Annotated in this window: 53 protein-coding genes, 1 tRNA gene, 1 pseudogene, 1 riboswitch and 1 other annotated feature (1 of these 57 running past the window's edge); of the genes and pseudogenes, 49 read left to right on the top strand and 6 right to left on the bottom strand. The window is 39.5% G+C overall.

Going from position 1 to position 57,671, the window contains the following annotated elements:
• Positions 1–50 carry the beginning of a pyridoxal-phosphate-dependent aminotransferase family protein gene (locus DL897_RS13405; protein WP_113659663.1) on the bottom strand. It extends 1,108 nt beyond the left edge of the window, so the window shows 50 of its 1,158 coding nt (coding positions 1–50); the start codon lies at positions 48–50; the stop codon falls past the left edge of the window.
• Positions 51–109: 59 nt separating this feature from the next.
• Positions 110–336 (bottom strand) — a binding site (T-box leader).
• A 267-nt stretch (positions 337–603) separates the two neighbouring features.
• Here DL897_RS13405 and DL897_RS13400 point away from each other — a divergent pair.
• Entirely contained in the window at positions 604–2,754 is a 2,151-nt protein-coding gene (locus DL897_RS13400) for an ATP-dependent helicase (protein ID WP_168188792.1), read from the top strand.
• A 155-nt stretch (positions 2,755–2,909) separates the two neighbouring features.
• On the opposite strand, the gene DL897_RS13395 is transcribed toward DL897_RS13400, so the two are convergent.
• On the bottom strand, positions 2,910–3,404 hold the full coding sequence (locus DL897_RS13395; protein WP_113659661.1) for an inorganic diphosphatase: 495 nt from the start codon (positions 3,402–3,404) through the stop codon (positions 2,910–2,912).
• 127 nt (positions 3,405–3,531) lie between these two features.
• On the opposite strand from DL897_RS13395, the gene DL897_RS13390 reads away from it, so the two are divergent.
• Entirely contained in the window at positions 3,532–3,870 is a 339-nt protein-coding gene (locus DL897_RS13390; protein ID WP_113659660.1) for a rhodanese-like domain-containing protein, read from the top strand.
• Between the two features lie 50 nt (positions 3,871–3,920).
• Here DL897_RS13390 and DL897_RS13385 read toward each other — a convergent pair whose 3' ends face one another.
• The gene (locus DL897_RS13385; RefSeq protein ID WP_113659659.1) at positions 3,921–4,130 is read right to left on the bottom strand and encodes a ferredoxin; all 210 of its coding nucleotides are present in this window, start codon (positions 4,128–4,130) and stop codon (positions 3,921–3,923) included.
• Positions 4,131–4,251: 121 nt separating this feature from the next.
• Here DL897_RS13385 and DL897_RS13380 point away from each other — a divergent pair, with 121 nt between their 5' ends.
• From DL897_RS13380 to DL897_RS13365, 4 genes are all read left to right on the top strand, one after another.
• On the top strand, positions 4,252–4,815 hold the full coding sequence (locus tag DL897_RS13380) for a CPBP family intramembrane glutamic endopeptidase (protein WP_113659658.1): 564 nt from the start codon (positions 4,252–4,254) through the stop codon (positions 4,813–4,815).
• Between the two features lie 214 nt (positions 4,816–5,029).
• Complete coding sequence (locus DL897_RS13375; protein ID WP_113659657.1) at positions 5,030–5,623, top strand: genetic competence negative regulator; 594 nt, start codon at positions 5,030–5,032, stop codon at positions 5,621–5,623.
• Between the two features lie 464 nt (positions 5,624–6,087).
• Positions 6,088–7,371 carry a Glu/Leu/Phe/Val family dehydrogenase gene (locus DL897_RS13370; RefSeq protein ID WP_113659656.1) on the top strand — a complete coding sequence of 428 codons (1,284 nt, stop codon included), beginning with the start codon at positions 6,088–6,090 and terminating at the stop codon, positions 7,369–7,371.
• A gap of 71 nt (positions 7,372–7,442) precedes the next feature.
• Positions 7,443–8,441 (top strand): YpdA family putative bacillithiol disulfide reductase, encoded by a 999-nt coding sequence (locus tag DL897_RS13365; RefSeq protein ID WP_113659655.1) that lies wholly within the window; start codon positions 7,443–7,445, stop codon positions 8,439–8,441.
• Positions 8,442–8,576: 135 nt separating this feature from the next.
• Here the strand turns inward: DL897_RS13365 and DL897_RS13360 are convergent, their stop codons facing one another.
• Complete coding sequence (locus tag DL897_RS13360; RefSeq protein ID WP_113659654.1) at positions 8,577–9,557, bottom strand: asparaginase; 981 nt, start codon at positions 9,555–9,557, stop codon at positions 8,577–8,579.
• Between the two features lie 713 nt (positions 9,558–10,270).
• Between DL897_RS13360 and DL897_RS13355 the strand changes: the two are divergent.
• The 8 genes and pseudogenes from DL897_RS13355 to DL897_RS13320 form a co-directional block, all read left to right on the top strand.
• Positions 10,271–10,663, top strand: a pseudogene (locus tag DL897_RS13355) (cell wall hydrolase); the annotation flags it as partial.
• A gap of 17 nt (positions 10,664–10,680) precedes the next feature.
• Entirely contained in the window at positions 10,681–12,030 is a 1,350-nt protein-coding gene (gene ypeB / locus DL897_RS13350; protein WP_113659653.1) for a germination protein YpeB, read from the top strand.
• A 406-nt stretch (positions 12,031–12,436) separates the two neighbouring features.
• Positions 12,437–13,105, top strand: coding sequence for a (d)CMP kinase (gene cmk, locus DL897_RS13345; RefSeq protein WP_113659652.1), 669 nt, complete (start codon positions 12,437–12,439; stop codon positions 13,103–13,105).
• A gap of 192 nt (positions 13,106–13,297) precedes the next feature.
• Positions 13,298–14,452, top strand: coding sequence for a 30S ribosomal protein S1 (rpsA, locus tag DL897_RS13340; protein WP_113659651.1), 1,155 nt, complete (start codon positions 13,298–13,300; stop codon positions 14,450–14,452).
• A 100-nt stretch (positions 14,453–14,552) separates the two neighbouring features.
• Positions 14,553–15,179, top strand: a complete 627-nt coding sequence (locus tag DL897_RS13335) for a hypothetical protein (protein ID WP_113659650.1) — start codon at positions 14,553–14,555, stop codon at positions 15,177–15,179.
• Positions 15,180–15,486: 307 nt separating this feature from the next.
• Positions 15,487–16,803, top strand: coding sequence for a ribosome biogenesis GTPase Der (gene der / locus DL897_RS13330; protein ID WP_113659649.1), 1,317 nt, complete (start codon positions 15,487–15,489; stop codon positions 16,801–16,803).
• Positions 16,804–16,826: 23 nt separating this feature from the next.
• The gene (plsY, locus tag DL897_RS13325; protein WP_113659648.1) at positions 16,827–17,417 is read left to right on the top strand and encodes a glycerol-3-phosphate 1-O-acyltransferase PlsY; all 591 of its coding nucleotides are present in this window, start codon (positions 16,827–16,829) and stop codon (positions 17,415–17,417) included.
• Between the two features lie 17 nt (positions 17,418–17,434).
• The gene (locus DL897_RS13320; protein ID WP_113659647.1) at positions 17,435–18,460 is read left to right on the top strand and encodes an NAD(P)H-dependent glycerol-3-phosphate dehydrogenase; all 1,026 of its coding nucleotides are present in this window, start codon (positions 17,435–17,437) and stop codon (positions 18,458–18,460) included.
• 170 nt (positions 18,461–18,630) lie between these two features.
• Here DL897_RS13320 and DL897_RS13315 read toward each other — a convergent pair whose 3' ends face one another.
• Entirely contained in the window at positions 18,631–19,164 is a 534-nt protein-coding gene (locus tag DL897_RS13315) for a hypothetical protein (protein ID WP_113659646.1), read from the bottom strand.
• A 327-nt stretch (positions 19,165–19,491) separates the two neighbouring features.
• On the opposite strand from DL897_RS13315, the gene DL897_RS13310 reads away from it, so the two are divergent.
• From DL897_RS13310 to DL897_RS13145, 35 genes are all read left to right on the top strand, one after another.
• Positions 19,492–20,202 (top strand): DUF3939 domain-containing protein, encoded by a 711-nt coding sequence (locus tag DL897_RS13310; protein ID WP_113659645.1) that lies wholly within the window; start codon positions 19,492–19,494, stop codon positions 20,200–20,202.
• Between the two features lie 279 nt (positions 20,203–20,481).
• A complete protein-coding gene (locus tag DL897_RS18900) occupies positions 20,482–20,607 on the top strand; it encodes a hypothetical protein (protein WP_276308588.1) in 126 nt (41 codons plus the stop codon).
• Positions 20,608–20,845: 238 nt separating this feature from the next.
• A complete protein-coding gene (spoIVA, locus tag DL897_RS13305) occupies positions 20,846–22,324 on the top strand; it encodes a stage IV sporulation protein A (protein ID WP_113659644.1) in 1,479 nt (492 codons plus the stop codon).
• Positions 22,325–22,858: 534 nt separating this feature from the next.
• Positions 22,859–23,152: an HU family DNA-binding protein gene (locus tag DL897_RS13300; RefSeq protein ID WP_113659643.1), complete on the top strand. Its 294-nt coding sequence runs from the start codon at positions 22,859–22,861 to the stop codon at positions 23,150–23,152.
• 355 nt (positions 23,153–23,507) lie between these two features.
• Positions 23,508–24,074 (top strand): GTP cyclohydrolase I FolE, encoded by a 567-nt coding sequence (folE, locus tag DL897_RS13295; RefSeq protein ID WP_113659642.1) that lies wholly within the window; start codon positions 23,508–23,510, stop codon positions 24,072–24,074.
• A 154-nt stretch (positions 24,075–24,228) separates the two neighbouring features.
• Positions 24,229–24,305 (top strand) — tRNA-Pro (locus DL897_RS13290).
• 115 nt (positions 24,306–24,420) lie between these two features.
• Positions 24,421–24,642: a trp RNA-binding attenuation protein MtrB gene (gene mtrB, locus DL897_RS13285; protein ID WP_113659641.1), complete on the top strand. Its 222-nt coding sequence runs from the start codon at positions 24,421–24,423 to the stop codon at positions 24,640–24,642.
• Between the two features lie 86 nt (positions 24,643–24,728).
• The gene (locus DL897_RS13280) at positions 24,729–25,238 is read left to right on the top strand and encodes a hypothetical protein (protein ID WP_113659640.1); all 510 of its coding nucleotides are present in this window, start codon (positions 24,729–24,731) and stop codon (positions 25,236–25,238) included.
• A gap of 79 nt (positions 25,239–25,317) precedes the next feature.
• Positions 25,318–26,052 carry a heptaprenyl diphosphate synthase component 1 gene (locus DL897_RS13275; RefSeq protein ID WP_113659639.1) on the top strand — a complete coding sequence of 245 codons (735 nt, stop codon included), beginning with the start codon at positions 25,318–25,320 and terminating at the stop codon, positions 26,050–26,052.
• A gap of 6 nt (positions 26,053–26,058) precedes the next feature.
• Positions 26,059–26,775, top strand: a complete 717-nt coding sequence (locus tag DL897_RS13270) for a demethylmenaquinone methyltransferase (RefSeq protein ID WP_113659638.1) — start codon at positions 26,059–26,061, stop codon at positions 26,773–26,775.
• 18 nt (positions 26,776–26,793) lie between these two features.
• Positions 26,794–27,663 carry a UbiA-like polyprenyltransferase gene (locus tag DL897_RS13265; RefSeq protein WP_113659637.1) on the top strand — a complete coding sequence of 290 codons (870 nt, stop codon included), beginning with the start codon at positions 26,794–26,796 and terminating at the stop codon, positions 27,661–27,663.
• Positions 27,660–28,265 carry a UbiX family flavin prenyltransferase gene (locus tag DL897_RS13260; RefSeq protein ID WP_113659636.1) on the top strand — a complete coding sequence of 202 codons (606 nt, stop codon included), beginning with the start codon at positions 27,660–27,662 and terminating at the stop codon, positions 28,263–28,265. Before DL897_RS13265 ends, DL897_RS13260 begins: the two co-directional genes overlap by 4 nt.
• Positions 28,262–29,104 (top strand): menaquinone biosynthetic enzyme MqnA/MqnD family protein, encoded by an 843-nt coding sequence (locus DL897_RS13255; RefSeq protein ID WP_113659635.1) that lies wholly within the window; start codon positions 28,262–28,264, stop codon positions 29,102–29,104. Before DL897_RS13260 ends, DL897_RS13255 begins: the two co-directional genes overlap by 4 nt.
• 16 nt (positions 29,105–29,120) lie before the next feature.
• A complete protein-coding gene (locus DL897_RS13250; protein ID WP_113659634.1) occupies positions 29,121–30,092 on the top strand; it encodes a polyprenyl synthetase family protein in 972 nt (323 codons plus the stop codon).
• Between the two features lie 89 nt (positions 30,093–30,181).
• Entirely contained in the window at positions 30,182–30,625 is a 444-nt protein-coding gene (ndk, locus tag DL897_RS13245; RefSeq protein WP_113659633.1) for a nucleoside-diphosphate kinase, read from the top strand.
• A gap of 312 nt (positions 30,626–30,937) precedes the next feature.
• Positions 30,938–31,054, top strand: a riboswitch (SAM riboswitch).
• 85 nt (positions 31,055–31,139) lie between these two features.
• Entirely contained in the window at positions 31,140–32,303 is a 1,164-nt protein-coding gene (locus DL897_RS13240) for an aminotransferase class I/II-fold pyridoxal phosphate-dependent enzyme (RefSeq protein WP_113659632.1), read from the top strand.
• Positions 32,300–33,463 (top strand): aminotransferase class I/II-fold pyridoxal phosphate-dependent enzyme, encoded by a 1,164-nt coding sequence (locus tag DL897_RS13235; RefSeq protein ID WP_113659631.1) that lies wholly within the window; start codon positions 32,300–32,302, stop codon positions 33,461–33,463. Before DL897_RS13240 ends, DL897_RS13235 begins: the two co-directional genes overlap by 4 nt.
• A 25-nt stretch (positions 33,464–33,488) precedes the next feature.
• Complete coding sequence (gene metX, locus DL897_RS13230; RefSeq protein WP_113659630.1) at positions 33,489–34,592, top strand: homoserine O-acetyltransferase MetX; 1,104 nt, start codon at positions 33,489–33,491, stop codon at positions 34,590–34,592.
• 2 nt (positions 34,593–34,594) lie between these two features.
• Positions 34,595–35,947 (top strand): homoserine dehydrogenase, encoded by a 1,353-nt coding sequence (locus tag DL897_RS13225; protein ID WP_168188791.1) that lies wholly within the window; start codon positions 34,595–34,597, stop codon positions 35,945–35,947.
• Positions 35,948–35,971: 24 nt separating this feature from the next.
• Positions 35,972–39,421 carry a methionine synthase gene (gene metH / locus DL897_RS13220; RefSeq protein WP_113659628.1) on the top strand — a complete coding sequence of 1,150 codons (3,450 nt, stop codon included), beginning with the start codon at positions 35,972–35,974 and terminating at the stop codon, positions 39,419–39,421.
• 13 nt (positions 39,422–39,434) lie between these two features.
• Entirely contained in the window at positions 39,435–41,294 is a 1,860-nt protein-coding gene (locus DL897_RS13215; RefSeq protein ID WP_113659627.1) for a bifunctional homocysteine S-methyltransferase/methylenetetrahydrofolate reductase, read from the top strand.
• 451 nt (positions 41,295–41,745) lie between these two features.
• Positions 41,746–42,906, top strand: a complete 1,161-nt coding sequence (gene aroC / locus DL897_RS13210) for a chorismate synthase (RefSeq protein ID WP_113659626.1) — start codon at positions 41,746–41,748, stop codon at positions 42,904–42,906.
• A gap of 2 nt (positions 42,907–42,908) precedes the next feature.
• Complete coding sequence (aroB, locus tag DL897_RS13205) at positions 42,909–44,012, top strand: 3-dehydroquinate synthase (protein ID WP_113659625.1); 1,104 nt, start codon at positions 42,909–42,911, stop codon at positions 44,010–44,012.
• Complete coding sequence (gene aroH, locus DL897_RS13200) at positions 44,009–44,383, top strand: chorismate mutase (protein WP_113659624.1); 375 nt, start codon at positions 44,009–44,011, stop codon at positions 44,381–44,383. Before aroB ends, aroH begins: the two co-directional genes overlap by 4 nt.
• Before the next feature lie 294 nt (positions 44,384–44,677).
• Positions 44,678–46,228 (top strand): anthranilate synthase component I, encoded by a 1,551-nt coding sequence (trpE, locus tag DL897_RS13195; RefSeq protein ID WP_240627441.1) that lies wholly within the window; start codon positions 44,678–44,680, stop codon positions 46,226–46,228.
• Positions 46,197–47,228, top strand: a complete 1,032-nt coding sequence (trpD, locus tag DL897_RS13190) for an anthranilate phosphoribosyltransferase (RefSeq protein WP_113659623.1) — start codon at positions 46,197–46,199, stop codon at positions 47,226–47,228. Before trpE ends, trpD begins: the two co-directional genes overlap by 32 nt.
• On the top strand, positions 47,215–47,991 hold the full coding sequence (gene trpC / locus DL897_RS13185; protein WP_113659622.1) for an indole-3-glycerol phosphate synthase TrpC: 777 nt from the start codon (positions 47,215–47,217) through the stop codon (positions 47,989–47,991). The genes trpD and trpC overlap by 14 nt, the downstream gene beginning before the upstream one ends.
• Positions 47,988–48,638 carry a phosphoribosylanthranilate isomerase gene (locus tag DL897_RS13180; RefSeq protein WP_113659621.1) on the top strand — a complete coding sequence of 217 codons (651 nt, stop codon included), beginning with the start codon at positions 47,988–47,990 and terminating at the stop codon, positions 48,636–48,638. The genes trpC and DL897_RS13180 overlap by 4 nt, the downstream gene beginning before the upstream one ends.
• Positions 48,619–49,806 (top strand): tryptophan synthase subunit beta, encoded by a 1,188-nt coding sequence (gene trpB, locus DL897_RS13175; protein WP_113659620.1) that lies wholly within the window; start codon positions 48,619–48,621, stop codon positions 49,804–49,806. Before DL897_RS13180 ends, trpB begins: the two co-directional genes overlap by 20 nt.
• Positions 49,806–50,603, top strand: a complete 798-nt coding sequence (trpA, locus tag DL897_RS13170) for a tryptophan synthase subunit alpha (RefSeq protein ID WP_113659729.1) — start codon at positions 49,806–49,808, stop codon at positions 50,601–50,603. The genes trpB and trpA overlap by 1 nt, the downstream gene beginning before the upstream one ends.
• A 37-nt stretch (positions 50,604–50,640) precedes the next feature.
• On the top strand, positions 50,641–51,741 hold the full coding sequence (gene hisC / locus DL897_RS13165) for a histidinol-phosphate transaminase (RefSeq protein WP_113659619.1): 1,101 nt from the start codon (positions 50,641–50,643) through the stop codon (positions 51,739–51,741).
• Entirely contained in the window at positions 51,734–52,870 is a 1,137-nt protein-coding gene (locus DL897_RS13160) for a prephenate dehydrogenase (RefSeq protein WP_113659618.1), read from the top strand. The genes hisC and DL897_RS13160 overlap by 8 nt, the downstream gene beginning before the upstream one ends.
• A 277-nt stretch (positions 52,871–53,147) precedes the next feature.
• Positions 53,148–53,642, top strand: coding sequence for a hypothetical protein (locus tag DL897_RS13155; protein ID WP_113659617.1), 495 nt, complete (start codon positions 53,148–53,150; stop codon positions 53,640–53,642).
• Positions 53,643–53,955: 313 nt separating this feature from the next.
• On the top strand, positions 53,956–54,609 hold the full coding sequence (locus DL897_RS13150) for a hypothetical protein (protein WP_113659616.1): 654 nt from the start codon (positions 53,956–53,958) through the stop codon (positions 54,607–54,609).
• A 61-nt stretch (positions 54,610–54,670) separates the two neighbouring features.
• On the top strand, positions 54,671–57,250 hold the full coding sequence (locus DL897_RS13145) for a restriction endonuclease (protein WP_113659615.1): 2,580 nt from the start codon (positions 54,671–54,673) through the stop codon (positions 57,248–57,250).
• A 174-nt stretch (positions 57,251–57,424) separates the two neighbouring features.
• Here the strand turns inward: DL897_RS13145 and DL897_RS18685 are convergent.
• Positions 57,425–57,671: transposase (locus DL897_RS18685; RefSeq protein WP_240627439.1), on the bottom strand; the 247-nt coding region annotated here is incomplete at its 5' end.

The following is a 57,671-nucleotide window of genomic DNA, read 5'->3' as shown; positions in this document are numbered from 1 at the left end:
ATTGGAGTAGGACCAGGAATACGAAGTTGAAACTTATCTGCAAAAAACATATGAGACCCTCCTTAAAATAAAATAAAAAAACCTTTCGCCTTCACACCTATGGCTAGGTGTGAGGGACGAAAGGTTCGTGGTGCCACCCTCATTCGTTGCATGCTCACGCTGTGCAACCTTAGTAGGTCTTTACGACCTGTCATGGATAACGGTACAACCGTGCTTACCTACATATGATTTCAGTAAGCCGCTCCGGAGTGCTCCACATGGATCAACTGCCGATTTTCACCAGCCATCGGCTCTCTGTAAGTTTGATATCATGCTTGGCTCCATCATCGTGTTAACTTGTTAAATTATGCTTATTACTGTAGCAAGGAAAAATTAAAGAGTCAATGTCTAATTTTCCCTATTTTAAGTCTAAATTGTGTCTGGAATATCATATAAACGATCTTCTAATTGTTTTAGAACTTACTTGTCACTTGTATTATTATGCAAATAATTAGCATGGATTCTATGTGACTAATTACCATGATTCAAACAGGTTCAATCTATGATAACATAAGTTTGTTTAGAAGAGACCTTTCACGTGGAAGAAAGGGGAATTCAATTTATATGTTCGGTTCTACAATAGAGTTATTATTGGATGATTTAAATGAAGCACAACGGGAAGCTGTAACGGCAGCAGATGGTCCGACAGTAGTATTTGCTGGTCCCGGAAGTGGAAAAACAACTGTACTCACTCGTCGGGTTCTCTATTTATTAGAAAAAGGAACCCTACCTGAACAACTTATGGTTGTTACATTTACACGTGCTGCAGCCAAAGAGATGAAAGAGCGCTTGGCACAAATTATGCCAGATAAAGTAAATAAAATGATGATCGGGACTTTTCATTCATTATTTTTACTCATGTTACGTGAAGATTTCGGACGCATTCCATCTTTTTTATCCGCTGTAGAGCAAAAAGAATGGATTCGTGAGTGGTTAGCAGGCAAAGAACTACCAGCTGACGACGAATCGATTTCGACATATCTGAATCAAATTGGCTTATGTAAGGGGAATCTTATTTTTCCTCAAAACTTAAACGTGCAAAAGAAAAGCAATATTCTATTCCGTGATTTATATCAAGCGTATGAAGAGAAAAAGAAACAGTTTCATTATTGGGACTATGATGATATCTTAGTAGCTACTTATCGTCAACTACAAAACCCTCATATTCTAGCTAAATGGCAAGAGCGATTTAAATATATTTTGGTTGATGAATTTCAAGATATCAACCGAGTTCAATATGACATCATCATTCAGCTTAGTGAAAAACATCGATGCCTATTTGTGGTGGGGGATGATGATCAAGCTATCTATGGGTTTCGCGGAAGTGACCCAACTTACATGTATAAGCTAAAGAAGGAATTTCCAGAGTTAAAACAAGTGATTTTATCCATCAATTATCGTTCAACAGATGAGATTATCCATTTAAGTGATCAGTTGATTCGTAAGAACAAAAAACGTCAAAAAAAGCTACGACAAGGATTAGGAACAAAAGGGGCTTCGCCTGAATGGCTAGAGCCAGAAGATGAAGAAGCAGAGTCTAATCAAATTTTATCTTATTTATCAGATGGTGTTGAAACAGCCATATTATATCGAACATCGACGCAAGCACGCTCGATGGTTGATGCACTTATTAGAAAAGGGATTCCTTTCTCTGTTTCATCAGGCGAAGGTTCTTTTTATAAGCGTTGGCAAGTACAAGATATCTTGGCTTATTTTCGGCTTGCCTATCAACCTAATGACTTAGATTCCCTAGTACGAATTATGAATAAACCAAAACGATATCTTTTTAATGAAAGATGGATAGACTCTTGTTGGGATTTAGCCCGAAGATCAGATCGCACTTTACTCGATGTCCTGCCTGAGATACCAGGTCTAGAACATTACCAAATTCGTTTACTAAAAGAAATGCGAAAGATGATTATGCGTTTGAAGGAGATGACTGCATTAGAAGGAGTCCATCTTATTAGACAAGAGATTGGCTATGACCGTTTTTTGGAGAAATTTGCCGAAGAGACGGGGAATGACCGTCTGCTTGTATTTGAACCTGCTGAGGAGCTATTATTGGCAGCGAAATATTGGACTGATGGACAAGCATTGCTCTTGCACACTGAAAAAGTGGAAAGCTATATGAAAAAACCACATCCTAAGCCACAGGTTCATCTGATGACATTTCATAAATCCAAGGGATTGGAGTTTGACCGTGTTTTTTTAATCGGTCTTCATGCTATGTTCTTGCCACACCGTCGTAGCTTGCAAGTACCCGAACATCGAAAGCAAGATGCTTGGGAAGAAGAACGTCGTCTTTTATATGTCGCGATAACACGGGCGAAAAGTGAACTTTATTTGTCTATAAGTAAGATGAGACAAGGAAAAAAACTTAGTCCTTCTCCCTTTTTAAAAGAACTAGGGTTTAAAATGCCTGATAAAAACATGGCAGCTGATGAAATAGCTGTTACCCATGAGCGAAACATAGTTACTGTGCACCAGATAAGTCAAAGCCAACTAAAATCACAGCCACAATTGCGCTTTGTCCATGAAGAAGTAATTCCGGGTATGAGATTAAGACATAGCAAATTAGGAATAGGTACAGTGGTAAAAGTGACACCTCTTGCGGGAACTGTACCTGGTAGGAAAATCCAGCTACGCTTTGAGAATGAGGTGAAAACCTTACATTATGAGCTTGCAAGACAACTACGTCTACTTTTTCAGGAATAAAATAGGATCACTCTTGTCTAAACCACCTTTTACTTGATTTTCCTTTTTCTGTTGAATAACTTTTTTGTTTTTTACCCAGTAAAAGTGAAACAGAAAAAGAAAGTCGTTGTAAGATTTGTAGGCAAATGAAAACCCCCTGTTAAAGGGGGGACTGATTACTTCGTTTCTTGATATCGTTTTAAGCACTCTTCATATAAGTTGCGAGCAAACTCAGCATCTTTCCAGCCTTCGATTTTAGTTTCTTTTTTCTCCAGATCTTTATATACTTGAAAGAAGTGAGAAATCTCATCTAAAATGTGTGGAGCTACATCATCCAAGGTGTTTACATTGTTAAACCGAGGGTCATCTACAGGTACAGCCAGCAATTTTTCATCTTGTCCTTTATCATCAGACATGATTAATACACCTAAGACACGGCTGCTGATGACACAACCTGGAAAAGTAGGGAAGCTCGTTAATACTAAGATATCCAATGGATCTCCGTCTTCGGCGAGTGTTCCTTCCAAGTAACCATATTCAGTTGGATAGTGCATAGGAGAATATAATACACGATCGAGACGAAAAACGCCTTTTTCTTTATCATATTCATATTTATTTTGGCTACCAGTAGGGATCTCAATAAAAGCATCAACAACTAATTCTTTGGACATGAAAATCCTCCTCGATATATTATGTAGATGATATTGTAAACCCATCTAAATCACATTGTATTCACTTTTGCTATCATTCGCAAACAAAAGTTTAAAAGAATAAAGATCAAAAAAATAAGGTGATTCAATGATAGAAAATCAAGCAAAATATCATATTTCCGCAGAAGAATTCGCTCAGAAGTTTCAGAAAAGGGAGCTTGGTCATGCTCAGTTAATCGATGTAAGAGAGCCAGAAGAGTGGGAAGTGTATCATTTAAGAGACAGTCAGTTGATTCCCTTAGCTTCTTTACCTACCTGTGTATCTAAATTAGACCCCAAAAAGCCGATTTATCTTTTCTGTGCCCATGGTATACGGAGTTTACATGCAGCTAACTTTTTATTAAGTCAAGGATTTAAAGATGTGATTAATGTTGATGGAGGACTCGCTGAAGTAAGCATTTATTTAGAGGAAAACGGGGAAAAGTAAAAGAGAAAGCGTATATAAAAGCTGCTTAGTATGCTAAGCAGCTCTTAAGCTTATTCTTCAACTTTAATCGAGTCAGTTGGGCAACCTTCTTGAGCATCGCGTACAGAATCGTGAAGGTCTTCTGGTACTTCAGCAGTTCCAGTGTTATCATCCAAAATCACGTATGCGATACCATCTTCATCATAATCATATACATCAGGAGCTGTTGCTCCACATGCTCCACAAGCGATACAGGTGTCTTTATCTACCCAAGTACGCATGAGTGTAAATCTCCTCCCATATTTAATTCCCAAATAAGTCCACTTCCAACCACCATTTTAGAACGTTTTAAGTAGAAATGCAAGGAGCAAACAAGGAACTGCTATAAAGGAGAGAAAGATAATGGATCAAGAGAGGCAGGGATTATTTCAACATCAATTACAAAGAGAGATCCTTATCGACTTTTACTTTTCCCAAGGTATCCTCTTTTTATGCACAGGGATACTATTATGGTGGCAAGAGCGTTTGAATATCAGTTTATTGGGTATTTATGAAATAAAATGGTGGCTTGTTGGTGTAGGAGCCAGTTTGGTTGTACTAATTATAGCGTTATTGTTAAAAACAATTGTTCCTAAAAAGTGGATAGATGATGGTGGAAAGAATCAGCAACTTTTTCAAAGACGCTCGGTTCTCCACATCTTTTTCATTGCTTTGATTTCTAGCTTTGTAGAAGAATGGTTGTTTCGTGGAGCTATTCAACATTGGCTGGGGGTTTGGGGAACTAGTATATTATTTGTACTTCTGCATTTTCGTTACTTGAAAAAATGGTTATTGGTAATATATCTCCTACTCGTAAGTGTATTTTTGGGCGAGCTTGTTGTTGTATCAGGTGTACTTGCTCCAGCTATTGCTGTGCATTTCATTGTTAATTTATGTTTAGGATTATATATACGTTATAAGGATTGAAAAATGGTACAAATAAGAGTCGTTTTTTTAGGTAATTAAGATGATCTTTTATTATGAATATGATAAAATATATACTTATCATTATATGGGTGCAAATTCACTCGCTTTTGTGTATTATTAAAGTAGAAGAGATAAGGAGACCCATCTCCGTAACCGAATGATAATGAACCACATAATATATTTTGTGGAGGTCTCCAGCGAGGGAGGGAAAGCCATGCGTGTCGAGCGTCTAGGCGGAGATAAAATCCGTTTCTTTTTAACCTTAGATGATCTTTCTGATCGAGGGATTGAAAAGGAAGATATGTGGCGAGATATTCCAAAGGTCCAAGAACTATTTAGCGAAATGATGGAGCATGCGTACGAAGAACTTGGTTTCGAGATTGCGGGACCTGTTGCAGTCGAAGTTCATGATCTACCTACACAAGGGATGATTGTTGTCGTCACTAGAGGACGGACTTTTCGAACCGATGAGGACGACTTTGAAAGCGAAGAAACATATGAACTGGAAGTATATCCGATGTTAGAAACAGAGCATATTGTTTTTCGCTTTGCCGACCTAGAAAACCTAATTCAAGCAGCGATGCGCATGAATTCTCTTATCGAACAAGGTGGACAGGTTTACAATTATAATCATACTTATTATCTTGTGTTTGGTAAAGATTTACAAACAGACCGTTTTGATGCGGTGATGGCCTTGTTATCTGAGTTTGGAGAAATCTCGACTGTAACGCATGCAGTTTTAGAAGAATATGGCAAAGTAATTTGGGCAAATAATGCGATTGAAGAAATTTGCCAGTGCTTTGCTTAAGATAAACAAAAGTCGCGCATAAGGCGCGATTTTTTCGTTTTAGAAACGAGATAAATCACTTAATAATAATCGAGTATGACCCTAAAAAAACTTTCTTTGGTTGATTCCTGTTAAATAGTATAGTACATTTTGTTAATGAGGCTATCCTCGTAGCTCATTTTTTTATTATCTTGTAACCTGTTTATAAAAAGTCGAACCTACATTATAATGTTCAATTTCCTAATCAAATCATAGGATAACTTCAAAATGAAAAGAACTACTTTTATTGGGAAAGGAAGGGAGTAGCCATCTTCGCTTTCTTGTTCTATGATATAGAAGAACCTCCTTTTTTTAAAAAAGATTGGGATTTGGGTTCGCTTCCTGAAACAGATGTAGTATACTGTTAGATGTTTGTGTTAGGAATTATTTATTCGGGTTAATACTGTATTAAGGAACATATGCAACTTATTTTGAGGTGAATTGTAATGGAACAACAATCTGTTGCGACAAGTCAGCAGTCGCAAGAGCAAGAAAATCTTGATGTTCTAGCTTCAACCCAAGTAGTTATTAAAAAAGCATTGGAAAAGCTAGGTTATCCAGAAGCAATGTATGAATTATTAAAAGAACCATTACGTTTGCTGACTGTTCGGATTCCGGTTCGCATGGATGATGGCTCGGTACAGGTGTTTACGGGATATCGTGCTCAGCATAATGATGCTGTGGGTCCAACTAAAGGTGGAGTTCGTTTTCATCCTGATGTGACCGAATCGGAAGTGAAAGCGTTATCTATCTGGATGAGTTTAAAATCGGGTATTGTTGATCTTCCTTATGGTGGAGGAAAAGGTGGTATTGTTTGCGATCCACGTACCATGTCTTTCCGTGAAATCGAAGCATTATCTCGTGGATATGTACGAGCGATTAGCCAGATCGTTGGTCCAGCTAAAGATATACCAGCTCCAGACGTATTTACAAACTCACAGATCATGGCTTGGATGATGGACGAGTATAGTCATATTCGCGAGTTTGATTCACCAGGTTTTATTACTGGTAAACCGTTGGTACTCGGAGGCTCTCGTGGTCGTGAAACCGCTACTGCCAAAGGCGTTACTATTATGATTCGTGAGGCTGCTAGAAAAAAAGGAATCGATATTGAAGGCGCGCGTGTCGTCATTCAAGGATTCGGAAATGCAGGTAGCTTCTTAGCTAAATTTATGCATGATGCGGGTGCAAAAGTTATCGGTATCTCTGATGCATATGGAGCACTATATGATCCAAATGGCTTAGATATTGACTACCTGCTAGATCGCCGCGACTCATTTGGTACAGTCACGAAGTTATTTGAAGATACTATCTCCAATAAAGAGCTTCTTGAGCTCGAATGTGATATTCTTGTACCTGCAGCTGTAGAAAATCAAATCACAGCCAAAAATGCGCATGACATTAAAGCGAGAATTGTGGTAGAAGCTGCGAATGGTCCTACAACACTTGAGGCAACTCAAATCCTAACTGAACGCGGTATTCTTTTGGTTCCTGATGTATTGGCTAGTGCTGGTGGAGTTACCGTCTCCTACTTTGAATGGGTTCAAAACAATCAAGGCTATTATTGGTCTGAAGAAGAAGTCGAGCAAAAATTGGAAGATATTATGGTTCGCGCATTTGATAATGTTTATCATACCGCACATGCACGTAATATCGACATGCGACTAGCTGCTTACATGGTTGGTGTAAGAAAAATGGCGGAAGCATCCCGCTTTCGTGGTTGGGTATAATATAATAAGAGTGAAACAAAGAAAAGCACCCCGGATTAGGGTGTTTTTCTTATTGGTGAGGAGGATAGATTATGGAGGAAGCGATTATTATCGGGGCAGGACCCTGTGGTATTTCAGCAGCCGTTGAACTAAAAAAGCGAGGTATAAAACCATTAATTATTGAAAAAGGGTGTATTGCGAATTCAATTTACCATTATCCTCTTTCAATGACTTTTTTTAGCTCACCAGAAAATATCGAGATTGGTGAAGTTCCGTTTATGACGATCAATGATAAACCGACTCGCCATGAAGCATTAAAATATTATCGAAAAGTGGTTGAATTATATAATATTCAAGTTCATATGTATGAACGTGTAACAAACATGGAAAAAGTGAATACTGGCTTCTTACTTTATACTGAAACTCGTGAGGGTCAAAAGGTTTATCAGGCAAAAAATGTCATAATAGCTACTGGTTATTATGATCAACCTAATCTTTTAAATATTCCAGGTGAAAATTTTCCTCATGTGTTTCACTATTTTAGAGATGGACATCCCTATACAGGACATGATGTAGTCGTTATCGGTGGTAGGAACTCGGCGATTGATGCAGCGCTTGAGCTATATCAATCTGGAGCTAACGTAACCATGGTATACCGTAAGAATGCTTTTCATGCGAGTGTTAAAGCATGGGTAAAACCGGTAATTGAGTCAGCAATTGAGAATGAAAGGATACATATGGTTTGGGAGACCGAGGTGGTTGAAATCAAGCCAAGAAGTATCATTGTAGATTCCAAAGGGGTGCGTTCAGAGATTCGTGCTGATTTTGTGTTTGCTATGACGGGATATCGACCCAATTTAACAATACTAGAAAAAATGGGTGCACGAGTTGATGAGAAGACACACGTCCCCATTTGCTCTGAAACAATGGAAACATCCATACCTGGGTTATACCTCGCAGGTGTTGTCGCTACAGGACATGATGCGACAAAGATTTTTATCGAAAATGGTCGTTATCACGGTGAAAAAATTGCGAGCGACATCTTAGCTAAGGTTAAAAGAGAAATAGGCTGCAAAATAAAAGATATATAGTTTCAGGGATATTGATTTGCATGATTTTGTATAACTGAGGGCATATTTTTGCGGTGTGACTGCTGATAAAAAGGAATGGCTCTTATAAATAAGTAAATGGATTACTTGTTTATAGTGCCATTCTTTTTCGATTGTTTATATCAGCTTTTCGAAACGTTCTTTTAGCAACGAGATAGGAAGATTCAACTCTAATGACAACATAAGTTTGATCCGTGCCTTTTGTCCACTTAGATCACTGGCAAAAATAACTCCCATCTCTTTTAGTTGTTTACCTCCCCCAACATACGCATAGATATCTTGAACAGATCCATTAAAACAACGGGAGACGAGAACAATAGGGATGTTTTGTTTTAAACTTTGACGGATTCCAGGAAGCATAGCTGGAGGAAGGTTTCCTTGTCCTAACGCTTCAATAACGATCCCATCATAATTTTGCTTTATCGCCCATTGAATCATTGAGTCATCCATACCTGCAGCTGCTTTGATTAAAGCAACAGTTGCTGTTGGATTAACCAAAGGTAGTGCTTTTTCTCGCACGACTTCCTGTCGGTAAAAACGAATATCTTTTTTAGATAAATGACCGATGGGTCCCAGTGCTGGCGACTGAAATGTAGCCACATTACTTGTATGTGTTTTAGTCACTTGCCGGGCGGTATGGATTTCATCATTAAATACGACAAGGGTTCCTAGCCCTTTAGCCTGATCGTGTGCAGCTACACGTACTGCATTTACCAAATTATAGGGACCGTCTGCTCCCAATTCGTTATGACTGCGCATAGCTCCCGTTACCACTACTGGTTTATCGCTTTGGATGACTAAATCTAAGAAAAATGCCGTTTCCTCTAATGTATCTGTTCCATGTGTAATCACGACCCCATCTGTATCTATTTGAGCTAAACACTCTGTCACTTTTTGGGCAATCAAGTACATTTCTTGTGGGGTAATATGTGGACTAGGAAGGTTTAAAATATGCTCCATTCGTGTCTGTGCATAAGGGGTGAGAAGCGGTAAGACCGACTGGAGTGCTGCTGGATCTTGAGGTTTGACCCCATTTCCTTCAGTTGATTCTACCATAGCGATCGTTCCGCCTGTAGTAATGATAACGATTTGTTTCATTGGAGCACTCCTTTCTATAGTAACCTTTTTGAATAATTAAAATAAGTTCAATTACGAATGACGATTCTCACCTGTTCTATCATATAAGAAAACTGTATGAAATATCTACAGATATGTAAATAATATATTGCAAAGAGAAGAGATGGTGATGACAACATGAGGGATAACGATCGGATGATGGTGACGATACGTTGCTTACAATGCGGCGAGCGTTTTTTACTGAAGGGACGAGTTAAAAAAGGAAAAATTGAAACCGGCTTTAAACGTTGTCTTTGTGATAACGAAAATGATTTTGACATCCGAAATGAAACCCTATATTCTTGAGGCATTGCTTAAAGTAGTTTTCTTTTTAAATTTTAATACCATTAAAAAATAAGGTAAAGTCGAAAAATGAATATATGACTTGTTCATTGTTTAAGCCCACTTTTCATATGAGAGGTGGGTTTTTATCTTGAAGTTATATATTTTTTTATGAAAGTATCCGTTGCTTGATCAAATGATTGAATGAGAATGAGGAGCTTGGGATGTAGTAGCTTATTTTTGAGCAGGTTGTACTCTTTTTTCTGTTGTATAAATAAACAAACGAAAGCTCAAACTACCAAAAAATATAAAAAATGGAGGTCTGTAAGGTGCTCATGCCCAGACGGATTAGGCTGTGGCTTTCTCTTATGATTTGTTTCATGAGTGTATTTTTACTAAGTGGTGAGCAGACCACCTATGCAGCCAATGTGGGAAAGAGTAGTCATGGCTTTTCACAAAATGATATTCAGATGTTAGCCAACGCCGTATATGGTGAATCGCGTGGAGAGCCCTATGTTGGACAGGTAGCGGTAGCTGCAGTGATTTTAAACCGCTTAGAACATGAGCAATTCCCTAATACAGTTACAGGGGTAATCTTTCAACCTGGTGCATTTACTGCGGTCGCTGACGGTCAGATTTGGTTAAAGCCGAATGAAACTGCTAGAAAGGCTGTTATGGATGCGATAAATGGTTGGGATCCAACAGGGAATTGTATTTATTATTTCAATCCAGTAACAGCAACTTCCAAATGGATTTGGTCTCGCCCACAAGTCAAACGGATAGGGAAACATATTTTTTGTAAATAAAGGAGAGATGGTAAGCTGTGTATCGAACAGTGGCAGCGTTTTTATTTCCGATAACCCTTGTCGCTTTGATAGGGACAGGTATTTGGGGTTATCGGGAAAGTCAGGAGAAGAATTCGGTTTTAATTAAAGCAGAAAATCATTATCAGCGTGCATTCCATGATCTAAACAATCACGTGGATAAGCTTCAAGATGAGATGGGGAAAGCACTCGCTCTAAATTCACGCCGTCAACTTTCAGATTGTATGACCAATGTATGGCGACTTGCTTATGCTGCGCAAGAAGACTTAAGCCAACTCCCGCTAACTCTGATGCCTTTTGATAAAGCAGAAACTTTCTTAGGGAAAATAGGTTCCTTTGCTCATCAGGTAGGAGTACGTGATTTAAATAAAGAGCCACTTTCTGATAAAGAGTGGAATACACTTTCAACCCTCTATAATCATGCACATGATATCCGCAATGATCTGGCTGGGGTGCAAAACAAAGTGCTCAATAATCAATTGCGTTGGATGGATGTTGAGCTCGCTATGGCCTCAGAAGATAAGAAAATGGACAATGCGATCATCGATGGATTTCAATTGGTTAACAAAAAGGTGGAGCAATATCCCGAAGTAGATTGGGGCCCAACCATTTCGAATATGGAAGTTCGTAAGCGAGAAAAGTATCAAAGACTATCAGGAAAAAATATCTCAGCTGAAGAAGCGAAACGAAAAGTAGCATATGCGTTGGGCCGTCCTTCAGCAAAAGGAATGAATGCAACTGTTAACGGAAAAGGTGGCGATTTTCAAACAATTAGTGTAACCTTTAAGAAGAAAGATGGAGAAGTATATACGGATCTAACCAAAACGGGTGGTCACATGATCTTTATGATGTATGATCGACCCGTCAAAAAAGCCAAGCTTAGCTTAGATCAAGCTGAACAAATGGCACGTCGTTTCTTAAATCGACTTGGGTATAAAAATATGGTGGCAACTAGCTATGCTGAGACTGGAAATATTGTAGCACTAAACTTTGTACATCAAGAAAATGGAATATATATTTATCCTGAGTTAGTAGCCATCAGAGTAGCTCTTGACAATGGAGAAATTGTGGGTTTACAGGCTGACGAATATGTCTTTAATAAAATTTCGCCAATAACAGTAAAACCAAAACTGACTCAAATGGAGGCGCAAAAGAGGGTTAGTGCTAAGTTAAAGGTACAAAAGATCAATAAAGCTTACATTTATAGCCCCATTACAGGTGATCCTGTTCTCTGTTATGAGTTTTTGGGAATGATTGGTAAAGAACAATATCGTATCTTTATCAATGCGATGACAGGTGAAGAGGAGAAAGTAGAACGTGTGAAAAAAGCCGATGCTGATCATATTTAATTTTAATGAATTGTTTAAAATAAATGAATAAATCATTAGAGAGATCCGTTTCTCGTTGCAAGTGAAAGTGTTTCCATATGGGAACGGACTCTCTCTTTAGTTTTTCTAACAGTTTAGTTACAAATCACTAGGAAAATTGCAAATATGAAAGATTGTTTTCATTGCAAATATGAAGTTTTTATGTTATTCTTAAAACAAGTTAAAATTTAATATAGGGGTATTTATTCCTAGATTTTCTCTTTATTTTAAAAAGAAGTACATACTTTTTTAAGTAAGGTTCGGTCGATATTTGCGATACGGATTGTACTTTGATCGTAGTTTAATCGAATACAGTCCAGCCATCATCGAGCAGGGGCGACCTGCTCATTATTTTTGCATCCCGTATCAGGGAGGATTTGTCAGGTTGATGAGTAGATTCCAAATTGCCATTGATGGACCAGCAGGAGCTGGCAAGAGTACTGTAGCGCGCTTGGTTGCAAAACAGCTTGGTCTTACATACGTAGATACAGGTGCCATGTATCGTGGAATAGCGTGGCGAGCATTAAAGGAAAACATTTCGATCTCACATGAAGATGCGTTATCTGCTCTAGCTAAGGAAACGCAGTTTCAATTAGAGAATGAAGGAATTCGTATCAATGGCCAATGGTTAAATGAAGAGTTACGTACACCACAAGTATCACAATTAGCCTCAGCCATCGCAAAAATGGCAAAAGTGAGACAGGCTCTTGTAAGCAAGCAACAGGAAATCGCCCGATATCAAAATGTGGTGATGGATGGTCGAGATATTGGAACTCATGTATTACCGCATGCTAATATAAAAGTGTTTTTGACTGCTTCCATTGAAAAAAGGGCACATCGTCGTTTTTTAGAACTTCAAGCCAAAGGGCTTTCGGTCAATGAAAAGACCTTGCAAGAGGAAATACGTAAGCGAGATGAAAACGATCGAAAACGTAAACATTCTCCCCTCCGGAAAGCAGAAGACGCTATACTTATTGATACCACAGAGCAATCTATACCAGAAGTTGTTGAAAAGATTTTGGAACTTTGTCGCACCAAAGTGGGCGGTGGAGAGTAGAATATGTTATCTATTAAAAAGGTAGCGGGCATATATGAATTGTACTCGCCCGCCTTCCTTGTATATTTGAAAAATATATTTTGATTGATGGGGAATCGGATCAACTGAATAGGATTTTATTCGTTTCAGTTTGATCTTAAACTATAAACAAATTGATCAGCTTTTGGTTGGTTAACGAGGAGGTCTTTTGCTATGTCAGAACAGATTAAATCTGAAATAACTGAAGTTTTAACTTTGCATGTTGGAGATGTTGTCAAAGGGAAGGTAGTAAAAGTAGAAAAAAATCAAGCTCTAGTCGATGTTGGTTATAAAGCGGATGTTATTCTTCCAATCTCCGAAATTTCTGCCTTACATGTAGAACAAGTAAGTGATGAGCTAAATGTAGGAGATGAAATTGAGGTTAAAGTTTTACGCTTAGAAGAAGAGGACAAAGTTATTGTCTCCAAAAAAGCAGTCATTGCTGACAAAGCTTGGGAAAGATTGCAACATAAATTAGAAACCGGTGAAACTTTAACTGCTACCGTTGCCGAAATCGTGAAGGGCGGTTTAGTTGTAAATGTAGGAGTTCGTGGTTTTATCCCAGCTTCTCATGTAGAACAACATTTTGTTGAAGATTTTAGCGACTATAAAGGTCGTGAATTAACATTAAAAGTGGTTGAACTTGATCCAGAGAAAAATAAATTAATTTTGTCTCGGAAGCTTGTATTAGAGGAAGAAGAGAACAAAAAGAAAGAAGAAAGGTTAAGCCAAATAGAGCCAGGTCAAGTCATTGAAGGCACAGTTCAGCGTTTAACCGATTTTGGTGCATTCGTGGATATTGGTGGAGTTGATGGTTTGGTGCATGTTTCTGAGCTTGCTTGGGATCATGTAGAGCACCCAGCTGATGTTCTATCAGAAGGTCAAGCCGTAAAGGTAAAAGTTTTAAAAGTAGATAAGGAAAACGAGCGCATTAGTTTAAGCTTAAAAGAAACACAAGCAGGTCCTTGGCAGCAAGTAGCTGATCACATTAAAGTGGATGATGTTGTCACTGGAAAAGTAAAACGATTGGTTTCTTTTGGTGCTTTTGTAGAAGTTTATCCTGGTGTTGAAGGGCTTGTACACATTTCACAAATCTCTAATCGCCACATTGGAACACCACACGAAGCATTAAAAGAAGGACAAGAAGTAAAAGTGAAAGTACTGGATTTGAACTTAGATCAAAAACGGATTAGCTTAAGTATCAAAGACGTTGAGGAAGAAGTCAAGGAAGAAAAAGTAGAAGAAGAAAAAGATGTGCAGGCAGGTAATAATTCAGGACTTAATGTAACCTTAGGTGATATGTATCCCGAACTACGCAATTTAAAGTAATCATAGAAAAGTTGACCAGCCAATTTTTGGCTGGTTTTTTGTTGTTTAAAAAATCTTTTTCGTCTCATACTAGATGACAAAATGGATGGGGGTAAAATACTTGAGTGCAGGTGTGTTGTCTATTTTATCAATAACTACTCTTATTATTTTGTTATATACAGGATGGCTTCCTTCATTGGCAAAGCGTTTAGACTGTAAATATTCACAAGTTATATGGGGCTTAATTGTATGTTTTCTTCTTAATTTAATTCCTATTTTTTCGCTCACACCTCAATATGAAGTTGAACCGGGAATATTTGTAGTCATTGGATTATTGTTATTTTTTATTATGAAATTACGTCTACGAACTATTTTCTTTTTGCAAATCAATATCATTTTGTTGGGTTCGTTGATATTCTTATGGCATGAAATATTTGATGTTCAAACAAAATGGGACCAAAGTTTTTTCCGAATTAGTACATTGATTGGAGTAACGTTAATCTCACTGATCATGCGAAAAACAATACTTGAAAAGTTGTATTTACAAATAGGTAGTTATGTATTTGCGCATGTGTTAATGGTTCTAATTTATACGGATGTAGTAAAACCAGTAACGATTGGGGACAAAATTTTTTTAGATTCTCTTTGGCTTGGTATATTATGTATTATTTTATGTCATTTCGGATTAGAAGCATTACTCTTATTATGGAATAAGCGGTATGATAACCTACATTCAACAAGAAAATGATAAAATAAAAAAGAAAAGGTAATTCATAACAGCAGTGTCGATTAGTTTGAGTCGGTAAAACTCATCTTTGTATGAATCGAAATGTCCCAGAAGTGAATGTATACCTGACTGGTCTTAAAACTAGGATTAAAAACGGATGAGGATCATCATGAAGAACTGATTGAGAAGGAGATTGAGGAAATGGAAGGTTGCTTAAAGCTATAATTCCGGATAAGATTAGATATGTCATCATAAGATTATAAACCTGTCATAAAGCAAATGTAAGTGAGAGAACTGGAATCTTGTTTGAGAAGAAAGGGTACGAAATATGAGTTTACCTGTTGTAGCTATTGTAGGACGTCCAAATGTGGGGAAGTCCACGATATTTAATCGCCTAGCAGGCGAGCGTATCGCCATTGTGGAAGATCAACCAGGCATTACCCGCGACCGTATTTATACACGCAGTGAATGGAATGGTCGTGAGTTTCATTTGATCGATACAGGTGGCTTGGAGTTTGGAGAAAAAGATGAAATTCTTGAGCATATTAAAAATCAGGTAGAATTAGCTCTTGAAGAAGCAGATGTTATTTTATTTGTAACGAATGCCCGAGATAGTGTGACACCTGCAGATGAAGAAGTGGCTCGATTACTTTATCGAACCAAAAAGCCAGTTGTAGTTGCAGTTAATAAAGTGGATAGTCATAAGCATGCTGATGAGATGTATGATTTTTATCGGTTAGGCTTTGAACAAGTCATTGCTATATCTGCATTACATGGAACGGGTACGGGAGATATGCTCGATGCATTAGTCGATTATTTCCCAGAAAAAGACGAAGAAGAGTATGATGAAGATACGATTCGAGTCTCCTTAATAGGAAGACCGAATGTTGGTAAATCTTCATTGGTCAATGCGATCTTAGGAGAAGAGCGAGTCATTGTAAGTCCTGTTGCAGGTACAACACGAGATGCGATTGATACGCCTTTTGAACATATGGGTCAATCTTTTGTATTGGTAGATACAGCAGGACTTAGAAAACGAGGAAAAGTTTATGAAACTGTAGAAAAATACAGTGTAATTCGAGCTTTAAAATCAATTGAGCGCTCAGATGTATGCTTAATTGTTATTGATGGTGAAAGGGGTATTGCTGAACAAGATAAACGTATTGCTGGATATGCGCATGAAGCGGGATGTGCTTGCATCTTTGTTGTTAATAAATGGGATATTGTTGAAAAAGATGATAAAACAATGAACCTATTTCAGGAAAAGATTAGAAAAGAATTCCAATTTATGCCTTATGCACCTATTTTATTCGTATCAGCAAAGACAACCCAACGGATTCATAGAATTTTACCAATGGTGACAGAGGTAGCCGAACATCATGCGTTACGAATCGCTACATCCGTTCTAAATCAGGTGATCAGTGATGCGATCGCTACGACTCCTCCACCATCAGACAAGGGAAAACGATTCCGTATTTATTATGCTACACAAGTTGGAGTAAAACCACCTACCATTTTATTGTTTGTCAATGACCCTGAGTTAGCGCATTTTAGTTATATACGATATATAGAAAATCAGTTGCGTGCTGCGTTTCAATTTTTTGGGACACCTATTCGTCTTCGCTTAAGAAAGAAAAACGCTTAAAACGATAGGGAGAGAGAAACAGTATGCTTCAAACATGGATATTGCCCATCGTACTTTCCTATCTGATTGGATCGATTAGTTTTAGTTATATGATAGCAAAGCTAACGAAAGGAATTGATATTCGAAATCACGGAAGTGGGAATGCAGGAGCAACCAATACACTTCGTGTTTTAGGAAAGTTACCGGGGATTATCGTATTTATATTAGATGCATTAAAGGGAATGGCAGCGGTAGGAATTGGTTATTTATTGGCTAATGGTGAAATGGCTGTGTGGATGTCATGTGGAATTGCTGCTATCGCGGGACATAACTGGCCGATTTTCCTCCGTTTTCGTGGTGGTAAAGGGATTGCGACGACGATCGGAGTTACTTCAATCCTTGTATTTTTTCCAGCACTCGGTGCTGGAATATTGGCTATTTTGTTTATAATGGTTACTCGTTATGTTTCGCTTGGATCTTTAATTTATACAGCAAGCTTACCGATTTTCATTATGTTATTTGATTCCAATTCTAGTGTTTATTTTTGGCTAAGCTTAGTAATGATGGTATTAGCTATTATTCGACATAAAGAAAATATTGTTAATTTACTCAAAGGAAAAGAACGTAAGATTTAGCTTTGAAGGGGAGAAGAATGCGTAAACAGATCGTAGTACTTGGAGCTGGTAGTTGGGGAACAGCTTTGGCCACGGTTTTGACAGATAATGGACATCAGGTCACGTTGTGGGGTCGTCGAGAGGATTTGATTAGCGAAATTAATGAAAAGCACACGAATGAGAAGTATTTGCCAGGAATTAAGCTACCAGAACAGCTAACTGCTACCACTTCTCTTTCAGAGGCTTTGGCTAATAAAGAAATTGTATTATTTGTAGTTCCTTCCCATTCATTTCGTAGTATAGTCAAGCAAGCAAGTGCATGGATTGAGCCTGGCGCATTAATTATACATGCTGTAAAAGGTTTTGAAAAAAGAACAGCAAAGAGGATGTCAGAGGTATTAATCGAGGAATTACCTGAACATTTTCAAACAAAGATCGCAGTACTTTCAGGTCCAAGTCATGCTGAGGAAGTGGTTCGCAAATTGCCAACTACCGTGGTGGTTGCTAGTGAAAATCAAGAGGTAGCAGAAGATTTGCAAGGAGCCTTTATTAATGACTATTTTAGAGTCTATACCAACTCGGATATGGTGGGTGTGGAAGTTGGTGGAGCTCTAAAAAATATTATTGCTTTAGCTGCTGGCTTAAGTGATGGACTCAATTGTGGTGATAATGCAAAAGCAGCTCTGGTCACACGTGGATTAGCCGAAGTAGCACGGCTTGGAACAGCGATGGGAGCAAAACCTATCACTTATGTAGGACTGGCCGGGGTAGGAGATTTAGTGGTCACTTGTACAAGCAAGCACAGTCGAAATTGGCGAGCAGGATATATGATAAGTCAAGGAAAAACACTGAGTGAAGTACTGGAGACAATGGGAATGGTTGTCGAAGGTGTAGAAACGACCCGAACAGTCTATCAATTAGCGATGCGTTATCAAGTAGAGATGCCGATCTCTGAGCAATTACATGCTGTATTATTTGCGGACAAATCTCCAGCAAAAGCAGTGGAAGATCTAATGCGACGTGGTCGAACGAGTGAATGGGAAGAAATTATTCGTTCTTGGTAGTCATTTGGGCGATTTCCCTGTTACAAGGTTTTGCCAGTATTCATATTTTGTATTAGTTTCAATCATTATCCATAACCTTGAGCACTTGATAAAGAGGGACAGGGACTCAGTTAGATCAAACAAGTGGCGAGTGGGATGATGGAATGGAGCGAGGGTAATGCTAGACAGCATTACCCTCGCTTTCTTTGTTGAATCGATGTAGTTGCTCTGGGTTCTTGAAAAAAATTGGAGATTAACTTTTGTATAAAGGGAGATTGTAAAATGGAAAAGAGTTGATTCATATCGATTTGTTCAAAAAAAGAAAGCCAAGGTGCTCCTCCGCTGTTTTCTGTTTGTGTTTTAGGAGGATCATTTGCGGGTGGAAGTTGGATTAGGTTATCGTTTTGTTTAGTTGGTTTTGATGAAAAAGGTAGTCCACCGCGGAAACCTGGCTTTTTGATCGAGATCATACGATGAGCTAGGTCAAACATTTGATAAGTGGTATTTAACATGGACTCTAATTTAGATAGTGATTGACTTAGACTTTGTACAGTTGAACGAAAACTCATAAATCCACTAAGAGCTTTAGCGATATTTTGTGAAGATAAGATCGGTATGGGTTCAGATTGAGGCCGGTATGCAGGAACGACGGCACGAGTCGGGAGTCTTTTGGTTTTTTTTCGACCTTTTCTTGGTAGAGGTCGCTGTTTAGGGCGCGTTTTCACTTTTATTTCCTCCTATTCAAGGCTGCTGTCTATTTATCTTATGCAGGAGAATCAGTATAGAGTTAAGACAGATGACTAAATGATTGGTAGGCAAGAGTGGATTTGCTATACTGTATGGAGGAAACATACGGAGGATGGTGTTATATGATGATGGATTTAATGATAGTCATTCTTCTATTAGCATTCATTAATATTTTGGTAACCTGGGGACGACTCCAAAAAAGGAAGTGGCTTCGTGTTCTCTTAATTTCAATTGCAATAATTCTTGTTTTTCCCGCTTTGATTTTTGGACTAAGAGCGATTATGTAGGCAAGGAGGAGAAGTTTGATGAAACGATGGCTGATTGGATTTAGTATTTTTTGTACTATATTTTTATCAGGCTGTTTATTTCCACAAGAAGAACGTCAACAATTAGATCAATTACCCAATCATATTGCTCAGGTACAATCAGCAGTAGATGTATATAAGCAACAAAAAAAAGTGTTACCTTACCGGTATAAAGATGAAGAGATTATGCTGACAACAAAATATTTAGTAGACTTTGATATATTGAAAGGCTATCTTGCTGAGGTTCCGAAAACTTCGTTTGAGAAGGGAGGTAATTATTTCTATATACTAACTGATGTAGAGAAAAAGCCGATCGTTCGAGTGATGGATCTAAGAATCAATGAAGAAATACGGATGGTACAACCCTTAATTCATGAATATCAAAAACAAAAAAAGCAATTACCTATTAAAAATAAAATAGATGCCAATTATGCCACGATCGATTTTGATAAGCTGCGAATTCGTTCAGTAGTCATTCAAAGTCCTTATAGCTCTCAAATAAAGTTAGAGCCTGTGATTGATCAAAAAGGAAGAGTATTTATTGATTATCGCCCAGAAGCAATGAGATTAATCCAGAAAGCAAAGGAAAAGCCTGATGCGAATCAGGATTTACGTATATGGTTAGCAAAGCAATCATATTTTGTACCTGCTTATTCTCCGCCCATGAAATTTAAAAATAATGAGCCTATCTTTGAAGTGATGCCAGAATAAAAAGCGGACTCCTTTCTTGAGGAGTCCGTTTATTTGTCCACAATGGGACGGTTTGAAGAGAGGAGTTCTGCGGGAGGTAAATGCAAAAGAGATATTTAGGAAACACATTTTTGCTTTCCTTTATCATTATAAGGAATCATTTTTAAAGTAGTGTAATAGTTTGATGGAATTTTGATTAGGTTATGTAGATTTCTTTTTAAAATAGGTAATGGATAAAAATCATAATATTTAGTAATGATACATAAACTTAAAGAAGAGACGGGTGGGAGGTCGAGCAGCATGAATAGTTTGTTATTTCATTTTATCGTCATCCCAGGCATTTTTCTATTGGGACGTTTGTCAAGATCTGTAAAAGTTACTGGATTTCGCGCAAAAAAAGTGAAATCTCGCTTTTTATCTGACTAAGAGAAAGGATTTCGTTTTGATTTGGTTTGCTTATAGCAAATGGAGTAAAACGGATTAGAAAAACTGCCGTATCAGGAAGATTTGTTAATAAGCTATTTTCTATTTTTTCTTTGATAAGAATCATAATAAGAATACCCACTCATATATTAGTAGTGTCTTAGGAAAGGAAACCGGAGGGAGGAGATAGCCTTCGCACCGGCGACACAGCATGTTGGAAGATATTAAAGGAGGGTAAAAAGTGGAAAAAGTAGATATCTTGAAAGATATTGCAGAGCGAACGGGAGGAGACATCTACCTAGGTGTGGTCGGTGCGGTGCGCACCGGAAAGTCAACGTTTATCAAACGCTTTATGGAACAAGTAGTTATTCCAAACATTAGTGATGAAGCAGAGCGTGTCCGGGCGACCGATGAATTACCACACAGTGGTGCGGGAAAAACGATTACGACGATTGAGCCGAAATTTGTACCCAATCAAGCGATCCAAATTCATGTAGATGAAGGTTTAGACGTAAACATTCGATTGGTTGATTGTGTCGGTTATGCCATCGAAGGTGCCAAAGGCTATGAAGATGAAAATGGGCCACGGATGATTAATACTCCATGGTTTGACGAACCCATTCCTTTTCAAGAAGCTGCCGAAGTAGGAACTCGTAAAGTCATTCAAGATCATTCGACAATTGGTATTGTGGTAACAACAGATGGAACGATTACAGACATTCCACGATCCTCCTATGAGGAAATAGAAGAGCGTGTGGTTTTAGAGCTGAAGGAATTAGGTAAGCCATTTATTCTACTGCTTAATACCGCACATCCTTACGGTGAACAAGCTCAAAATTTACGAGCTGAACTCTCTGAAAAGTATGATATTCCTGTGATTGCACTTAGTGTAGCTAGCATGAGCGAACAAGATATTTTGGGTGTGCTGCGAGAAGCATTATTTGAATTTCCTGTTCATGAAGTAAATGTCAATTTACCTAGCTGGGTAATGGTTTTAAATGAAGATCATTGGCTACGTAGAGATTTTGAGAATGCCGTACGTGAAACGGTTAAAGATATTAAACGGCTACGTGATGTGGATCGGGTAGTCGGTCAATTTAATGAGTTTGATTTTATCGAGAGAGCAAGCTTATCAGGTATGGACATGGGGCAAGGAATGGCTGAAATTGATCTTTTCGCGCCAGATGAACTATATGATCAGGTATTAACAGAAGTAGTAGGTGTGGAGATCAAAGGAAAAGATCATTTACTCGAACTAATGCAAGAACTGACGGTCGCTAAACGTGAGTATGATAAAGTTGCTCATGCGATTAAGATGGTACGTACGACAGGCTATGGAGTAGCAGCCCCATCTGTTGAGGAGATGACTCTTGATGAACCTGAATTGATTAAACAAGGCTCCAGATTTGGAGTTCGTTTAAAAGCAACAGCACCCTCGATTCATATGATTCGTGTCAATGTCCAGTCAGAGTTTGCTCCTATAATTGGGTCTGAACGCCAAAGTGAAGAGTTAGTCAACTATCTTATGAAGGATTTTGAAAATGATCCTCTTCGTATTTGGGATTCAGATATTTTTGGTCGTTCACTCAATTCGATCGTTCGGGAAGGAATTCAAGCTAAATTGTCGATGATGCCTGAAAATGCCCGGTATAAACTTCAAGAAACATTGGAGAGAATCATTAATGAAGGTTCAGGCGGTTTGATCGCAATTATTTTATGATTTATAATCGACGCCCCATTCTCCTTCACGGAGAGGGGCATTTATTTTATAGTAAGCGTCACGATCCTGTTGAGCGTGATAGTAATAAATCTACGAATAAAAGATGTTCGCTAAAGAACAAATGTTTTCTGTGTGATTGTTTAGGGAATGGATAATATGGAGAACTTATTATTAGTTTAGCTAGGAGGTTCAGAGAATAGTTGAAACTAAAACTAAATAAATAATTTGATATTGGAAATATTTTGAAAAAATTCACCATGATAACGAAGATTTTTTTAGAAAAAAGGTGTCCATAATCCTCTGGACTATTTTGTAAATTCTTGCATATTAAGGGGTTTTTTGGTCTAAATAATCCACTTTCATCACTTTTTTATTATTTTTTTGCTTAAACACCAGAAATCTGCAATAATTCTCTTGAACTTTTCCTACTGTCTGTATTACTATATCCTTGTTCCCGCGCAAATTCGCTCTTCTTTAAGTGAAATTCACTAAAAAGAGATTGAAGTCGCGTGGACTTGTACAGGAGGTGCCATTATGAATAAAACCGATCTGATCAATAAAGTAGCAGATGCTACTAAACTGAGCAAAAAAGAGGCAACATCAGCTGTAGAGGCTGTGCTTAAAGCGATCACAGAAGCATTGAGTGCAGGAGATAAAGTACAGTTGATCGGTTTTGGTAATTTTGAAGTGAAAGATCGTGCTGAGCGCAAGGGAAGAAACCCGCAAACTGGGGAAGAAATTGTGATTCCTGCGACTAAAGTCCCATCTTTCCGAGCAGGTAAACAGCTCAAAGAAGAAGTAAATAATAAGCACGAAGTTAACAACTAAGCAGGAAGTTTCGAAAGGAACATACATAATCCTGCTAAAAGGCCCGTATGGGCCTTTTCTTTTTGGTATGATGGGTAAAGGAATTAGAAATGTGTTATAATCTATAATAATAATCTAAGCATGTTGCATTATTTGATTGACCTAGATCAAACCTCAAATCAGGACGAATCATTTTTGGAGAATTGATTTTTCTTATTAAGAGACCGTTTTCCATAAAGTAGGACTTTAAAATCCATCTATGAGATGATTAGGAGTATGTGAGTGAGCTCAAAAGCGAAGAAGAAACTGATATTGAGGACAACCTTTTGTCTTTATTCATTGTTTAGGAATGTAGAAATGGATGGAGGAATCATTCATGCAAGTTGACCATCAGAAAATAGAACAAGCAGTTCGCATGATTTTAGAGGCTGTTGGTGAAGATCCTAACCGTGAAGGTTTATTAGATACACCGAAACGAGTTGCAAGAATGTATGAAGAGATTTTTGTAGGTTTAAAGCAAAATCCAGAGGACTATTTCTCTGTTATTTTTAGTGAGGACCATGAAGAGTTAGTGTTAGTTAAAGATATTCCTTTTTATTCGACTTGTGAGCATCATTTGGTCCCGTTTTTTGGTAAAGCTCATGTAGGCTATATTCCAAGAGGTGGGAGAGTAGTTGGTTTATCTAAATTAGCCCGTGCTGTTGAAGCAGTAGCTAGACGGCCACAATTACAAGAACGAATCACAGCGAATGTAGCTGACTCCATTATGAATAAATTAGACCCACATGGCGTAATAGTGGTTGTTGAAGCGGAACATATGTGTATGACTATGCGAGGGGTTAAGAAGCCAGGCTCCAAAACCATTACTTCTGCAGTCCGAGGAATTTTTGCTGAAGATCAGACATCACGTGCTGAAGTACTTAGTTTAATGGGACTAAAATGATATTTTTTAATCAAAAGTGATTTGTGATTGATAACGATGAGAGACTGATTCATGCAACTATCTCTTATAAAATTCTCTTGACACTCTTAATAGCCTGTTATATATTAATAAATGTAAAATCTCTCCATCAAAACGATTAGAGATGATTTGCTAACGGGCTATGGCGCAGCTTGGTAGCGCGCTTGCATGGGGCGCAAGAGGTCGTCAGTTCAAATCTGGCTAGCCCGACCAAAGACTCTTCCTTCTAGTGGAAGAGTCTTTTATTTTTTGTTTTCATATTATGATCATTTCATGGTAAACTGAAGTTTATGAAGTGTGATAAATAGCCACACGGAGGGAAGATGAGATGGGAAAAGACTCATGGGAATTTGTTGTCATTAAAGCGAAAGAAAATGGTGTAAATGTTATTGGACTAACTCGAGGTAGAGATACACGTTTCCACCATTCAGAGAAGCTTGACCGTGGTGAAGTGATGATTGCTCAATTTACGGATCATACTTCAGCGATCAAAATTCGTGGGAAAGCAACGATCTTAACACCATTTGGTGAAGTGGAATCAGACACATAATTAAACTCAAAAGCTTTCATTTCTTGTCATCTTTTTTGTGCAAATAAATAAAAATAATGAAGACAAAAAAGATGTGGAGTGGTCGGATGAAAGCGTTGGCAAAACGGCTATTGGCTACTGTTGTTTTATCAATTATGTTAGCAGCTTTGCTATCTTTTGTACCTTTTTTGCAAAATCAAAGCGATAGGAATAGTGATATAGCTGTTTTTCGACCTGACTCTACGATCCTAACGGAGAAAAACATCGTTGACTTCGTAAAGGGTGTAGAGATGGCTGTTGAAATTAGACGAATAAACTTAGACGGCTCTCAGCTTTTGTTTGAGCTAATCCAACCAAGTACGTTGGAGGATGAACAGCTTTATAAAGACTGTTTTCGCTTGATAAAAAGTAGCTTATTAGGATTGGATAATATTAAAGAAGTTCGACTATTCATTGTTACTCCCGAGCGAGATTCTTTTTTTGTTCAAGCAAATCAAGAACACTTAAGGAAGGATCCCAAGATGGAGAATAGTCAAAAGCATTCTTATCAGACTTACTTAAAACAAATGTTTGAGTTTCATACAATCCCAGATAATACCTTGAAGGGAAGCCGTTAGAAGGATGACAATGTTTTTTAAAAGTATGGTATACTATTTAAGCAAACAGACTTGTTGGTCATATTTGGGGGGCGCTTGAATGACGTCCATACATACAGAAATTGATAAAAGTATTCAGCAGATTAGAAAACTAACGTATGAACCTTATATCGAAAAAGTGATCGGTAAACCAACGGTCCCTGTTTTTTTTGTGCAATTATTACATTTATTAATGGAATCTTACGGTATTCCAAAGCAGAGAGCTCATGTCTATTGCGTAGCTACAACCCTTTTGAAAATGGGACTCGATTTACATGAGAATGTATCACTTCTGCAAGAGCGTGAGCTAAAGAAGATTCGCGCAAGACAGTTATATGTACTTGCTGGTGATTACTTCAGTAGCCTATTTTATCATTTGATGTCCAGTCATCAAGAAACTGAAGGAATCCAGTGTTTGGCTAAAGCTTTAAGTCGTATCAATGAGGCTAAAATGACAAGGTACTTCGTAAGTGATCACGAACAAAAACAACTACAGTCACAAATGATTGAAAGCAATTTGTTGACGGCGCTAGCCGACTTTTTTCATGTTGAAAAGGATTTGTGCGATCTCTGGCATCGCCTTTTTCCACCACTCCTTCTGCTTCATATGGCAGAAGAGGAGTATAAGGAATCAAATAGCTTTTCTGTAACTAACAAAGTTCAGATCGCATGGTTTGAGGCGAAGAAAGCTGTTTCAGAGCTTACAAAAGGGGAAGTTAAAGCAATGTTATCAGAGCGAATCACTAAGTGGGCAACTCTGATCAAGGATGATCCTCTTGTGAAAGGGGGCTTTTGATTTCAGGTGGAAAAACAAGAAAAAGGGAAATATGTTCATCAAGTATTTGAAAGTATCGCCAAAGATTATGATCGGATGAATACCTTACTTAGCTTTCGACAACATCAAGCTTGGCGAAAATTTACCATGAAGAAAATGGCGGTAAAACTAGGAGACACTGCTGTTGATGTCTGTTGTGGAACGTGTGATTGGGCCATCTCTTTAGCTAAAGCTTCAGAAACAGGGAAAGTGATTGGCATCGACTTTAGTGCCAATATGTTACAAGAGGGAGAAAAGAAGGTTCATACTGCGGGATTAAGTCAGCAAATCGAGTTGGTACAAGGGGATGCGATGAAGCTACCATTTCCGGATAATTCATTTGATCATGCAACAATCGGATTCGCTCTTCGCAATGTCCCAGATATTATTCAGGTATTGAAGGAAATGCAGCGAGTTGTTAAGCCAGGCGGACAGGTAGTCTCTCTGGAGCTTTCCAAACCAACTTGGCCATTATTTCGTACTCTCTACTATTTTTATTTTCAAAAGCTATTACCTTGGCTAGGTAAGCTTTTAGCAAACCGCTATGAACAATATCGATGGCTACCTGAATCCTTAGTGGATTTTCCTGACTATAAAGAGCTAGCCCGTATCATGAAAGAAGAGGTCGGTTTAGAAGAGGTTCAAGTATACCCGCTTACTGGAGGAATTACAGCGCTTCATATTGGGCGTAAACGAACAGAGTAATGAAGGAAGATGGTCTGGATGGAACTACTTAAGCGAATTCGGCTTGTTTTGGATATGATTAAATTTGAACATACAATCTTTGCTCTTCCTTTTGCTTATTTAGGTGCAGTACTTGGTAGTATAGAAGTTCATGGCACATTACCCACTTGGGCTCAGATTGGTTGGATTACACTTGCTATGGCTGGAGCAAGAAGTGCAGCTATGGCTTTAAATCGGATTATTGATCGGCACATCGATGCCAAAAATCCACGTACAGCGAATCGCCATATTCCAGCTGGCATAATCTCTGTAGCCTTTGCTTGGGGATTTGTTATTATTTCATTCATTGTTCTTTTCTTTGCAGCAGCCAAACTAAATATGTTGGCAGTAAAACTCCTTCCCATCGCTGTCTTCTTTTTAGTTTTCTATTCTTATACCAAGCGTTTTACTTGGACATGCCATCTGATTCTCGGTATAACCACGGCACTCGGACCTTTAGGAGGATGGGTGGCTACAACAGGGCAAATCGATGGAATGGGATTGGTTTTATTTGCTACCGTGGCACTCTGGATCGGTGGTTTTGATGTCATATATGCTTGCCAAGATGTAGAGTTTGATAAGAAGGAAAAATTACACTCTATTCCTGTTCGTTTTGGAGTGAAACATGCCCTTACCATTTCCTCACTAATGCATGTAGGGACAGCGATTGGTTTAATTACTTTATTATTTTTGACACGACTTCATATTTGGTATGCTGTAGGAGTTATCATTGCTTTAATCATTTTAATTTATGAACATATGATTGTTTCTGCTGATGACCTATCACGTTTGAATACAGCCTTTTTTACGATGAATGGAATTTTAAGTGTGATTGTGTTCGCATTTACGATGATGGATGTGTTATTATGAATCATAGTTTGAAGCGGTTTGTTGTTGCAATGAGCGGTGCCAGTGGGGCACCGTATGCTTTATGTTTAATTGAAGAGCTACTGAAGCAAGAACATGAAGTGCATTTACTCGTCACAGAAGCGGGTTGGCGTGTATTGAAAGAAGAGCATCAGTGGCCTATTGAAAAGCGTGAGCATATTTTCTTCGAGCGGTTTGGTCATTTGCCAGGAAAATTAGTTTATCATCCAATCAAAGACATTGGAGCATCGATCGCTTCAGGTTCATTTTGGTGTGATGCTATGATTGTGATTCCATGCACAATGGGAACACTAGCTAAGATTGCTCATGGTATTTCTTCAAATTTGCTGGAGCGAACCGCAGATGTCATGTTAAAAGAACGACGCCCTCTTATTCTAGTACCACGTGAGACACCGCTTAGTACAATTCATCTTAAGAATATGTTGACGCTATCGAAAGTAGGGGCAATGATCCTACCTGCAATGCCCGCTTTTTATACAACACCTACCCAGATTGAAGATATGGTCCGTTTCATAACTGGAAAAGTGCTAGATATGTTAAGAGTAAAACATCAACTATATCAGCCTTGGGAGGGTGGCAGATGAAACCGATACGAATCAGCGAAATTTCATATACCAATGTTTGGCCTATTCATTATTATTTTGAGACAGCTGGGCTTTCAGTTGAATTAATTCCACAAGTTCCAAGCCAGTTAAATCAGGGTATGGCTAAAGGCGAGATTGACCTAGGTGCTATTTCCTCATTTGCTTATGGTGCTGCATATCCTAATTATGTAATTTTGCCAAATCTGTCGGTTAGTGTTCGTGGACCAGTCGGCTCCATCTTTCTTTTTACCAAAGGGCAAGAGTTACATGAACTAGAAGGAGCCAAAATTGCCCTTACCAATACCTCTTGGACATCTGTTAATTTACTGCGCGTTATTTTAGAACGCTTTGAAAAAATAACTCCCAATTATATAACCATGTCTCCAAATTTAGAACAAATGATGGAGCAAGCAGATGCTGCTTTAATGATTGGAGACGATGCGATTCGAGGTTCATGGCATAATCCTGGTTATCGCGTGTATGATTTAGGCTTAGAATGGTTTAAAAGAACTGGACTTTCTATGACTTTTGCAGTATGGGCTGTCCGCAAAGAAATTCTTGAAACACGTTCGCCAGAGTTAGAAAGGATTTATCAACGTTTTATCGAAGCCAAAGAGAAGAGCAAAAGAAATCTGACACCTGTGATTGATAAAGCGATACGTAAAGTGGGTGGAGATAAAGAGTTCTGGCAACACTATTTTGATGGCTTAATTCATGATTTTGGTAAAAGTGAAATACAGGGACTTCAAGCGTATTTTCAATATGTGACGGAGCTTGGAATACTAAAAAAAGAGATACACATTTGTACATTAGACTCACTAGCTAAGTTGAGTACATAAATTTAAGGTGAAGCATATGAATTTGCAAGATATTTATAAGAGTTTAGAGTGTGACCTTCGATTGATCGAAGAAGATCTCACAAAGACAGTTTACTCTTCTGTTGATCAGCTACAAGCTTCTTCAGTGCATCTATTAGAAGCAGGTGGCAAGAGGATACGGCCCGTTTTTGTTTTGCTCTCGGGTCACTTTGGTACAAATGATAAAGAAAAATTAAGAAAAATTGCTGTAGCTTTAGAATTAATCCATAGTGCAACACTTGTACATGATGATGTTATCGATGATGCTGATCTCAGACGAGGTAGACAAACCGTACGTGCCCAATGGGATAACCGTGTAGCCATGTATACAGGTGATTATATTCTTTCTCAGGCTCTTCAATTGGTTTCTCAATTAGAAAATCCAGAAGTTCATCAGATCTTGTCCATGGCGATGAAGGAGATGTGTTTGGGTGAGATTGAACAAATTCGTGATTTATATAATGGGGAGCAAACTTTAAAAAAGTATTTACATCGTATTAAGCGAAAAACAGCTTTTTTGATAGCGATTAGCTGCCAACTCGGAGCATTAATAAGTAAAGCACCGCTTCCCATCGTACGAAATTGCTATCTCTATGGCTATTATGTAGGAATGGCCTTTCAGATGACAGACGATGTATTAGATCTAGTTGGCGATGAAAAAACTTTAGGCAAACCAGCAGGAAGTGATTTACGCCAAGGAAATGTAACCTTACCTGTTATTTATGCATTAAAGCATGATACACCTGAGAACAAAAAGAAAATTAAACAATATCTTGAATCAATTGGGGAAAGTGGAAATATTGAGGAAATTATCGATGTCGTTCGGCGATCTGGGGGAATTGATTATACGTCACGGCTATCTCAGCGTTATCTGATGAAGGCGTTGAGTATACTAGAAAAGCTGCCTATGTCACAGGCAAATCAATCGTTAAAAATGCTGACAACATTTGTGGTAAATCGTTCGTACTGACTTTAAATAGTGTTGCTTTCCCCTTCACTTCTTGTTAAAATTTTGTTGTTTCTTGTACATATGATTTTATTTAATGGAGGCTTATACTTATGGAAAAAACATTTATTATGGTAAAGCCAGATGGTGTACAACGTGGATTAATCGGTGAAATCGTTTCACGTTTTGAAAAAAAAGGATATCAGCTTGTGAGTGCAAAATTGATGGCTGTTTCCAAAGAACTAGCCGAACAACACTATGCTGAACATAAAGAAAGACCTTTCTTTGGTGAGCTTGTTGACTTTATTACTTCTAGCCCCGTGTTTGCAATGGTTTGGGAAGGAACCAATGTAATTGCGACCGCTCGTCAAATGATGGGTAAAACCAATCCAACCGAAGCATTACCAGGTACGATCCGTGGTGACTATGGTGTCAGTGTTGGCATGAATATCATTCATGGATCTGACTCACCTGAAAGTGCAGAACGCGAAATTGCTCTTTGGTTTGGAGATGAAGAGCTATTAAGCTACGAAAAAACCGTAAATCGTTGGATCTAATTGGGTGGGATATACGTAATCGCAGGTCGTTGACAAAGGATATAAGTCAACGGCCTTTTTTGAAGGTTTAAAAAGGCACATTTGGAAGAGAGTTATAATTTCTTATTTTCGTTTTTTTATAAAATAGTACCTCTTATTTGTGAATGGAATATGAATCATTTGTTACTTTTAAATACTGTATTTGAAAATATATGACTTTAAGAGCAACAAAAAAGAGGTAAATAAAATTTGCTTGACGTATAAGAGAAGGATTATTATAATTAATATCGAAATCGTGAATTGCCCGAAATTAAATATTTTATATAGAGTTTTCTCTTATCAAGAGCGGCGGAGGGACTGGCCCGATGAAGCCCGGCAACCTTGATGTCTATGGATATAGACATTGGATGGTGCTAATTCCAGCAGGAACGTTTTCCTGGAAGATAAGGGAGGAAGTTGACCACGAAAGCAGCCTCTTCTCTTACCAGAGAAGAGGTTTTTTATATGCCTATCATTAGTTAAGGAGGACACATCGTTGCGCATCGAGACAAAACTGGCACAGATTGGAACGAAAAAAGCAAGAACAACCGGATCAATAAACTTTCCTATCTATCTGGCAACGGCTTATGAACATATCGGTGGCGTAAGTACTGGCTATGATTATGCACGAAGCTCAAATCCAACTCGTCATATCTTAGAAGAAAGTATTGCCATGTTGGAAAAAGGGGATGCTGGGTTTGCCTGTAGCTCAGGAATGGCTGCCATTCAAACGATCATGGGTTTATTTTCGCAAGGTGATCATTTGATTGTTTCCATGGATTTATATGGCGGTACCTATCGTTTGTTTGAGCAAGTCTTAAATCGTTATGGTATCCAGTTTTCTTATGTGGATTTACGAGATATCAAGGCGGTGGAGGAAGCAATTCAACCACAGACAAAAGCGCTCTTTATAGAAACACCTACGAATCCACTGATGCATGTAACTGATTTACAAGCGATTACTCGACTGTCTAAACAATACCAATTGTGGACCATTGTAGATAATACTTTTATGACACCATATCTCCTCAACCCTCTCGAACTAGGAGCAAACATCGTGATTCATAGCGCTACCAAGTATTTAGGGGGCCATAACGATGTGCTAGCGGGTTTAATTGTTACCAAAGGTGACGAGTTGTCAGAACGGGTTCGTTTTCTTCAACAATCGATTGGAGCTACATTATCACCAATGGATAGCTATTTACTGATGCGAGGAATGAAGACACTCGCACTACGAATGGAGAGGCATCAAGCGAATGCACAAGGTTTAGCTCACTTTTTAAAAGAGCATCCACTAGTCGATGAGGTATTTTTTCCTGAGTTCGATCCAAATAGTAAACGAATACTTAGTGAACAGGCAAAAGGTTATGGTGGAATGCTATCATTCCGAGTGAAAGAGGCTAAATTGGTTCAACCATTTTTGGAACAGTTGCAGGTTTTCACCTTTGCAGAAAGTTTGGGCGGAGTTGAAAGTTTATTAACGTATCCTGCAACTCAAACGCATGCAGATGTGCCTGCTGATATTCGGCAAAAGGTAGGAGTTTGTGATCGACTGCTTCGTGTTTCTGTCGGTGTAGAACATATCGAAGATTTAGAACAGGATTTGGCACAAGCTTTGCAACGTTCCGAAGAAATTGTCTATGGGAGTGAGTCTAAATGAGATTTGAAACGATGGCACTACATAATGGCAATGAAATCGATCCTCACACAGGTGCAGCCAGTATCCCTATTTATCAAGCGTCAACTTTTCACCAATTTTCGGTGGATCAGCCTGGAGTTTTTGATTATGCACGCTCAGGAAATCCGACCCGGCAGGCACTTGAAAATGCCATTGCTAAATTAGAGGGTGGTTGTAGAGGATATGCATTTGCTTCTGGAATGGCAGCTATTTCCACTGTTTTTTTACTCTTTTCGCGTGGAGATCATTTGATTGTTTCACAAGATGTTTATGGTGGAACTTATCGATTTTTAACTCAGGTATTATCACGAATGGGGATCAAAACCACATTTGTAGATACCTCAAATTTACAAGCGATAGAAGCAGCGATTAGCCCACAAACGAAAGCGATCTATGTGGAAACTCCATCCAATCCCTTGTTAAAAGTAAGTGATTTGCGTAGGATTGTAAAGATTGCCAAAAATTATAATTTATTAACGATTGTCGATAATACATTTTTAACTCCTTACTTTCAACAACCGTTATCACTTGGTGTAGATATCGTTGTCCATAGTGCGACTAAATTTATCAGTGGGCATAGTGACGTCGTAGCGGGTCTTGTCGTGGTCAAGGACCTAGATTTAGCAGAACAGATTCGCTTTTTGCAAAATTCATTTGGGGCGATTTTGGGTGTTCAAGATTCTTGGCTTACGTTACGTGGATTGAAAACATTGTCTGCTCGTCTGGAAACATCGACAAAGAATGCAGAAATCTTGGCTTGTTGGCTAGAACAGCATCCAATGATAAAAAAAGTGTATTATACGGGGCTTCCTACTCATCCTGGACACCAAGTACAAACAGAGCAAGCCAGCGGCCATGGAGCTGTTCTTTCATTTGATGTGGGTAGTGGTGCAATCGCTAGACAAATTTTAAGTAAAGTTCAATTGCCGATTGTTGCTGTTAGTTTGGGAGCGGTAGAAAGTATTTTATCCTACCCAGCTAAAATGTCACATGCAGCGATGCCACCTGAAGTACGGTTACAACATGGAATTACGGATGGTTTACTGCGATTATCTGTAGGACTAGAAAATGTAGAAGATATTATTCAAGATTTAGCACAAGCGATAGAAACGAAAGTCTCCATCATGATTTCTAGAAAGTGACTTTTAAAGTGAGAGGGGTGCTGGCATGAGAGCTACCGCAAAGAAAGAAGCAATTCGCAAAATATATCCCCTGCCAGATCTAACTTTACAGAGCGGTAAAGTCCTACGAAACGCAGTGCTCGCTTATGAAACATTCGGGACACTAAACCCAGCAAAAGATAATGCCATTTTAGTTTGTCATGCTTTAACAGGGGATTCACATGCCGCAAGTAGCCCCGGGTGGCTGGGCTGGTGGGATGGGGTGATTGGACCCGGCAAAGCGTTAGATACCCAGCGATATTTTATTATTTGTATCAATGTTTTGGGGAGCTGTTATGGATCGACGGGTCCGGCTTCAATCAATCCACAAAGTGGAAAACCTTATGGACTCGAATTCCCAGTAGTAACGATTCGAGACATGGTCAAAGCCCAATTTCTTTTGATTAAAAGTTTAGGGATTGAGCAGTTGTATTCAGTGATCGGTGGATCCATGGGTGGAATGCAAGTTTTTGAATGGGCTGTCATGTATCCTGAAATCGTTCAAACCTATATTTCTATCGCTTCTTGTATACGTTTTTCGGCGATGGGGATTGCTTGGAATCATGTGATGCGGCAAGCGATTATGAATGATCCTAACTGGAGTCAGGGGAACTATGATGAAGAACATTTTCCAAAAAGTGGACTCAACTTGGCTAGACGGTTGGCAATGATTACGTATCGTAGCTTTGACTTGTATGAAGAAAGGTTTTCACGTCAGATGGACACCAGCTCTCAACCATATACACTCGAGTCAAAATTTCAAATTGAAAACTATTTGAGCTATCAAGGGGATAAATTAACCAAACGATTTGATGCTAATTCATATCTATATTTACTTAAAGCAATGGATTTACACGATATTACAAGGGAACGTGGAGATGACTGGAGTGTATTAGAGCGGATTACCGCATCAGGGCTGTTGATTGGCATTGATACGGATTTCTTATTTCCAGGAAAGGAACTACTACAGACAGCTGAACTTTTACGGCAGATCGGAAAGCCTGTGGTATATAAAGAGATGCAAAGTATTCATGGGCATGATGCATTTTTAATCGAGTGGGACTTCTTAAATGAATGGATTGGTTCATTTTTATCAGAGCGGGGGAAGTAACAATGGGTAATCAACGAACAAGCAAGCAACTAGGTATAATGCGGATAGGACTTTTGGGATTAGGTACTGTAGGCTCAGGAGTTATTCAGGTATTAGAGAAACAACAAGAGCTAATTAAGGAGCGTACAGGATATCAGATAGAGGTACCTTTGATTTTGGTTCGTGATTTGAAGAAAAAAAGGGAAGTTACGGTTAGGATAGATCAATTGACTACAGAAGGTGACCGGGTGGTAGAAAACCCTGATATATCTGTCGTGATTGAAGTGATCGGAGGTATTGAACCAGCAAGAACACTGCTACTTAAGGCGATCCGCTCTGGAAAGCATGTGATCACAGCCAATAAGGAGCTTCTAGCGAAACATGGTGCCGAACTATTGCAAGAGGCTAAAAAAGCAGGTGTCCAGCTTTTATTTGAAGCGAGTGTCGCTGGTGGAATACCTGTCATTCATTTCCTACAAAAATATTTAACTGTGAACCAAGTACAGGAGATATCAGGGATCTTAAATGGAACGACCAATTATATTTTAACCAAAATGGAAGAAACAGGGCAAAGTTACCAAGAGGCCTTAGCTGAAGCACAAGCACTAGGCTATGCAGAGGCAGATCCAACCTCAGATGTCGAAGGATATGATGCGGCATATAAATTGGCGATTTTAACCAATCTAGCTTTTGATGTAAATGTGGATCCCATACAGATTTTTCGTGAGGGAATTACAAGAATCTGTCAAGTTGATCTCATGTGGGCAAAGCAGCTAGGATATGCAACAAGGCTACTGGGTCGCACTCGGAATACAAATGACGAGTTATATCTTTCTGTAGAGCCTTGTTTGTTACCACTAACGCATCCTTTAGCACAAGTCAAAGATGTGTTTAATGCCGTAATGATAGATAGTGATGTAGTAGGTGAAGTGACGTTGGTGGGAAAAGGGGCAGGATCTTATCCAACAGCAAGTGCAGTGATGGAAGATTTAACGGCGCTGATGCGTCAGTCTGAAGAGATGATTCGCTCGACCGATTGGCAAGAGTCCATTAAGTTAGATAGCGGAAACCAGATGAATGATTCGACTTTTTTTGTTCGATTGAATGTTCCTAATAATATCAAAGAGGAGCTAATCGAAAAATTAAAAGAGATGATTCATCATGATCTGTATGGAGTTATGTCTGAGCCACTCGTGGAAAAAGTAGGCCCATATACTTTTATAGGTTTTATCATCCAAAGAGTCCATCGGTTTAGACTATGGAAAGCACTTAATCACTTATCGATGAGATTTGATCTTGGGATTGATCTTCCCTTAATGTTACCTGTTTTGGAACTTTCTGAGGAGGCAGAGGTACAGTTGTCATCTGTTAGTTGATATAAGATAAAAGGGATGAATGCTATGCAAAAGCGAACGATAGATGAACGTATAAAAGAGAAAATTCTAATTATTGATGGTGCGATGGGAACGATGTTACAACAAGCCAACCTTACCGAAGCCGATTTTGGTGGTGAAGCCTATGACGGTTGTAATGAACATCTGAACTTGACTCGTCCTGATCTAATTGAAGAGATTCATTCAGCTTATTTTCAAGCAGGTGCCGATATTGTCGAAACCAATACCTTTGGAGCAACTCCCATTGTGCTTGCAGAATATGGATTGGAAGACTTAACAGAAGAAATTAATATTGCTGCTGTACGTTGTGCTGTACGGGCACGCGATAAATGGTCTACTACCAAATGGCCAAGATATGTAGCGGGGGCAATGGGACCAACGACCAAAACCCTTTCCGTGACGGGTGGAGCGACTTTTGCTGAAATGATTCAATCTTACTATCTGCAAGCGAAAGCACTGATTCAAGGAGGAGTTGATCTCCTACTTTTAGAGACATCGCAAGATACGTTGAACGTGAAGGCAGGCAGTATTGGGATTCGGCAAGCATTTACAGAGCTTGGCATAGAAGTTCCGCTGATGATTTCAGGAACCATTGAACCGATGGGAACGATGTTGGCGGGACAAGGGATCGAAGCTTTTTACTTATCCATTGAACATTTAAAACCTATCGCCGTAGGTCTTAACTGTGCAACAGGCCCAGAATTTATGAAAGATCATATTCGGACATTATCAAGTTTGGCCAGTTGTGCAATTAGTTGCTATCCGAATGCGGGATTGCCTGATGAAGATGGAAACTACTTAGAAACCCCTCAAGCTCTAGCACGTAAATTAGCTGATTTTGCCGGTGCAGGATGGCTAAATTTTGCAGGTGGGTGTTGTGGTACTACACCTGATCATATTCGAGCGATTGCTGAAGTGATGAAAGACTATCAGCCACGAGAACCCATTGAAAAACATTTACCAGCAGTATCAGGGATTGAACCTGTTTATTTGGAACCAGATAATCGCCCTCTCTTGGTAGGCGAACGTACGAATGTGATTGGATCACGTAAATTTAAGCGTTTGATTGCAGAGGGGAAATACGAAGAAGCTTCAGAGATTGCTCGGAAGCAAGTAAAGGGTGGAGCCCAAGTTATCGATGTTTGTTTAGCTGATCCTGATCGGGATGAACTTTCTGATATGGAAACATTTTTGCAATTTGTGACGAAGAAAGTGAAAGCCCCTTTAATGATAGACTCCACAGACCCAAATGTAATGGATATGGCTTTAAGCTATTCACAGGGAAAAGCTGTTATTAACTCTATGAATCTAGAAGATGGGGAGAAACGATTTAGTGAAGTTGTTCCACTCATTCATAAGTATGGTGCAGCGGTGGTGGTTGGAACCATTGATGAAACTGGAATGGCCGTGACTCGTGAGAGGAAGCTGGAAGTAGCTAAACGCTCCTATGATTTATTAGTTCATCAATATGGTTTGTCAGCTCAAGACCTCATTTTTGATCCACTGGTATTTCCTGTGGGAACTGGGGATGAGCAATATATTGGCTCTGCGCTTGAAACGGTTGAAGGAATTCGATTGATTAAAGAAGCATTGCCAGAGTGTGCGACGATTCTGGGGATTTCTAATGTTTCATTTGGCTTACCTAGTGCGGGACGTGAAGTCCTCAATGCGGTTTTTTTATATGAATGTACGAAAGCAGGATTGGATTATGCGATCGTAAATACAGAAAAGTTAGAACGTTATGCTTCTATACCTGAAGCAGAAAGACGGCTAGCGGAAAAGCTATTATTTGAGACAAACTCTACGAACTATGAAGAGATTCTCAATGAATTTGCTGATTTCTATCGTGATAAAAAAGTAGTAAAGAAAGAGCCGATTTCCAATCTTTCCTTAGAAGAACGGCTAGCCCGTTATGTTGTAGAAGGATCGAAAGATGGACTCATTGAGGATTTAGCAGCAGCTTTACAGAAATATGCTCCTCTCGACATCATTAATGGTCCTTTGATGGCTGGGATGGACGAAGTAGGACGTCTCTTTAATGATAATCAGCTGATTGTTGCAGAAGTATTGCAAAGTGCGGAGGTTATGAAAGCATCTGTTGCCTTTTTAGAGCCTCATATGGACAAAGAAGATACCAACACCAAGGGAAAAATCATGTTGGCGACAGTCAAAGGGGATGTTCATGATATCGGCAAAAACTTAGTTGAAATTATTCTATCTAATAATGGCTATCAAGTGGTTAATCTAGGGATTAAAGTACCACCTGAAGTTTTAATCGAAGCGACTCGTAGGGAGAAACCGGATATGATCGGTTTATCTGGGTTACTCGTAAAATCGGCGCAACAAATGGTCATTACTGCTCAAGACTTAAAGGAAGCAAATATCGACCTACCCATTATGGTTGGCGGAGCGGCATTGACACGGAAGTTTACAGAAACACGGATTTCTCCAGAATATGATGGGGTTGTTTTGTATGCGAAAGATGCAATGAACGGTTTAGAGCTAGCAAATCGGCTGATGAACCCACAAGAAAAAGAGCAGCTCGTTCAAGAGCTCTTACAGAAAAAACAAGCAAATATGAAGAGTGAAGTAGCTTGGCCTACTGGAAACACGGCGACCCAAGAAGTCATTAAAAGTTCTGTCGATCAAAATGTTCCTGTTCATGTACCACCTGATCTAAAACGACATATCTTTCGCGATTATCCGCTCCAGCATCTAAGATCTTATCTCAATGAGCAAATGTTACTAGGAAAACATTTGGGTATTCGTGGGAAAATTGAAGATTTGTTACAAGCAGGAGATGAAAAAACAGTTGAGCTCCGCAATAAAGTGGATGATTTGTTTCACCAACTCTTGCATGACCAATTGCTTCGTCCGCAAGGCATGTATCAATTTTTCCCGGCTCAAGCCGATGGTAATGATATTTTAATCTATGATCCCCAAGAGCAAGGACGTGTTCTTGAACGTTTTTCTTTTCCAAGACAAAGTAAACCACCTCATCTGTGTTTAGCTGACTTTATCAAATCGGTTGACTCAAAAGAGATGGATTATGTTGGGTTTTTAGCTGTAACAGCAGGGAAGGGAGTTCGTGAGCTCTCTGATCAGTGGAAGGAACGAGGAGATTATCTTTACTCCCATATGGTACAGGCGCTTGCCCTTGAATTAGCGGAGGGGTTTGCTGAAAGACTCCATCAGGTGATGCGAGATCACTGGGGCTTTCCAGATCCAGCTGAATTTACAATGAAAGAGCGATTTGCTGCGAGATATCAAGGGATTCGTGTCTCCTTTGGCTATCCAGCTTGCCCAGACTTAGAAGATCAAAAGAAGCTCTTTCGTCTACTACAACCAGAGGCTATTGGGATCGAGTTGACCGAAGGTTGTATGATGGAGCCGGAAGCTTCTGTATCTGCTATGGTTTTTGCCCATCCACAAGCACGATATTTTAATGCCGTATAAAGGGGTTGAAGAGATGGCTAATAGAAGCTTGCGAGAACATTTAGCGGATTCATTATTAGTTGGTGATGGGGCCATGGCTACGTATATGTTTCAACAAGGAATTTCGTTAGGGCAATGTCAAGAAGAGCTTGTTCTAAGGAATCCTGCCTTTGTTGCTCAAATTCATCAAGCTTACTATCAAGCGGGAGCACGTATGATTGAAACGAATACGTTTGCTGCCAACCGAGAGCGACTAACTCGCTATGGGTTAGATAGTAAAGTTGTACGGATTAATCGGGAAGCTGTGAAGGTGGCTAGGGATGCTGTAGGAGATGATGCTTTCATTGTTGGGGCAATTGGTTCGATTTGCGCAGGTCGGGTAATTGATTATGATGAAGAAGAATATCGCGATATGTATGAAGAGCAAGCCACTGCTTTATTATCTGCAGGGGTTGATGGTATTCTACTCGAAACCTTTCTAGACTTAAAAGAGATCTTAATTGCTGTCAAAACCATTCGCTCTTTGACCGATCTTCCCATCATTGCCCAAATGTCGATGCTTGAAGTGGGACGGACTCGTGATGCATATACGTTAACTGAGGCATTTCAGCAGCTAGCGGATCAAGGAGTAGATGGCGTGGGCATCAATTGCCGGCTAGGACCGATGGAAATCCTGCGTAGCTTAGAAAAAACAGTCATTCCTGAGTCACTCATTATTTCGGCATTCCCTAATGCAGGGCGACTCGGAATCGATGATGGAAAGATCAGATATAAGTCATTCCCTGAATACTTTGGTGAAACAGCCCCTTTGTTAATCGAACAAGGTGTCCGGTTAATCGGTGGTTGTTGTGGTACGACACCGGAGCATATCCGACAAATATCGCAGGCACTCGAAGGTAAAAAGCCTGTACTGAGGAAAAACCCCGAGCCGAAGCAACTGGAGATCATTGTGCCGGAAATCACCGAAACAAAGCCACCAAAATCATCCGTGGTTGAGCAAGTGAAGAAGAAACGGACGATTATATGTGAACTAGATCCACCTAAAGACTTGGACATCCGTCAATTTTTGACTGGTGCTCATCGCTTGTCCCAAGCGGGAATCGACTTACTTACCATGGCAGATAACTCCCTTGCTACAGCACGGATGAGTAATATTGCTTTAGGAGCCATTCTTAAATCGCAACTAGGGATTGAGCCGCTCATTCACGTGGCCTGTCGGGATCGTAATCTACTCGGTCAACAGTCTCATCTAATGGGATTGCATGCTTTGGGAATTGATCAAATTCTAATCATTACAGGTGATCCAACCCGTATGGGAGACTTGCCCGGAGCGAGCTCCATATATGATGTGACTTCTTTTGAATTGATTCGCATGGTGAAGCGATTAAATCAAGGAATCTCTTTTTCCGGAAAACATTTAAAGAAAAAAGCCCACTTTGTGGTGGGAACTGCATTTAACCCCCATGTACAAAAGCTGGAAGCGGCAGTGAATCGACTTCAGAAAAAAATTGAAGCTGGGGCTGACTTTGTGATGACCCAACCCGTTTATGATGAAGAAAGTATTGATAACATTTATGAAGCGACTAAAGATTTGGGTGTTCCCGTATTTATAGGGATTATGCCACTTACCGGTTATCGAAATGCAGTATTCCTCCATAATGAAGTGCCTGGGATTAAAATTCCGAAAGCCATCTTAAACCGCATGGAAAAGCATACGGATAAACAATTAGGTCGTGCGGAAGGAGTGGCCATTGCGAGAGGTTTACTCGATATAGCCATGGAGAAATTCCAAGGAATTTACTTAATGACGCCTTTTTCCTATTGGCGAATGACAGAAGAGCTTACAAAGTACATTCGAGAGCAAGATCAAAGCCGTTTGGCTGTGGAGGCTTAGTATAAAACAAGCACTCGCCATGAATGGCTAGGAGTGCTTGTTTTTATCAATTGTCGAATAACCAGAGATAAGTACGAGGGAGAAGCATTTTTCAGCTAAGTCGGCTCTCAACTTCTATCATGTCTTGACTCTGCAGAAGAACATGGAATGAGAGGGGTATTTAGGGGCATGTTTCCTTACGAGACTTCCGTTCGGCATTGCACGTTCCAGCTAATGTTCTTATAAAAGTTTATAGGAATATTATTTTTGATAGGGAAATACAATTCAGTGCATTACAACAGTAAATGATTGTGTTATTATATCTATTATATCTAATAGGCCTTATTATATATACTAAAGTAAAAGCTAGAACAGATGTTAGAAAATTAAAACCTCGTTGCTAAAATTCAAGCAATCGGAAGTAAGGAAATGAACGTAGAGCAATTATTGGAATATAGGAGCTGAGAGTTAGATGAGATACCTAACTGCAGGAGAATCACATGGACCACAATTAACTGTCATCGTCGAAGGACTCCCTAGTCAACTATCTTTTGCAAAAGAAAAAATTGACTGGCAGTTAAAGCGGAGACAAAAAGGATATGGGCGTGGCCGTCGGATGCAGATCGAATCGGATCAAGTAGAAATTTTATCAGGTGTTCGATTCGGAAAAACGACCGGAGCACCAGTAACTTTAGTGATAGAAAATAAAGATTGGACTCACTGGCAAAAAATCATGGATCCCTATTCCAGCCCGGAAGAAGCCGAAAAGCGTCGGATTCCCCGCCCACGCCCCGGTCATGCTGATCTGAATGGGGCTATCAAATATGGACATCATGATATGCGCGATGTCTTAGAAAGATCCAGTGCTCGTGAAACAGCGGCTCGTGTTGCAGCTGGAGCGGTTGCTCGTCTGATTCTAGAGGAATGTGGCATTCAGTTAGCTAGCCACGTGGTAAGGATAGGAGAAATCGAAGCAGAACGAGTTGAGCTTCCTTTAGCGGACTTGATTCAACAAGCCGAAGACTCACCTGTTCGCTGTTTAGATAAAGAGGCAGCGAAACGAATGATGGAGCTGATCGATCAAGCCAAAAAAGAAGGAGACTCACTGGGTGGCATTGTGGAAGTGATCGTCGAAGGAGTACCCATTGGCTTAGGTAGTCATGTGCATTGGGATCGTAAACTAGATGCACGGATTGCTCAAGCAGTTGTCAGTATTAATGCTTTTAAAGGAGTTGAATTTGGTATCGGCTTTGAAGCAGCAAAACGCAAAGGTTCAAAAGTTCACGATGAAATCATGTGGTCGAAAGAGCGTGGATTTTATCGTGCAACCAATCGGTTAGGTGGATTTGAAGGCGGTATGACGACAGGAGAAGCTATTGTCGTTCGTGGTGTGATGAAGCCCATTCCTACGCTATATAAACCGCTAAATAGTGTAGATATAGACACCAAAGAAACATTTGCAGCAAGTATTGAACGCTCAGATAGTTGTGCCGTACCTGCTGCTAGTGTCGTCGCTGAAAATGTCGTGGCATGGGAAGTAGCTTGTGCCTTGCTAGAGAAATTCCCCGCAGATACGGCCGATGAGCTTGTAGAACAAGTTAAGCAATATCGTGAGCGGACATTGAGGTTTTAATCATGAAGAAGCTAACCGTTTCGTTGGATCATTGCCAATATCCTATTTATATTGGTAAGGGCATTTTAGCCAAACTACCTGAAGTACTACAAGAAGCGGGAATGACATTTAGGCGTAAACTGTTTATCATCTCTGATTCACATGTTGCGCCATTATATAGTAAGCAGGTACAAACTGTATTAGAGAAAGCGGGATATGAAGTGGGGATGGCGATCGTCCCCGCTGGTGAAAGTAGCAAAAATTTACAACAGTTAGAGCATTTAATCGGTGAATGCCTTCGTTTCGGTTTGGATCGTCAAAGTGTAATCATCGCTCTCGGTGGAGGAGTAATCGGGGATTTAGCCGGATTTGTAGCCGCCACCTATATGCGAGGAATTCCATTTATACAAATTCCTACGACACTGCTTGCTCATGATAGTAGTGTCGGAGGAAAAGTAGGGGTGAATCATGCACTAGGGAAAAATGTAATCGGCGCTTTTCATCAACCCATGCTTGTATTATACGATGTAGAAACATTAAACACCTTACCGAAACGAGAGTTGATCTCTGGCTTTGCTGAAGTGGTTAAACATGCACTTATCTGGGATCCTTCATTTATCAAGTGGCTAGAACAAAATAGTGAAGAACTCATGGCTCTTCATGCTGAGAAGATTTCTGAAGCGATTTATCGTGGTTGCCAAGTGAAGGTAGCTGTAGTATCTCAAGATGAGAAGGAAGTAGGCTTAAGAGCGATACTCAATTACGGGCATACGATTGGTCATGCCTTGGAAGCTGTTGCAGGTTATGGCGTATATACTCATGGTGAAGCAGTAGCGATTGGAATGGCTGGAGCCGTTCGATTAAGTACCAAGGTGTTAGGTACCGATAAGCAAGTTGTTGTGAAAACAGAAAAGCTACTGCATGCGTTTGAGTTGCCAACACAATATAATCCAAGCCATGTGACCGATGAGTTGCTTCTACAAGCGATGAAACGCGATAAAAAAGTTAGAAATGATGAATATTCCTTTGTTTTAACGAGTGACTTGGGAAGTGTAGAGTTAGTAAGAGGAATACATGAAGAACAAATTCGTACGATACTTCAAGAGATAAGGGGAGGAAAAGCATGACTGTGAGGGGGATTCGTGGAGCAACGACTGTTTCCGTGAATGAGCCAGAAGAGATCCGTTCAGCAGTAAGAGAGTTAATTTTTGCGATTGTACAAGAAAATGAGCTTAAGCCAGATGATATTGCAAGTATCTTTATTACCTCAACTACGGATTTAAATGCAGCTTATCCAGCATCAGCCATTCGCTCCCTCCCCAATTGGGAGTTGGTGCCAGTCATGGGTTCAAGTGAACTAGAGGTACCCGGAGGTTTACCACGTTGTATTCGCTTAATGATCTTATGGAATACGGATAAGTCACAAAAAGAGATTCGCCATGTATACTTAAATGAGGCGGTGTGTTTACGCCCTGATTTAGTAGAAAACGAAGGTTGACAGATAGAAAGATCTAAGATAAATTTTGGAGTATAGGAAGATTGCATTTATAAATTTGAGAGTATTTTAAGAGCTTAGAGACTGTTTTAGAGGGTAGCCTTTTATTTGAATTTAGAGTAATCGAGTGTATAGCAGAGTAGAGATGAGAATGGGTAGAGCTGAGAGGAGCAGAGCCGAGGCATAGTGTTTGAAGATGATAGCCGAAGCGAGATGCTTCGGCTATTTATATATGAATAATTCCCCACATTGTTCCTCAATTCCATTCTCCTTTCATCAGCAAAGGAGGCCAATTGATTGATTTATCCCTCATTCGATGATGTCATCGCGTATCAACCATCCTATACGATGATTCCTATTTGTAAAACGATTATTGATGATATGGAAACACCGATTTCCTTGTACCATCGTTTACCTGAGTCAGACTATTCCTTTCTACTAGAGAGTGTGGAAGGAGAACAGAAGATTGCTCGCTATTCTTTTATGGGTTGTCGTCCCTTTCGCACCTTAACAGGAAAAGATGGAAATTATACGATCCAAGATCGATACCAAGGTCAGCATGATATCCAAGCTACAGATCCACTTCCTCTTTTAGAAGAGTGGATGACGGAATGTAAGACTCCCAAATACCCAGCTTATCCTCCATTTTTAGGTGGAGCTGTGGGATATCTGAGCTATGATCTGGTGCGCTATTTTGAACCTGTTTTGGATACCCCTCCTAAAGGTAAAGGAACTGGGGCTTATGATGTTCATTTGATGTTTTATGATCGATTACTAGTGTATGACCATTTCAAGCGCCAAATTATTTTGGTACAAAATATTTTGGTTCGAAATAAAAGTTTATCTGAGCTGCAAGTTCTTTACAAAGAAACGATTTCCCAGCTAGATTCTTGGTATCGTGATTTAAAACGCATGCCAACGGACATCCCTAAATCCATCCCCCTCACGGAACCAGCGATACCATGGGAGAAAGTCACCTCCAATGTGTCAAAAGAAACTTATATGGATATGGTTGAAAAGGCGAAAGAGTATATCCGTGCAGGAGATATATTTCAAGTCGTTCCTTCCCAGCGTTGGACATGGAATGATCATCCTTCACCCATGCATGTATATCGTGTGCTAAGACAAATCAATCCATCAACTTATATGTACTATCTCCAGATGAAAGACGAAACGGTGGTAGGAGCTTCTCCAGAATTATTGGTAAAAGTGATCGATGGTATTGCGAACACTCGTCCCATTGCCGGTTCTCGTCCGAGAGGACGTAATCACATGGAAGATGAACAGTTGATGATAGAGTTACTACAAGATCCTAAAGAGATTGCTGAGCATGTGATGTTAGTTGATTTAGGACGAAACGATTTAGGACGGATTTCTCATTATGGAACTGTTCAAGTGACAGAAAAGATGAAAATTGAGAAATATTCCCATATTATGCACATCGTATCCCATGTCATGGGTCGGCTAAAAGATGAATATCGTGCATCGGATGCAGTTCGAGCTTGTTTTCCAGCCGGAACAGTTTCTGGGGCACCTAAGATTCGAGCCATGGAGATTATTGCAGAATTAGAACCTGAACCAAGAGGGATTTATGCAGGGGCGATTGGCTATTTTAGCTATACAGGTAATGTGGATACGTGTATTGCTATTCGAACCATTTATTTCCGAGATAATAAGGCCTATATCCAAGCTGGTGGTGGCGTTGTATCGGGATCAGTGCCCGAAAATGAGTATATGGAATCGGTGAATAAAGCTACAGCGATGCTAAAAGCATTAGAAATGGCTTCACAAATGGAGAGAATGGAGAGTGAACAAGATGGTCCAAGAAAGGTTAGCCAAGGTTGTTGAGGGAAAAGACTTAACCCGTATCGAAGCGTTTGCATTAATGGATGCGATGATGAAAGGTAAATTAAGCTCTTCGCAAATGGCGGCTTTGTTAACAGCATTGAAGATCAAAAGAGAATCAAGAGAGGAATTGGTTGGATTTGCTAAGGCAATGCAGGAGCATGCAACAACGCTTCCATCTGTATTTCCAGATACGGTAGATACTTGTGGAACCGGTGGAGATGGAAAATATACGTTTAATATCTCAACGGCTGCTGCCCTCATAGCTACTGCGGCAGGTGTTTCGATTGCGAAACATGGTAATCGTTCGGTTTCTAGTAAAAGTGGCAGTGCGGATGTATTGGAGCAATTAGGGATCAATATCTATATGTCTACAGATGAAGCTTATCAATTGCTTTCTGAAACAGGATTCTGCTTTTTATTTGCTCCCCTCTTTCATGAATCAATGAAGCATGTGATGCCTACGCGTAAAGAACTAGGTTTTCGAACCTGTTTTAACTTGCTAGGTCCCTTGGTTAACCCCTTTCAAGTCAAAGTCCAGTTGGTAGGTGTATATGATCTTGAATTGACCGAGGTAGTCGCAGAGGTACTCAAGGAGATGGGGAGTGAAAGGGTATTAGTGGTATCGGGTCGAGATGGTTTAGATGAAATTTCGATTGCGGGTCCAACTCGCATCAGTGAACTTATCCAGGGTGAAATCAGCACATATGAAATTACACCTGAAGAGATCGGTCTTACAACACGTCCAGAGCCTGAGATTCATTCACGTGATGTAAAAGAAAGTGCTCGGCAGATTCATCGGATTTTAACAGGAGAAGGTGGGGATGCTCGAGAGATTGTCTTAGCGAATGCCGGAGCTGTCCTCTATGTATCAGGAAAGGCAAAAAGTTTAAAAGAAGGGGTTCAATTGGCAGCTGAAATGATTGACACAGGAAAAGCCAAACAAAAGTTACATGAAGTCATTCATTATTCTTGGGAGGTAAAAAAACATGCATATTCTTGATCGAATCGTCGAAGTGAAACAGCAAGAAGTGGCCCAGATTAGCTGGACTGAACAAGATTTTCAACAAGCAAAACAGCTCCCTCCCTGTATCTCATTAGCAAAAGCTTTGCAAGAATCGACGTCACTTGGAATTATTGCAGAGGTCAAGCCTGCATCCCCTAGTAAAGGTGTGATCAGGCAACAAGTTGATCCAGGCAAGATTGCACAAGGTTACGAGCGAGCGGGTGCTAAAGCCATTTCAGTATTAACAGATACCTCTTTTTTTAAAGCGAGTAATGAAAACTTAGTCAAAGTAAAACAGTCTGTCCAAATCCCTGTCTTACGTAAGGATTTTATTATTGATCCTAGTCAAATTTTGGAGAGTAAATATTTGGGTGCCGATGCCATTTTATTGATTGCAACCATTTTATCAGCGGATCAGCTGAACGAGTTTGTGAAAATAGCCCATCAACTACAAATGGAAGTATTGGTGGAAGTACACGAAGCGTCTGAGTTAGACAAAGCACTTGCTTGTGATGCGGATGTATTTGGTATCAATAATCGTGATCTTACTACTTTTACAGTAGATATCAAGCAAACAGAGAGAATTCTACAGATCGCTCAACCATTGATCCCAGTCATTAGTGAAAGTGGTGTTTTATCTCAGGAAGATGCACAAAAGATAGCGACAATGGGCGTAGATGGTGTCCTAATTGGCGAGTACTTTATGCGTCAACCTGACCCCGAAAAAGCCGTACAAGATATGGTAGGTGTACTCGGATGAGTCGGATTCAAATCAAATTATGCGGATTTCGCTGTGTAGAAGACGTTCAGAAGGTGAAGACGTTTCCAATTGATGCGATCGGCTTTATTTTAGTACCAGGACGCAAGCGGACAGTTCGAGAGGAAGAGTATCCAGAGTTATTAGCTGCAGTACCTTCATCCGTAAAAAAGGTAGGGGTGTTTCTAAACCCAACCCAATCAGAAATGGAAAAATGGTTTAAGATAGCACCCCTAGATATCGTACAACTACATGGAACAGAATCTCCTGAGTTCTGTAAATGGGTGAGAGATATATTTCATGTACAAATCATTAAAACTTTTCACATCCATAGTCATGAATGGGTTGATCCGATTACCGCTTATCAATCAAGCATTGACGTTGCCTTACTGGATCATGCACATGGCGGGACAGGCCAGACTTATGATTGGTCAGTAATCCCACCATACCAAAAGCGGTGTCAGGATTTACATATTCCACTATGGGTTGCTGGAGGATTAACATCAGAAAATGTTTTTTCTCTATTACAACAAGTTCATCCGAATGGAATTGATGTATCAAGTGGCATTGAGAGTGATGGTGTAAAGGATTTTAACAAAATTAAAACATTCATAGAAAGAGTGACGGAATATGAGCACATATGCCCATGATCGATTTGGGAAATTTGGTGGAAGATATGTTGCTGAAACATTGATGAATGCTGTATTGGAGTTAGAGCAAGCTTTTCTTGAAGCCATTCAGGATCCTTCTTTTCAGGAAGACTTACGGAAGCTATATGTTCATTATTCAGGTCGACCAACCCCACTTACTTTTGCTAAGCGACTGACGGAATATGCTGGTGGTGCTCAGATTTACTTAAAACGTGAGGATTTAAATCATACGGGAGCACATAAAATTAATAATACTTTGGGACAAGCTCTTTTAGCAAAACGGATGGGTAAAAAGAAACTCATTGCTGAAACAGGTGCGGGTCAGCATGGTGTAGCGACTGCTACTGTTGCGGCACTTTTAGACATGCAGTGTCACATTTATATGGGAGAAGAAGATATCAAGCGGCAACAGTTAAATGTCTTTCGAATGGAGCTTTTGGGAGCAAAAGTGATTCCTGTTACTACGGGTTCACGTACCTTAAAAGATGCGACCAATGAAGCTTTGCGACAATGGGTGGCACAAGTAGAAGATACATTTTATTTGATGGGCACAGTCACAGGACCACATCCTTATCCCCAAATGGTGAAGTATTTTCAGCGAATTATTGGTGATGAAGCGGAGGCTCAGTTGAAAGAACGGGTAGGACGACTTCCAAATGATGTAGTCGCTTGTGTCGGAGGCGGAAGTAATGCAATGGGCATCTTTACAGCTTTTCTCGAAGAGACAACGGTGAGGTTACATGGTGTAGAGGCAGGCGGCAAAGGTCTTCATACAGATGAGCATGCCGCTACTTTAAGTAAAGGAAGTCCCGGAGTGTTACATGGCACGTATACGTATGTGATCCAAGATGAATATGGACAAATCCAAGTTGCTCATTCGATTTCTGCTGGACTTGATTATCCTGGTGTAGGGCCTGAACATGCTTATCTCAAAGATAGCAAACGGGTGAAGTATACTGCGGTGACAGATAAAGAAGCTCTTGAAGCAGTATCCTTATTATGTCGTTATGAAGGGATTTTACCTGCGTTAGAATCGGCCCATGCAGTAGCAGAAGCCATCAAATTGGCTCGGAAGCGGACTAAAGAAGAGATTATATTGGTGTGTCTATCTGGCCGTGGTGATAAAGATGTAGAAACCATTCGAGCTTATAAAGGGGAGAAAAAATGATGAATCGATTAGCCTCTTCTTTTGAAGAAAATGCAAACCCACGAATAATTCCATTTATGATGACAGGTGATCCCCATTTAGAGGTTACGGTCGAATTGATTATAGAGTTAGGTCGAGCAGGTGTTACCGCAATTGAGCTGGGAGTTCCTTTTTCCGATCCGACTGCGGATGGTCCAGTTATTCAAGCAGCGAGTGAACGTGCATTACATCAACAGATAACTTGTTATGATGTCTTACAGGTAGGTAAAGCCGTGCGAGACCGTGGCTGTAATACCCCGCTTATCTTGTTTTCCTATCTGAATCCGCTTTTGCAATATGGTTTACAAAAGCTATTACAAGATGCAAGTGAAATCGGATTTGATGGATTGATTATTCCGGATTTACCGTATGAAGAAAGTTCAGAGATTCGTGAGCTTTGTATGCAATATGGTATACCTCTGATCTTATTTGTTGCCCCTACTACTAAACAAAGAATCGAACAAATTGTCAAAGAATCACAAGGATTTGTTTACTGCGTTTCTTCACTGGGAACGACTGGAATCCGTAGTCAGTTTGCTCCAGAAATTGCGAGTTTTTTACAAACAGTGAAAGAGAAAAGCCCTCTTCCTGTCGCAGTAGGATTTGGGGTTGCAACTCCTAAGCATGTTGCGTATTTTTCTCAGTATGTTGATGCCGTGATCGTTGGTAGTGCCTTGGTCCAATTAATCCATGAAAAGCGTGAGAGTTTGTTAGATTTAGATAAGCGCTCCTATGCCCTTCAAGACATAATAAAGTTTGTCAAAGAACTAAGAAAATAGTAAGATAAGAGATAAAAAACTGAGAGGAAAATGAGCAATGAAGCCAAAGACATCGATTGAAGGTCTTGCTGTTTATCAACCAGGAAAAAACCCAGAAGATGTAATGGAAGAGTTAGGTCTTAAACACATTATTAAGCTGTCTTCCAATGAAAATCCATATGGTTGCTCTTCTCAAGTTTTTACCGCTTTGCAAGATATGAAGGATCAGTTTCATCTATATCCTGATGGGGCTTCACTTAAACTAAAGGAGAAATTAGCAGAACACCTAGAAGTAGATTCACGCCGCCTTATTGTAGGGAATGGCTCCGATGAGATTATTCAAATGGTATGCCGTGCTTATTTGGAACCAGGAGCAGAAGCAGTGATCGCGGACTTATCTTTTTCACGTTATGAAACAGGTATACAGATTGAAGGCGCTACTCCGATCAAAGTCCCTCTTAAAGAGGGGACTCATGACTTAGAAGCGATGCTTCAAGCGATTACAGATCAGACTCGTATTGTGTTTGTTTGCAATCCGAACAATCCAACAGGAACGATCGTTCGTGAATCGGAATTAAGTGCTTTTCTCGATCAGATACCTGAGCATGTATTAGTTGTACTGGATGAAGCGTACTATGAATATGTGATGGACTCATCATATCCTGATTCCATTTCGCTTTTAGATTATAACCCACAGATCTTGATTTTACGTACATTCTCCAAAATCTATGGATTAGCAAGTTTGCGAGTGGGTTATGGGATTACTCATCCAGAAGTGATAGAGTCTCTCGAACGAGTAAGAGAACCATTTAATGTCAATGCTTTAGGGCAAGCAGCGGCGATCGCAGCATTGGAGGATCAAAGCTTCGTCACTTATTGTCGCTATCAAAATCGAAGAGGGATCGAGAAAATTACCAATAAACTAGAAGAGCTAGGATTGAAATATTTCCCAGCACATGGAAACTTTATTTTCTTTGATACGGGCATTCCAGCGGAAGAAGCATTTCAATTTTTACTCCATAGAGGTTTAATTATTCGGGCGGGCTTTGGTGAAACGGTACTTCGAGCAACAGTAGGTAAAGAAGATGAAAATCAGCAACTGGTTGAAGCATTAGAAGCTTTAATCAAGAGCAAGCGAGGGTTAGCAAGCAATGCGTGAGTGTGTAGCTATTTTAGGAATTGGACTTATCGGAGGTTCTTTAGCATTATGCTTAAAAGAACGAACGGATTGTAAAGTAGTAGGTTTTGATTTGTATGAGGAAGACTTGTTATTCGCTAAAGCTGGTGGAGCGATTGATGAGGGGTATACGGAGCTACTTCCTGCTGTGAAAGAGGCAGATTATATCATTATCGCACTGCCTGTTGAAAAAATTAAGCAAGCGATTAGTAGTTTAACTCAATTATCTCTTAAATCAAACGTGATTGTTACAGATGTAGGGAGCACAAAAGCGGAGATTGTAGATATTGGGCGAGAGTTAAATCGACAAGGAATTACCTTCATTGGTGGACATCCCATGGCCGGTTCGCATCGTTCAGGATTTAAGGCAGCACACTCACTTTTATTTGAAAATGCTTTTTATATACTCACCCCGCAAACTAGCACAACACCAGAGGCAGTTGAAAAGCTGAAACGGCTCATTCAGGAAGCTACTCAAGCACAAATCGTCTTGATGGATGCTGATGAGCATGACCGGGTGGTAGGAGCTATTAGTCATTTACCGCATATTATCGCTTCAGGGCTGGTCTATCAGATTGGGAAGTATAATGAAAATAATGGCTGGTTTCATCAGCTTGCTGCTGGAGGATTTCGTGATATAACACGAATTGCCTCTAGTCATCCAATCATGTGGAGAGATGTGCTATTAAGTAATGGACCGAAACTCGTGCAACTGATTGATGACTGGATTGAACAAATGGAAGAGTTTCGTGTTGCGATGCTAAACCGTGATGCAAAGAAGATTGAACATTTGTTTGATCGAGCTAGACGGCTTAGGGATCAATTACCTGATCGTAAAAAAGGGATGATCGCCCGTTTATATCAGTGTTATTTGGATATTCCTGACCGTCCAGGTATCATTGCTAAAATTGCGAGCTATTTGGCAGAAGATGAGATTAATATCAGTAATATTGGTGTTTTAGAAAATCGAGAAGATGCACCTGGTCTACTGCAGCTTACTTTTCGCCAAGAAGAAGATTATAGACGGGCCGTACAATGTTTGCGCCAAAGAGGGTATATTGTGTTTACTGATGAGGAAAAGGAAGAAAAAGAATTATTGTCTGTTCGGTGACAGGAGCTTCGATTTGCATCAAAATGGGTTTTATCAACAGTATATTTTCTATTTCTTGTTCCTCGACACGACTGGTTCGCCAAAGCTCATGGGCTCTATCACCATTAAATCGGAAAATTATAAAAGTTTATTGACTATTTTTGTTATTACCGTTTATAATATTGGGTACAGTATGCTTTCTCTCCACTCCTGTTCGTTTCCATCGTGAACCGTTCTTTGTAAGAACGGTTCTTTTTTTGTAACATGAGTCATAACCTCTGTTAAGGGAGGTTGTCCGATGGTTAGGCGGGAATATTTCTGGTTTGCATGTGAAGCATTTTTGGTACTTATGATGATTATTGTTTTGAAAATATGGGTTTTCCCCTTCTTTATTTCGATTTGGTACCCAACCGATGATGTATCCAGTCAAATGATGATGTGGACGGTATTAATCATATCAGTCATTACTTGTTTTATTTATCTAGGACTGGGCTCCTCAGCTAAGTATACCTATGGTTTCTCTTTTTTAAAAGCGGTCTGTCTTTTTATCATTTTTCACCTTCCTCTATTTATCCCACTTGCTTTTTTAGAGAAGATGAAAATAGACTGGTTACGTTTATTTGGAGATTTTCTATTCCTTTTTTCAGTAGGAGATTTCATTGCTTTTTCACTTGAATGGATGATATTGGTGTACTTTCTCTTTTTTCTAGCTGGTAGGAAGGTAGAGGTTCGTGATCAGAAAAAAACAAGAGCAAAACTCCAAAATCTGTTACACCAAAGGCAAGGAGAATGAATAAGGTAGAGTTTATAATCGAGTGATTACAGTAAGGTGTGGGAGTAAACCACCCTTTTTTATTATGGTTTTAAGTGAGAAAACGTGTTCAAATTGTTCCCTTTACATTCCCATTACTTTGTATCATCATATTATAATGGTGTGGATGGATAAGAATAATAAAATTTTTATAATCTAACTTATATCCACTTGAATATCGTCAAACATCATTAGCTGTATGAAGAAAATATACTTTTTAGTAACACCCGTTTTAATTACATCTATACTACTTTTTATTTGAAAGATAGATTTGTATTTTGGGAGAGAAAGATGGATGGAAATTCAAGAAAAGAAATCTACAGTAAATCAACAGGTCATTTTATCAGAGCCGAATCAAGTGGACGACCAGAAATATACAATAGCCTGTGAAATTGTACACCCAGCATATCAGGAGATTCTAAAGCAATTCATCAAGTCAGGAATTCCACTTCCTGAAATTGGATATGAATTCGTAGAAGGAGAAGAAGTGATCGCTGAAGCAGAATTTGCATGGGTCGAACCCAAGGTATGTGTACTAACACAAGAGCAATTGGAGTTTCAGGAAGAGCTTAAAAAGCGTGATTGGTTTATTTGGGACTTACATGCTTATTCTCAAGAGAATGATACGCCTGAACCACTGGAGTCTTTAAACTGGAATCGAGTTTGGAAGGAGATTTTAAAGCAACAGCAAGAAAAAGAGGCTTTAAAAATACAAGTAAACGTCCAATTACAAGAGGGAATATACCAACTGAAAGAATACAAAGATCGCTCTATTCATGTGGAAAAGATAAATCAAAGAGATCAGCCTCTACTGACCAGGTACATTCTCTTAAAAATCATCCAGCAGAAACATCTACAGATTTCTCTTTATGAGTTTTCACGGAGAAAAGAGACAAACCAATTGGGTAGAGAAGTGATAGCGAGATTAATAGAGTTAGACGAATTTTGATTGTTGCTAGTAAAATTAAACATATAGTTATGGCTCAAGCACCATAGAAGGAGGGAACAAGATGAGCCTTGTTGCGATTCAAGATACCTTTTTGGAAGCCTATGCTGAATTGCCCAAATCAGTACAGCAGTTGGTACAAAAAAATATTCGTTTATTACGTGAACAAAAAGAAAACGAATTAAAAATGGAACGATATAAGGACGCCATCGACTCAAAAGTATTTCTGATTCGTACAGGCCCCCATCATAGTATGGTTGTTGTTCGGCCTGAAGAAGAAAAAGCCACCTTGCTAGCTTGGGTGGATCGCGATGAATCCGCTTATCTCTGGGCAAAACGGAAGCGTTTTGTCATCAACCAATACACTGGTTCGTTACAAATGTGGACGGACGTTGAGGTCAAGGGAGAGATTAGTGAGCAGCCTAACTTATTTGCGGATTATACCGATGATCAGTTATTGCGCTTAGGGATTCCTGACAACCAGCTTCCCCTTTTACGGAGTATAACGACGGAGCAGGAATTTCGTAAGTATAAGCGAGACTTACCACTGGAAGCTTTTGAAAATTTAGCGAGGTTACTAAATGGAACACCTTTTGAGATCGTAGTGGAGAGTGTTCAAGAATATAAGAAGCCAGAAGAACACCTCTCGTATGAAGCGGCCATGAAGAGTGCGTATGCTAGCCGCCGTATTGTAGTGATTACGAATGATAAGGATTTAAATCCTATTCTAGATAAGCCTCTGGAATGGTGGCGTATTTTTTTACATCCTGATCAAAGAGAATTAGTAGAAAAAGATTATAAAGGTCCAGTTCGTGTCTTAGGGGGAGCTGGAACGGGAAAAACGGTTGTTGTTATGCATCGAGCACATCACTTAGTACAAAATAAGCTGAAATCAACCGAACGAATTCTTGTGACCACTTATACCAAAATATTAGCCAATAACATTCGCGAGGTTCTGGCGACGATGTGTAGTGAAGAAGAGATGGAACATATTGATATTCGCCCTATCGATGATCTGGCCAAAGAGATTGTTGAAAAGGCATATAAAAACCAGGCTCGGATTGTGGATAAAGATGATGTAAAAGTCAACGCCATTTGGAAGGAAGCAATAAAAGAATTTGGTTGGGAACCAGAAGATTTATACTTTCTAAAAAACGAATATCATTGGGTGATTCAACAAGGTGGAGCAGAATCATGGCAGGAATATTTAAATACAGCAAGAGCTGGACGGAAGAAGCGAATCACGAGAGAGTTACGAAAGAAGATTTGGGACACTGCGATGTGGTTCCGACAAAAGATGGAGGAAAAGGATTTATTTGAATATATTGATATTCTACGAAAGGCACGCAATTGGCTTCATGAAAATCCGGATCGCTATACATATACTTACCGCTTTGCTTTGATTGATGAGGCACAAGACTTTCACCCAGAAGCGTTTAAAATGATTCGAGCTTTGGTACCAGAAGGAGATAATGACCTATTTATCGTAGGGGATGCACATCAACGCATTTATTCACGAAAACTCGTCTTAAGTAAATGTGGCATACATGTTCGTGGTCGTTCGAAACGATTAACTGTCAACTACCGTACTACAGAAGAAATTCGGGAAAAAGCGATCGATATTATTAACTATACAGTAGATGATTTGGAAAAAGGAATTGATACAGGTATAGATACTTCCCTTTTATCTGGGACGAAACCTGAGATTCGAAACTTTGTCGATGCACAAGCAGAGAGAGAATTCGTTATCCAAAAAGTGAAAGAGTTATTAAGCGATGAAATTAAGCCCAATGAAATAGCGATTCTCGCTCGATTTGATCATACAGTGGATCGTTATCTAAAAGAATTTGAAGAGCAACGAATCCAGGCACAAAAGCTTTCAGCAAGTATGAAATCCGATCAGCCGAAAATCTACTGTGGAACGATGCATAATAGTAAAGGACTTGAATTTAAGATTGTCTTCTTAGTCGAAGCAAATGAAGAGATGATTCCCCCCGAATGGGAGCTCGAATCTTTAGAAGATGAAGACGATAAAACGGAACTGATGAAGCTAGAGCGATCTTTACTCTATGTAGCGATGACCCGGGCACGTGATAAAGTTTATATTACTTCCTTTGGCGCTCTTACGAAGTTTCTACAAGAAAATCCAAAAGATGATAAAGAAACCGATCAGCCAAAAAAGGTACAAACGAAGGAATCGATCATCTTATCTGAATCAGAAATAGAAGAATTGATCCATCAAGTCTTATCCTGTTCTCCCGATTTTTTTGAGAAACTCGTTATTCAACTGCTTAGTAAGATGGGCTATGGTGGATCAGTGCCAGACTCTGCCTTTGTGGTCGGAGGTACAGGAGATGAAGGTATTGATGGAATTATTCTCGAAGATCCATTAGGTTTGCATAAAATCTATGTCCAAGCAAAACGATGGAAAAATAGTGTTGGTAGACCAGAAATTCAAAAATTTGCAGGAGCTTTGATCGGTAAAAATGCGGAAAAAGGTGTATTTATTACAACTTCGCGTTTTACCATTCCTGCCAAGAAATATGCAGAGCAGATTCCACAAAATATGGTTTTGATCGATGGAACCGAGTTAGCTAAGCTACTAAACAAATATAATATGAAGATTGCTGAAATCCATCAATAAACAGGAGGATAAGTTTCAAATTGACACTCCCACAGTTGAAGCCAGCAATTACTGTAAGAAATGGTAGAGTAGGATAACTGCATAAATCGATATAAGAAGCCTTTCTTCTATTCCTATCTTTGCATATATCCAAGAAAACGTTCTCTATAAGCTAACATCCCCATAAGGGATGTTTCAGACTGTAGATAAACCCCTTCTGAAAAACGAATTCAGAAGGGGTTTACTAATTAATTGATAAAAAAATCGACGAAGGCGATGGTTTTTCCATCGCCAATTGGCGAGTTTCTTTAAATTCATGGCAGCGAAAAGTAGCATCGCCTGCATTTGAACTCGGCGCTTCCCACGAAGCGTTGTCCAACGCATACCATGCTTTTCTTTCATATCTGCAAAAACTCTTTCAATCGTTTCTTTTCGTTTACTA

The organism is Thermoflavimicrobium daqui (assembly GCF_003313465.1).
Taxonomy (GTDB): Bacteria; Bacillota; Bacilli; order Thermoactinomycetales; family Thermoactinomycetaceae; genus Thermoflavimicrobium; species Thermoflavimicrobium daqui.
This window is presented reverse-complemented; position numbering and strand designations above follow the sequence as displayed.

Excerpts from the sequence above, each read along its gene's own strand:
- DL897_RS13400 (WP_168188792.1), top strand. The coding sequence starts at position 604 with ATGTTCGGTTCTACAATAGAGTTATTATTGGATGATTTAAATGAAGCA.
- DL897_RS13395 (WP_113659661.1), bottom strand. The coding sequence starts at position 3,404 with ATGTCCAAAGAATTAGTTGTTGATGCTTTTATTGAGATCCCTACTGGT.
- DL897_RS13390 (WP_113659660.1), top strand. The coding sequence starts at position 3,532 with ATGATAGAAAATCAAGCAAAATATCATATTTCCGCAGAAGAATTCGCT.
- DL897_RS13385 (WP_113659659.1), bottom strand. The coding sequence starts at position 4,130 with ATGCGTACTTGGGTAGATAAAGACACCTGTATCGCTTGTGGAGCATGT.
- DL897_RS13380 (WP_113659658.1), top strand. The coding sequence starts at position 4,252 with ATGGATCAAGAGAGGCAGGGATTATTTCAACATCAATTACAAAGAGAG.
- DL897_RS13375 (WP_113659657.1), top strand. The coding sequence starts at position 5,030 with ATGCGTGTCGAGCGTCTAGGCGGAGATAAAATCCGTTTCTTTTTAACC.
- DL897_RS13370 (WP_113659656.1), top strand. The coding sequence starts at position 6,088 with ATGGAACAACAATCTGTTGCGACAAGTCAGCAGTCGCAAGAGCAAGAA.
- DL897_RS13365 (WP_113659655.1), top strand. The coding sequence starts at position 7,443 with ATGGAGGAAGCGATTATTATCGGGGCAGGACCCTGTGGTATTTCAGCA.
- DL897_RS13360 (WP_113659654.1), bottom strand. The coding sequence starts at position 9,557 with ATGAAACAAATCGTTATCATTACTACAGGCGGAACGATCGCTATGGTA.
- cmk (WP_113659652.1), top strand. The coding sequence starts at position 12,437 with ATGAGTAGATTCCAAATTGCCATTGATGGACCAGCAGGAGCTGGCAAG.
- rpsA (WP_113659651.1), top strand. The coding sequence starts at position 13,298 with ATGTCAGAACAGATTAAATCTGAAATAACTGAAGTTTTAACTTTGCAT.
- der (WP_113659649.1), top strand. The coding sequence starts at position 15,487 with ATGAGTTTACCTGTTGTAGCTATTGTAGGACGTCCAAATGTGGGGAAG.
- plsY (WP_113659648.1), top strand. The coding sequence starts at position 16,827 with ATGCTTCAAACATGGATATTGCCCATCGTACTTTCCTATCTGATTGGA.
- DL897_RS13320 (WP_113659647.1), top strand. The coding sequence starts at position 17,435 with ATGCGTAAACAGATCGTAGTACTTGGAGCTGGTAGTTGGGGAACAGCT.
- DL897_RS13310 (WP_113659645.1), top strand. The coding sequence starts at position 19,492 with ATGAAACGATGGCTGATTGGATTTAGTATTTTTTGTACTATATTTTTA.
- DL897_RS18900 (WP_276308588.1), top strand. The coding sequence starts at position 20,482 with ATGAATAGTTTGTTATTTCATTTTATCGTCATCCCAGGCATTTTTCTA.
- DL897_RS13300 (WP_113659643.1), top strand. The coding sequence starts at position 22,859 with ATGAATAAAACCGATCTGATCAATAAAGTAGCAGATGCTACTAAACTG.
- folE (WP_113659642.1), top strand. The coding sequence starts at position 23,508 with ATGCAAGTTGACCATCAGAAAATAGAACAAGCAGTTCGCATGATTTTA.
- mtrB (WP_113659641.1), top strand. The coding sequence starts at position 24,421 with ATGGGAAAAGACTCATGGGAATTTGTTGTCATTAAAGCGAAAGAAAAT.
- DL897_RS13280 (WP_113659640.1), top strand. The coding sequence starts at position 24,729 with ATGAAAGCGTTGGCAAAACGGCTATTGGCTACTGTTGTTTTATCAATT.
- DL897_RS13275 (WP_113659639.1), top strand. The coding sequence starts at position 25,318 with ATGACGTCCATACATACAGAAATTGATAAAAGTATTCAGCAGATTAGA.
- DL897_RS13265 (WP_113659637.1), top strand. The coding sequence starts at position 26,794 with ATGGAACTACTTAAGCGAATTCGGCTTGTTTTGGATATGATTAAATTT.
- DL897_RS13260 (WP_113659636.1), top strand. The coding sequence starts at position 27,660 with ATGAATCATAGTTTGAAGCGGTTTGTTGTTGCAATGAGCGGTGCCAGT.
- DL897_RS13255 (WP_113659635.1), top strand. The coding sequence starts at position 28,262 with ATGAAACCGATACGAATCAGCGAAATTTCATATACCAATGTTTGGCCT.
- DL897_RS13250 (WP_113659634.1), top strand. The coding sequence starts at position 29,121 with ATGAATTTGCAAGATATTTATAAGAGTTTAGAGTGTGACCTTCGATTG.
- ndk (WP_113659633.1), top strand. The coding sequence starts at position 30,182 with ATGGAAAAAACATTTATTATGGTAAAGCCAGATGGTGTACAACGTGGA.
- DL897_RS13235 (WP_113659631.1), top strand. The coding sequence starts at position 32,300 with ATGAGATTTGAAACGATGGCACTACATAATGGCAATGAAATCGATCCT.
- metX (WP_113659630.1), top strand. The coding sequence starts at position 33,489 with ATGAGAGCTACCGCAAAGAAAGAAGCAATTCGCAAAATATATCCCCTG.
- DL897_RS13225 (WP_168188791.1), top strand. The coding sequence starts at position 34,595 with ATGGGTAATCAACGAACAAGCAAGCAACTAGGTATAATGCGGATAGGA.
- metH (WP_113659628.1), top strand. The coding sequence starts at position 35,972 with ATGCAAAAGCGAACGATAGATGAACGTATAAAAGAGAAAATTCTAATT.
- DL897_RS13215 (WP_113659627.1), top strand. The coding sequence starts at position 39,435 with ATGGCTAATAGAAGCTTGCGAGAACATTTAGCGGATTCATTATTAGTT.
- aroC (WP_113659626.1), top strand. The coding sequence starts at position 41,746 with ATGAGATACCTAACTGCAGGAGAATCACATGGACCACAATTAACTGTC.
- aroB (WP_113659625.1), top strand. The coding sequence starts at position 42,909 with ATGAAGAAGCTAACCGTTTCGTTGGATCATTGCCAATATCCTATTTAT.
- aroH (WP_113659624.1), top strand. The coding sequence starts at position 44,009 with ATGACTGTGAGGGGGATTCGTGGAGCAACGACTGTTTCCGTGAATGAG.
- trpD (WP_113659623.1), top strand. The coding sequence starts at position 46,197 with ATGGTCCAAGAAAGGTTAGCCAAGGTTGTTGAGGGAAAAGACTTAACC.
- trpC (WP_113659622.1), top strand. The coding sequence starts at position 47,215 with ATGCATATTCTTGATCGAATCGTCGAAGTGAAACAGCAAGAAGTGGCC.
- DL897_RS13180 (WP_113659621.1), top strand. The coding sequence starts at position 47,988 with ATGAGTCGGATTCAAATCAAATTATGCGGATTTCGCTGTGTAGAAGAC.
- trpB (WP_113659620.1), top strand. The coding sequence starts at position 48,619 with ATGAGCACATATGCCCATGATCGATTTGGGAAATTTGGTGGAAGATAT.
- trpA (WP_113659729.1), top strand. The coding sequence starts at position 49,806 with ATGAATCGATTAGCCTCTTCTTTTGAAGAAAATGCAAACCCACGAATA.
- hisC (WP_113659619.1), top strand. The coding sequence starts at position 50,641 with ATGAAGCCAAAGACATCGATTGAAGGTCTTGCTGTTTATCAACCAGGA.
- DL897_RS13160 (WP_113659618.1), top strand. The coding sequence starts at position 51,734 with ATGCGTGAGTGTGTAGCTATTTTAGGAATTGGACTTATCGGAGGTTCT.
- DL897_RS13155 (WP_113659617.1), top strand. The coding sequence starts at position 53,148 with ATGGTTAGGCGGGAATATTTCTGGTTTGCATGTGAAGCATTTTTGGTA.
- DL897_RS13150 (WP_113659616.1), top strand. The coding sequence starts at position 53,956 with ATGGAAATTCAAGAAAAGAAATCTACAGTAAATCAACAGGTCATTTTA.
- DL897_RS13145 (WP_113659615.1), top strand. The coding sequence starts at position 54,671 with ATGAGCCTTGTTGCGATTCAAGATACCTTTTTGGAAGCCTATGCTGAA.